Raw genomic sequence first — 44,458 nt, 5'->3', positions numbered from 1 at the left:
TGGGGGCTCTGCCCCCGTCGCCTCTGGCGACTCCCCCGAGGGTATTTTCGAACAGAAGAAGACCGGATCGGCGCCCTGGACTAGGCGGAGGGCGGTCAGCCCGCGGGCGCGTCGTTGTCCAGCAGCGTGGTGGCGGTGGCCTCATCGGTGATCAGCACGCTGGGCTGCAGTGATTTCAGCGCCGCGCGCATGATCGCCACCTTCTCGGTCCCGCCCGAGATCAGCACCTTGTTGGGAATGCGCTTGAGCCGCTGCATCGACATCGAGATCGCGCGGTCGTTGACCGGGTGGTCGATCGGCTCGCCCTCGGCATCGATGAAATTGTAGAGAACGTCGCCCACCGCGCCGCCCTCGATCATCGACAGCCGCTCGGCTTCGGAAACATGGCCCAGCCGGTAGGAGGTGGTGAGCGCGGTGATGCCGCCGCAGGACAGCAGGGCGACATCGCAGGATTCCGCCATCTGCAGGATCTGGTCGAGACCGCAATGCTCCAGCAGGGCGTGGCGGGTCTGCGCCGAGTCGACGATGGCCGGGGCCGAGACCAGGTAGCCCTCGGCATCGAAGAGCTCGGCGAACTGCCAGGCAAACTCCGCAGGGTTGAAGCGCCGGGCCTGGGCGATGCCGCCGAGCAGCGACACCACCCGCACGTTGTCGAGCGCACGGCCCTCGATATAGGGCAGCATGGTGTGCAGGGTGCGCCCCCAGCCGACACCGACGGTGCGGTTGTGGTCCATGATCTCGGTGACATAGGCGCCGGCGGCGGCGGCGATCACCCGGGTCGGATCGCCCACGGGGTCCTCGAAGGGCGCGACGACGGCGCGCTTCAGGCCGTATTTGTTTTCCAGCCGGGTCTGCAGGTCCACCACCGAGGTCAGCGGCGACTTGATCCGGATCACCACCTCGCCTCGCTTGCGGGCCTCGGCCAGCAGGCGGGTGACGAGGATGCGGTTGACGCCCAGCTTCTTGGCGACGTCCGACTGGGTCATGCCCTCGACGTAGTAGAGCCAGGCCGCGCGGATCCGCAGCTGGCTGTGACCGTCGGCAGCCGCGCGATCGCGGCTGCGGGTTTCCTTGGGGGCCGTGGTGTCGGGCATCGGTCTCACTTTGATTGGATGATCAGCAAAACCGGATCATACGTTGGTTGCGATGATCTTTCCAACCTCATCCGCCACTTCGATCTGCGGCATGTGACCGACGTTGTCGAAAAGGTGCAGCGCCACCCGGCCCGGGGCGCGCAGCGCGTGTTTCCACGGGATCACCGCGTCCTGACGGCCCCAGATCACCCGGGTCGGCAGGGTGAGCCGCTCCAGCGCGGCGCGCAGGTCGAAGGACTGGACGCCGTCTGGGAACAGCGCCTCGGCCAGGGCGGATTGCGCCGCCCGCAGGTTCGGCGCGCTGCGCGACGCCATGGCCAGGCGCACGTAGCTGTCGGTGATCAGATCCTCGTCAGCGACCAGCGATTTCAGCCAGGGGCCGAGGCTTTCAGGCCGGGTGGCCCTGCAGATGCCCGAGAGCGCCGTGCCGTTGATGTCGGGGCCGAGGCCCGCCGGGGCGATCAGGCTCAGCGAGGCCACGGATTTCGGCCGTGTGTCGGCCAGCGCCAGGCAGACCGCGCCGCCGAGGCTGTGACCCACCAGATGCGCCTTGTCGATCCCGAGGGCGTCGAAGGCGCGGCGCACCTCCTTGACCAGCGCGGCAAAGTTGCCGATCCGCAGTTTCGGTGATTTGCCGTGGCCGGGCAGTTCGATGCGAATGAGCGGGCGGTGCTTGAGATGGGTCTCGAGCGGCGCCCATGAGGTGGCGTCGCTGGCAAAGCCGTGGATCAGCACCACCGGCGTGCCGGTGCCCCCGCGCGATCGGCTGACCGAGAGCGCGCCGGTTTCCGGGGTGAAGGCCACCGGGCCGGGAGCAGGCGCGCTTTGGCGCAGCGCCTGTTGCACGTCTTCGGACTGGATGCGGCCGCGCGGACCGGTGCCGGGGATGTCGTCGAGCAGAAGCCCGGCGGCACGGGCCTCGGCCCGGGCCTTGGGCGTGGCGCGGCGCTTGTCAGAGAGGTCTGCCGTCGCGGCCGGCTCGGGCGCGTGGTCTGCTTTGACGGACACTTCCGACGGCGAAAGCGCGATTTCCGGCGCCGTCTCGCTGGCGCAGGACTTCTCGCAGGCGGCGCCCTGGGCACCGGCGAAGGGACGGGGCTGATCGCCCACATCCTCGCCCTCGGCATAGAGCCAGGCGATGGGCTGGCCGATCGGCACGTCACTGCCTTCGGGGGCGGTGTGGTGCAGGATGCCGCTGTCGGGGGCCTCGACCTCCATCGCGGCCTTGTCGGTCTCGATGTCGAACAGCGGGTCGCCCTTGGACACGCTCTCGCCCTCAGAGACATGCCAGCACATGATCTTGCCGCTGGCCATGTCCATGTCGACCTTGGGCATGATGACTTCGATGGGCATCAGATCCGTCCTTTGACAACATTCCGGGTGGCGTCGAGGATGTCGGGCACCTGCGGCACCACGGCCTTTTCGAGCTCGGGGTTGTAGGGCACCGGGCATTCCGCGCCGCCCAGACGCACCACCGGCGCGTCGAGGTAATCGAAGGCGTCGCTTTCGGCCACCATCGCCGAGATCTCAGAACCCACGCCCAGCGTCTTGACGCCTTCGTAGACGCAGACCAGCCGCCCGGTCTTGCGCACCGAGGCCAGCACCGTCTCGCGGTCCATCGGGCGCACGGTGCGCAGGTCGATGACCTCGGCGTCGATGCCTTCGCCGGCCAAGGTCTCGGCGGCGGCGAGCGCCTTGTGCACCATCAGCGAGGTGGCGACGATGGTGACATCGCGGCCCTCGCGCCGGATCGCGGCCTTGCCGATCGGCGTGGTGTAATGGCCCTCGGGGACGTGGCCCTTCATCTTGTAGAGGATCTTGTGCTCGAAGATCATCACCGGATCGGGGTCGTCCAGCGCCGCCAGCAACATGCCCTTGGCATCCTCGGGGGTCGAGGGTTGCAAAACCTTGAGCCCCGGCACGTGGCCCAGCCATGCTTCAATGCTCTGCGAGTGCTGCGCCGCCGCCCCGGTGCCGGAGCCTGCCGGAAAGCGCATGACCAGCGGCACCGAGACCGAGCCGCCCAACATGTAGCGCACCTTGGCGGCCTGGTTGACGATCTGCTCCATGGCGAGCGTGGCGAAATCCGAGAACTGGAACTCGAAGATCGGCCGCAGCCCGGTCAGCGCCGCGCCGACGGCGACACCGGCGCCGCCCAGCTCGGAAATCGGCGTGTCCATCACCCGGTCGGTGCCGTACTTGTGGACCAGCTCGCCGGTCACCTGGAAGGCGCCGCCGTAGACGCCGATGTCCTCGCCCATCAGGATGACGCGCTCGTCGCGCTCCATCGCGATGTCCATCGCCTCGCGGATCGCCTCGGCGTAGGAGAGTTCGCGAAGCTCAATATCGCTGTGCGCATTCATGCGGCCACCTCTTTGGTATAGACGTCGCGGGTCACCTCTTCGAGCTTCGGGGCCGGGCTTGCGGCCGCAAACTCGATGGCGTCGCGGATGATCTGTTCTGCCTCGGCCTCGATGCCGGCGACCTCGCTGTCGGCGATGATCCCGTGCTCGACCAGAAGCCGTGCCATCGCGGGGATCGGGTCGCGCTCCATCCACTCGGAGATCTCTTCCTTGGTGCGGTAGCGGTTGCGGTCCGACTTGGAATGACCGCGCCAGCGGTAGGTCTGGTTCTCCACCAGGCTGGGACCGTCGCCGTTGCGGGCACGGGCTACGGCGGCGTCCATCGCCTCGGTAACCGCCGAGAAGTCGTTGCCGTCCACGGTGACGCCCGGCATGTTGTAGGCCGCAGCGCGGGTGGCGATGTTCTTGACGGCGGTGGAGCGTTCGGTCGAGGTCGACATGCCGTATTTGTTGTTCTCGCAGACGAAGACCACCGGCAGCTTCCAGACCGCGGCCATGTTGAGCGACTCGTGGAAGGCGCCTTCGTTGTTGGCGCCGTCACCGAAGAAGCAGACGGTGACCGCGCCGGTGCCCAGCCGCTTGGCCGAGAGCGCCGCGCCCACTGCGATGGGCAGGCCGCCGCCGACGATGCCATTGGCGCCGAGGTTGCCCTTGGACGGATCGGCAATGTGCATCGAGCCGCCCCTGCCCTTGCAGTAGCCGGTCTCCTTGCCGAAGAACTCTGCGAACATCTTGCCGAGATCCGCGCCTTTGGCGACGCAATGGCCGTGGCCGCGGTGGGTCGAGGTGATCTTGTCCTCGTCGGTCAGCGACATGCAGGACCCCACGGCCGAGGCTTCCTGGCCGATGCTGAGGTGCATCGTGCCGTGGATCAGGCCGCGGGTATAGCTGTCCTCGGCGCCTTCCTCGAACTTGCGGATCAGGTACATCTGCAACAGCGCGTGTCGCAGCCGCTCGGGCGAGTAGCTGCGGATCGCGTAGGGGATGTTGGTTTCTGTCATCGTGTCAGGCATCGATCAACTCCTTGCCGTAAAGCATCTCGTCCTGGCGGCGGCGCAGCTCGACGATGCGGGTCTGGGGCAGCGTGGTGTTCAAGGCGGTGATGAGCTCACCCTTGCGGATGGGCGCTGTGACGATGGCGCCGGTCAGCAGGCCCGCCGGCAGCGCCTTGGCGGTCTGTGCACGGCTGACTTCCATCGCCCAGGCGCGGTAGGTGTATTCGCCGATCTGGTCGAGCGCTTCACCCGGCGCCAGGTCCTTCTTGGCGACGGCGCAGACCTCGACCACGGGGCGGTCAAGCGGCACCATGTCGGCCTTGCCGTAAAGCACTGCGCGGGCGCAGGTCAGCGGCACTTCCAGCGAAGTCAGGTGATAGGGCCGAATGAATTCGTAATACGGCCCGTCGCCCATCTTGAGGTCGGCCATGCGTTCGTGAATGCGCGGATGCTGCGCCTCGACGATGCAGAAGACACCGGGCGAGACGCCCCTGCCCACCGAGTAGTCGACCCGGCCGATGCCCGACAGCACACCGCCGTCGGCCTCGGGGATCAGCACCTTGGCCAGCTCCTTGGGGCCGGCGGCGGGGCCGTGCATGCCGTCGATGTCGGGGATCAGCCCGGTGGCATTGCCGATGGCGGCCATCTCGACCGCGGTCTTCGAGCCGTCGACAAATTCGACCAGCAGCCGCGGGTTCATGTGCCGCTGCCTGGCTTCGGCGGCATAGACATCCGGCGTCGCGTCGATGTTCATCGGGTTGTTCTTGCCCTTGCCGGCGCAGACCACCCGGTGGCCCATGGCGGTGACGAACTCGATCAGCTCCATGCAGGACGACGGCTCGTCACCGGCGCCAAGGCTGTAGACGACGCCCAGACGCTCGGCCTCGCGGCGCAGGTAGGAGCCGATGGTGACATCGGCCTCGACGTTCATCATCACCAGGTGCTTGCCGCGTTCCATGGCGCGCAGGCCCAGTTCGGCGCCCACGGCAGGTACGCCAGTGGCATCGATCACCACGTCGATCAGGCCCGACTCGAAGAGCGCGTCGGCATTGTCGGTGATCGCGGTCTTGCCGCCTTCGATCACGGCGTTGATCTGATCGGCGCTCGAGGCGTCCTGGCTGTGGCCCTTGCCCTGATGCGCGATTTCCACCGCCTTGTGTGCATTGGGGATGTTGAGCTCGGAGATCGCGGCAACCTCGACACCGTCCATCATCGCGGCGCGGGTGACGATATCGGTGCCCATCTCGCCCGACCCGATCAGGCCGATCCGAACCGGCCTCCCGGTGTCGGCGCGGGCGGCCAAGTCCTTGGCGAGTCCAGTCAAAGCGATGTTCGAAGGCATGTCGGTAGGCCCTTTGTTGAGGATCGGTTGCAGCCTGTATGCTGAACTTTTGTATTCGTGTCAATATTAATGTTCTAAACGGCCCAGCCATGATCGTTGACTTATTGCCTGTATTTGAACATAAGAGATGCAGAACATATCATTGTTCTTCCGATTCCGAGTATGATTGCAGGTGACATCTGCACGCTGGGAGGATGAGAATCGGATCAAACGCGCCATCAGGGAGGAACTTCGATGGACACCAGAGGAAAGCTTTCGCGCCGGACCTTCATGCGGACCTCATCCGCGTTGGGCGTCGCCGCAATCGGATCAGGCTGGGGCGGCAAGCTGCTGGCCGGCTCGCATCTGCCGGACCCGCAGTCGGTGCTCGACGAGATCTCGATCTCGAAATACGTGCGCGCCGATTACCGCGACCTGTATGACATGTCCGACGACAAGCCGATCTGGGACATGAGCAAAGACTGGATCCGCACCGTCGACTGGGAAAAGGTGCGCAGCGAGCTCTCTGGCACCAAGGTCCGCTTTGCCGTGGGCGCCGCCGACGCGGAATCGGCGCAGGAAGGCCTCGCGCCCTTCGAGAAGCTTTCCGGCATCAAGGTCGAGCTGGTGCCGATCCCCGATGACAGCTTCTACGACAAGGCGCTGGCCGAGTTCATCTCGGGCAATGCCTCGTTTGACGCGCTGCAGTTCTTCTCGCCCTGGCTGGGCGACTTCGCGGCACCGGGCTTCCTGCATCCGCTGCAGGAGTTCGCCGACAAGTGGTCGCTGCCGCTGGATGACTTCTATGACACCTACCGGCTGAACTACGGCTACTTCAACGGCGAGATGTACGGCATCCCCTTCGACTGCGACATCCAGATGGTCCACTTGCGCAAGGGCTATGTCGAGCAGGTCCTGGGCGGTCCGATCGACAAGGCCACTTCGGTACCGACCTATGACGAGCTGATCCGCCTCTCGGGCGAGCTCAACAAGGTCGAGCCGGGCGTGTCCGGTGTGGGCCTGATGGCGGCGCCGGGCTTCTGGTCGACCTACACCTGGGAACACATCTCGGCGCAGGCCGGCATGATGCTGTTCGACGAGAACTGGGAGCCGATCTTCAACGGCGACGCCGGCATGAAGGGTCTCGAGATCATCCTCGAGCTGGCCAAGAACGCCAACGAAGGTCACGCCGGTTCCGGCTGGCCCGAGAACCGGTCGGCCTGGCTGGGCGGCCAGGTGGCCACCAACATCAGCTGGCAGGACAGCGGTACACAGGCGATGCGGCCCGACCAGAGCCAGATCGTCGACGACTTCGTCACCATCTACGAGCCGCGCATCTCTGGCGGACGTTTCGCGCCGCCGAACATCGCCGGTTCGACCTCCTGCGTCGCGGCCTCGGCGCAGAACCCCGAAGGGGCCTTCCTGATGCTGGCCTTCCTCACCACCTCGTCGATCATGGCGATGAACGAGGCCAACGCCAACGGCGTGGCGCCGGGCTACAAGTCGGTGCTGACCAACCCCAACCTGCAGGAGGTGTCACAGCCCGCCAAGGTCTGGGGCGAATCGCTGGAGCACGCCTGGTGCGCGCCGCGCCTGCCCGGCGCCTTCCCGATCGAACAGGCCATCGGCAACGAGATCAACCGCGCCGTGGTGGGCAAAATCAGCGCCAAGGAGGCGCTCGACAACGCCGCCGCCGCGGTCAAGGAGATCATGTCGTCGAACGGTTTCTACCAGGGCGCCGATCCGGTCGACTATGCAGCTGCCGCTCCGGGGCTTTATGTTGGTGAAGGCAAGGACCTGCCCTTCTGAGGCGCGGATCCGACCGAAACGGACAGTCAAAGGATCTCGCAATGAGCAATCCCTCCCTGTCGGACACCGGGGCGGCTTATGCTGCCCCGGCACGGCCGACGCACCGCACGTTCAGGAAACGCAGCCGGCGCCTGAAGGCCTGGCTGCCCTACCTGCTGGTCGCACCGGCCGTGGCCTATCTGCTGTTGATCACGCTCTACCCGGGCGTCTATGCCATCATCCAGAGCTTTCACGAGGTCAAGTTCGGCCCGTGGAAACCGGTGGGGTTTGCCAATTACCTCAAGCTGTTCAACGACTACCAGTTCTGGGGCGCGCTCTGGAACACGTTTGTCATCGGCTCGATCTCGCTGGTGTTGCAATGCGTGATCGCGCTGGCGCTGGCCTTCTACGCCTACCGCGACCCCTGGGTGACCGGCTGGCGCATCATCTTTCTTGTGCCGATGCTGTTCATGCCCTCGGCGGTGGCCTTCATCTTCAAGCTGGCGTTCCATGACGCGCGGGTGTTCTCGGACCTGTTGATCCGCATCGGGCTGATCGACAGCAACCTCGCCATCCAGTCCTCGACCTGGGGCAGCCGGGCGCTGCTGATCCTTGCCGATGTCTGGCAGTGGACGCCGTTCCTGTTCATCATCTTCGTCGCCGCGCTTCAGGGTCAGGACGAAGAGATCGAAGAGGCCGCCCGCCTCGACGGGGCGTCGTGGTATGCGATCTTCTTCAACATCTCGCTGCCGATGATGAAACCGGTGATTGCCGTGGCGCTGATCCTGCGGGCCATCGACATTACCACGATGTTCACCAACGTCTTCATCATCACCAAGGGCGGCCCCGCCTTCGGCACCGAGACCATCAGCTTCTTCATCTACCGCACCGGGTTCAAGTTCTTCAACTTCGGCTACGCCTCGGCGGCCTCGGTGATCATGCTGATCCTCACCATCATCGTCGCGCAGCTCGTGGTGAAGCGCGCCTTCGTCTCGGCAAGGAGCTGATCCATGGCCTCGCAACGCAGAAAATCCCGCGGCGAAAGCCTGACCCTGCGCTACATGATCCTCGCCGGCTGGGCGCTGTTCTGCCTGGCGCCGGTGCTGTGGTTCCTGTCGATCGGGCTGCGCCCGCGGACCGAGATCATCACCCCGCAGCCGATCTACTGGCCGACCTTCAGCCTCGATGCCTGGCACATGATCTGGTCGGACTGGCCGATGGGCAAATACCTCCGCAACTCGGTCGCGGCGATCATCGGCTCGGTGCTGATCGATCTGGTGCTGGCGATCCCGGCCGCCTATTCGCTGTCGCGCTTTCAATACCGCGGGCGTGACGACATCGGTTTCTACATCCTGTCCACCCGGATGATGGCGCCGGCGATCGTGGCGGTGCCGATCTTCTTTCTGTTCCGCAACATGGGGCTGCTGGATACCATCTGGGCGCTGATGCTGATCTATGCGGCGATCAACCTGTCCTTCGTGACCTGGATCATCCGCTCCTACATGCTCGACATCCCGAAAGAGCTGGAGGACGCCGCCAAGACCGACGGCGCCGGAGAGTTGCGCATCCTGTGGGAGATCATCATCCCCGCGATCCTGCCCGGCATCATCACCGCCAGCGTTATCGCAATGATCTTTGCGATCAACGAGTTCCTCTTCACCCTCCTCATCGCGTCGACCCCCGACGCCTATACGATGTCCGTCGCGCTCGCCAATTTCACCGGCGGCTCTGACGGCGTGATCTACAACGCAATTGCACTGGTCGCCTTCCTCGCCTTCGTTCCGGTCTTTCTGGTGGTCGTCGCCATCCAGAAGCACCTGTCGCGCGGACTGACCATGGGCGCGGTCAAAGGATAACCGACATGGCTCGCATCGAACTGAACAACATCCAGAAGCAATGGGGCGCGGTCTGGGGCGTCCGGGACGTGAACCTCGACATCGCGGATGAGGAGTTCGTGGTCTTCCTCGGCCCCTCGGGCTGCGGCAAGACCACCACCATGCGGATGATCGCCGGGCTGGAGGACCCCTCCGAAGGCGAGATCGCGATGGACGGCGAGGTGATGAACGAGGTCGATGCGCGCGACCGCGACGTGGCGATGGTGTTTCAGGGCTATGCGCTCTACCCCAACATGTCGATCTACGAGAACATCCGCTTTCCGCTGCGCATGCGCGGGGTGCCCAAGGACCAGCAGGACGGCATGATCCGCCGCGCCGCCGGTCTGGTGGAACTGACCGACTATCTCGATCGCAAGCCCGGCGCGCTGTCCGGCGGCCAGCGCCAGCGCGCGGCGCTGGCCCGCGCCATCGTGCGCCAGCCGCATGTCTTCCTGATGGACGAGCCGCTCAGCAACCTCGACGCCAAGCTGCGCCAGCACATGCGGGTGCAGATCAAGCATATTCAGCGCGAGCTCAAGATCACCACGGTCTATGTCACCCACGACCAGATCGAGGCGATGACCCTGGCCGACCGCATCGTCATCATGGAAAAAGGCGCGATCCAGCAGATCGGCACGCCCGACCAGATCTACAACGACCCGGCCAATACCTTTGTCGCCAACTTTATCGGCTCGCCGCCGATGAACCTGATCGAGGGGCGGCTCGAGGCCGGCACCTTTACCGCGCCGGGCGTCACGGTCAGCGGCCTGCCTACGCGCTTTGACGGCCATGTCACGCTGGGGGTCCGCCCCGAGGATTGCACCGTCGGTGGCGGCGACCCGCAGGTCACCGGCCATGTCTACGGCGTGGAGCCCACCGGCGACCTGACCTATCTGACCGTCAAGGCCGGCGACAAGCTGATCGAGGTCAAGGCCGCGCGCGATTACCGCGCCGATCTCAACACCCCCGAGACGGTCAGCTTCGATCCGTCGCGGATTTACCTGTTCGACGGTGACAGCGGCCAGCGCCTGCGCTGAGCCGCCCGTCCCGCAGCGCCGAAGGAGCCGCCTATGACGTTCGACTACACTTCGATGGGGTTTCACACCTTCGACGCCCTCTGCCGCCCGGTGACCGAGATCCCGCCCGGCGGCAACACGCTCTTTGTAGAAGATTTCGCTCTGGCAGTTTCCGGCGCGGCGGGCTGCGCCGCCATCGTCGCCGCCAAGCACGGGCTCAGCGTGCAGGCGGTGGGGGGTGTCGGCAACGACCTGATGGGCGACTGGGTGTTGCGGCGGTTTGCGGACTTCGGCGTCGACACCGCGATGATGCAGCGCTGCCCGGACTTCGCCACCTCGTCCAGCATTGTCACCACCCGCCCCGACGGCCAGCGCCCGGCGCTCCACAAGCGGGGCGCCACGGCGGGGTTCTTCGTGGCCGACGACCAGCTCGACCAGGTGCTCGACACGAAGGTCCTGCACATCGGTGGCGTCGGGCTGATGGACGCGATGGACAAGGGCCGCAACGCCGAGGTGCTGGAAGAGGCGCGAAACCGCGGCATCACCACCACGCTCGACGTCTTTGCCTCGACACCCGATGACCTCGCGCTGATCCGGCCGCTGCTGAAACACACCAATTACTTCATGCCCTCGGAGGAAGAGGCCATGGCGCTGTCGGGCCTCACTGACCTCGAGGATATCGCCGCCTTCCTGCTCGATCAGGGCGCTGGCGCGGTGGTGATGACGCTGGGGGCCGAGGGCGCGATGTACCGCGACCGCGCTGGCCGCAAGATCGACATCCCGGCCTTCTTGATCGACGTGGTCTGCACCTGCGGCTGCGGCGATTGCTTCAACGCCGGCTTTGCCACCGGCCTGCACCTTGGCCGCGACATGGAGGACTGCATCCGGCTCGGTCAGGCCGCCTCGGCGCAGAACGCCATGGGGCTGGGGTCGCAGGCGGTGATCGAGAGCCTCGAGAAGACGTTGAAATTCGTGGAAACCACGCCGGTCCGGAGGTAGACTGGTCAGGAGATCCGATAAGGCCCATGCGACTGACCAGACCATTCCAGTTCCTGCCTGACCTGCAGATGCCGCTGCGCGATGCCTTGCGCGGCGTCTCCAACCTGTCCGAGGCCACCGAAGAGGCGCTGGAGCCGGCCCTGCGTCTTTTGCCCGAGCCGTTGCGCAGCGGCTTCCACGACGCTCTGAAATCGGTCGAGGGCGCCGGCAAGCGCCTGCTGAACGCGCCGATCGACCTGACGGACCTGACCGAGGCGCAGCGCGCCTTCACCGGCCAGACCCGCAGCCCCGAGGCCGCGCGCGCCTGCGCCAAGGTGATCTGCCACGCCTGGGAACACCTGCAAGGCGCCCGCCCCGGCCACCGCGACCTGATCAGCGAAACCATCCTCGCCGGGCAGTTGCAGGCGCTGGATCCGGCGCCAGGTGCCTCCGAGGCAGCGAATGCGGCCAGGGTGATCGGCCAGATTCTCAGCTCTTCGGCCATCGGGCGGATGCCGGGGTTTGTCGCCACCGTCACCGACGCGGAAAAGCAGGACGCCGAACTGGCGCTGATTGCCATCGCCGTCTGGCTGCTGTCGGATCGCGCCGCCCGGATGGACGAGGAAGAGGGGCTTCTCGATCTGTCGGTGGCCCTCGTCCGCGCCCTGAGCGACGAGGCCCCTGCCCCCGGCGGCAGCCCAGAGGCGCTGACCCGGTTTCTTGAAAACGCTTCGGCGCATCTTTAGGTCAATGACATGAGACCCACCGAGCTGAAGGCCACCGACCCGCCGCTGCACAAATCCGCGCAGCGCCTGCGCTGGTTTGTCGGCGCCTTCGAGGCCCAGCGCGAGCGGACCGAGACCGAGACCGGCAACCGCTATGTCGTCGATCAGGGCCGGCTGACCCAGGTCTTCACCGACTGGATCCGCGCCTTCGAGGCGCAGAAACCCAGCCAGTCGCAGGACAACCGCGCCTATGTCGGCTTTGCCGCCGGGCTCATGCTGCGCACCCTGATCAAGCTGAACCCGGTCACCCACAGCGACACCCCGACCGCCGCCGACAAGACCAACCCGGCGTATTTCTGGCCGGAGGGCTATCTCTATGTCGCCTTCTGTCTGAACGTGCGTGGTCTGGTGCTGGAAAAGGACTTTCACGCCGCCCAGACCCCCAGCCCCGCCCTGTCGGAGGCGCGCACCTGGTGGAGCTTTCGCGAGAACGTGGCGCAGGATCCGGGGCTGGCCATCGCCTTTCTCGACCTGTTTGCCGGCGACGAGCCGGAATGGTCGATGCCCGAACTGTTCAGAACCGGCAAGGCGCTGGAGCTTGCCGGGCGGTTCTATGCCAAGCAGTTGCCCGACGGCCAATCCTGAACCTTTGACAGTCGACGCAAAAAGACCCGGTTCGCAGGAACCGGGTCTTTCCGTTTGTCAGGGCTGGTGTCAGCGGCTGGGCTTCTTGCCGAAGGCCACCGCCAGGACGATGATCGCACCGGCCACCATCATCTGCTCGGACACGTCGAGGCCCATGATGATCAGCCCGTTGTTGATCGTGCCGATCATCAGCGCGCCCACGAAGGTGCCCAGGATGGTGCCCTTGCCGCCGAACAGGCTGGTGCCGCCAAGGATGACCGCCGCGATTGCCGCAAGCTCCGCGCCTTCGCCGAAGTTGTAGCGCGCGGTGCCCATCATGCCGGTCCAGAGCATCCCGGCCAGCGCGGCGCCGACGCCGGTGATCAGGAAGCAGATGATCTTGGTGCGCCGGGTGCTGATGCCCGAGTAGCGCGCTGCCACCTGGTTGCCGCCGGTGGCCAGAACCTGCCGGCCGAAGGGCGTGTAGCGCAGGACGATATGTCCGATCAGCGCCACGCCCACCGCCCAGAGAAACAGGATCGGCACGACGCCGATAGTGCCGGGGCCGAACACCGCGTCGAAGGTTTCGTTCCGCACCGGCACGGGGTTGGTATAGGTGATGCGCATGTCGACACCGCGCACCAGCTGCATCATGCCCAGCGTCACCAGGAATGACGGGATCGACACCAGCGTGACGAAGAGCCCGTTGATCAGCCCGACGATCACGCCGCAGAGCAGACCGGCGAGAACCCCGCCGACAAAGCCGTAGCCGGCTTCCATCGTCAGCGCCGAGGCCAGCGCCGCCAGCGCTGCGGTAGAGCCGACCGACAGGTCGAGCTCGCCTGACGAGATGATGAAGGTCATCGCCACCGAGATCACCGCGATCATGGCCGTGGTGCGGGCGATATTGAACAGGTTGTTGACCGTCAGAAAGCCCTTGTCGCCGATGGTGACCGCAAAGAACAGCAGCACCGCCGCGAAGCAGAGATAGACGATGTTGTCGCGCGGAGAGAACCGGCCGAGAGAGGCCACGGCCGGGCGCGGGTGAAGTTCAGCCTTGGACAGCATGGTGCAGGACCTCCTCGGATTGCACGTCTTGGCGCTCGATGTCGCCGATCAGGGTTCCGTCATAGATGATGAGCAGGCGGTCGCTGACCGCGAGCAGTTCTTCAAATTCCGACGAGATCACCAGCACGGCGGTGCCGGCATCGGCGATCTCGCGGATCTTCTGGACAAGGTCCGCCTTGGCGCCGATGTCGACGCCGATGGTCGGCTCGTCGAGGATCAGCACCTTGGGGCGCCGCTCCAGCCATTTCGCCAGCACGATCTTCTGCTGGTTGCCGCCGGACAGCAGCCGCACCACCTGATCGGGGCTTTCGGACTTGATCTTGAGGTTGCGGATATGCCCCTCGGAGGTCTCGCGCGCGGCCCGGTCACGAACCAGAAAGCGACGCGAGAACCTTGCGAGGTTCGGCAGGATCACGTTGTCGCGGAGCGTGTGATCGAGCACGAGCCCTTGGGTCCGCCGGTCTTCCGGCACCAGGCCGACGCCGGCCTCGATGGCGGATTTGTTCGACAGCACCGGCGCGCCGCCGACCCGGACCGCGCCCGCCGAGACCGGCCGGATGCCGAAGATCGCCTCGACGATCTCGGTCCGGCCCGATCCGGTCAGACCGGCCAGACCGACGATCTCGCCCGGGCGCACGGCAAAGCTGACGCCCTCGACATGGCCCGCGACCGACAGGCCGTCGACCTCGAGCACCGGCGGCACCGACAGATCGACCGCGCGCTGCGCCCAATCGAGCGTGGCGGTCTTGTCGCTGCCCAGCATGGCGCGGATCAGCTCTTCCATGGTGACCTTGCCCGTTTCGGCGGTCAGCATGTCACGGCCATCGCGCATCGCGGTGATCCGGTCGCAGATCTGGAAGATCTCGGCCATGCGGTGCGAGATGTAGACAATGGAAATGCCCTGCGACTTCAGCCGCCGCACCAGCCGGAACAGGGTCTCGACCTCGCTCTCGCTGAGCGAGGCGGTGGGTTCGTCCATCACGATGATGCGGGCATTCTTGGACAGCGCCTTGGCGATCTCGACCATCTGCTTGGCGCCGACGCTGAGGTCTTCGACGCGGGCGCGCGGATCGATGCTCTCGCCGAATTCCTCGAGGATGGCGCGGGCGCGGCGGACCATCTCGCCATCGCGGATCACCGCGTTGCCGGCCCGGCGCGGCTCGTGGCCGAGAAAGATGTTCTGCGCCACGGTGAGCGTCGGGATCAGGCTGAATTCCTGAAAGATCATGGCGATGCCGGCGGCCTCGGCATCGCGGGGCGCGTGGAAGGTGACGTCCTGACCATCCAGTTCCACGGTGCCGCCGTCACGCCGGTAGACCCCGGTCAGGATCTTCATCATCGTCGATTTGCCAGCGCCGTTTTCGCCCATGAGCGCATGGCATTCGCCCTTGCGCAGGCTGAAGCCGGCATTGCGAAGGACGGGGATGCCGTTGAAGGCCTTGTCGATTTCCCGCATCCGGAGAAGGTCGGTCTGCATCTGAGCCCCCTGCTCATGTCGGCGCAAGGCGCCGGGTGCCGTGGAAAGCCGGGCGCCTGTCGCGGCGCCCGGCGGGTGTCATCAGTTGTTCAGGTCGGCCGACATCTCCGCCGGCAGCGGGATGCGGTAGATGGTCTCGTAGGCCGCGGCGAGGTTGTCGCGCGACACCGCGAGCGACGGCACCGAGATGTAGGACGGCAGGCTCTCGCCGATCAGCGCCAGCGCACCGGCGGTGGCCTCGGTCACGCCCTGGGTATAGGGGCGCTGGGTCGAGATCCCGGCGATCAGGCCGTTTTCGGCCATGTTGGCGGCAACGATCTGGTCGAAGTTCTCGTTGACGATCTTGAAGTCTTCCGGACGCTTGCCGGAAATCCGCGCCGCCGTGGCCGCGCCCATCGCCGGGATGCTCCAGGAGCCGTAGACACCCTTCAGCGTCGGGTAGCGGGCGAACAGCGCCTGCGCCACTTCCTGACCGCGGTTCGGGTTGTCGTGACCGGCCGAGGCGACCAGCTGGATGTCCGGATACTTGGCGATCAGCCGCGCGATGAAGCCGATGTAGCGCAGGTTGGTGACATGGAAGTCAGGCGCATAATACATCGCCGCCACATCGCCCTGGCCACCGATGGCATCGGACAGCAGGTCGGCCAGATACATCCCCAGCGCCAGGTTGTCGGACGAGATCACCGAGACGTAATCCTGGCCGGGCTGCATGTCGTCGGCGGCCTGGTCGATGAAGACGATCTTGGTGCCGTTGGCGGCCAGCTTCTGATAGGCCTTGGCGGTGGTGGCGGTGTTCAGCGGGATCGAGACCAGCAGGTCGGGCTTGAGCACCGAGATGGCGTCGAGGTCCGAGATCTGGCGGGCGTCTTCCCAGTTGGCATTGGTCTCGGCGACCACTTCGATACCGAGGTTCTCGAAGGTCTCCTTCAGGCCGATCAGCTGCTGGGTCGCCCAGTCGTCGCCCAGCCAGCCCAGCGAGATGGCGGCGGTGAACTGGCCGGCACGGATCTTCTCGATCTGCGCGTCGGTCAGGCCGATCTCGGTGTAAAGCACGCCATCCTCGCCGCGCGGACCCTGGCTGACGACGGTCTGCGAGAGATCGTCGATCTTGGCCAGCTCGAGCGTGCGTTCGCTGGGCGCTTCGTACCACAGCGGGTGGCGCACATCGCCGATGTTGGACTGAGCCAGGACCGGCAGGGCGGTGCCGCAGGCCAGCATCGCGGCGACGCCGATCATCAGGGCTCTCTTGGTTGTCTTGATCATTGTCTTGTCTTCCTCCGTTGAAGTCTGTCGCTGTTCCGTCCCTCCCGGACGAGGATCAGCGGTTGAGCATGAAGTCGCGCAGCATCTCGGCCAGCCGCTCCGGCGCCTCGAGCGCCAGGCTGTGACCGCATTCCTCGAAGACCGCCGCCTTTTCGACGCCCTCCGACAGGCGGGTCATCTGCGCCTCGACCGTGGGGCCGAAGAACTCGGGCGCGCCGACGGTCATGATCGGCAGGGTCAGCTTCTCCTGCTTGAGCTCGCGCACGATCTCAGCGTTCCTGAAGGCGGCACGGTAGGTTTCCAGTGTGCCCCGCAGGCCGCCGGGAGCGGTCAGGCAGGCGATCCATTCATCCAGCGCCTCTTTCGAGATCGCATTGGGGTTCCAGGTTTCGGCCTTGATCCAGAATTCCCAGAAGGCACGTTCCTTGCCCTGGATCAGCATCTCGGGCAGATGCGGGATCCAGAAGAACGGGATGTGCCAGACCCAGACGCCGTTCTGCCGGAACTGGGCCGAGACGTTGTCCGGGGTAAAGAACGACGCCTCCTCGAGCCCCTCGCCCGACAGCAGCATCTCGCAGAACGACAGGGTCTTGACCCGGTCGCGTTCCCTGGCCGTCAGGACATAGGCAAACTCCGCGCCGCGATCCTCGCCATGGACGTGAAAGCTGTCGTGACCAAGAAAGGTCATCAGCTCGGCCAGGTCCTGCGCGTTGGTGGCGCTGTCATAGCCTTCGCTGACCGGCGGCTTGTCGGTATAGCCGAACCCCCGCAGGTCGGGTGCGACGACGGTGAAATGCTCGGTCAGCAGCGGAAACAGGCGATGCCAGTAGAAGTTGGTCTTCGGCGTGCCGTGGATCAGCAGGAGCGGCTCTCCCTGACCGGCGGTCACATAGTGCATGCGGATGCCGTTCACGCGCGCCCGGCCATGTTTCACCGGATTGCCGGCGTGATCGTAAATTTCAGCCATGAGCCTCCTCCAGATTTGCGCCCCCGATGCCGGGGGTTTCGATGTGCTCTCTGCGGGGCCTGTCCGGCTGGTTGGTGGGGTCGGACCAGGTGGCACCGCGAGCATCTGAGGGAAGTATTTAGCGCACTTTTGTGCAATTGTAAATACGAATGTTCATCAGGGCTCAGCATGACAAAGCGCAAGGAAGCGCGCAGGCGCGAGCCGGCCCTGCGCGGAAGAGCGACGAAATTCAATGGATTAGGGTTTAATTTTCTAGATAGGCTTGGGAATCCCAGCCGACCGCAACCCGAGATCGCAGGCGAGGCACTTGCATCTCACAGGGCCGGAGATACGGCATCACGAGAACATTGGCTGCGGATGTGAGTCCAATGTTCTAGCGAATTTTCGAATCGCTTTCCTTTTGAGGGTGGCGCCGCTGGGGGATGTCGGTGCCGCGAACTTGACCATATCCGGCCGCGCTTGATGCCGGCCGCGCTCCTAAGCTTTGGTCCGCGTGCGTCCGCTGGCAAGCTCAAAGATACCGGGACCTTTGCCTTCAAAGGAAAGCGAAAGCGCACCCCTGCCCTGGCTCACTTCGCCGTGCTTTCAATCGGCACGGGGCCAGCTTCGGCACTCGCCGAAAATGCAGTGAACCTTCGCGCCATCGTCTGCGCTTGGCAAACCTGCCGAAGCAGGATGCCAAGACAAACGCATTTTACGGGATTTTCACCCCGCCCCCACCCGTCTCAGCCCTGTGCCGCGCTCCATGAGCACACCCGCGCCGCCACGGACGCGAGGTGGTCGTCGAGGCTCCTCCCGGTCAGCCGTTTACGCGGTTTCAGATCGTGGTCGCCATCCTCCAACCAGAACAGCTCGACAGCTGGCGAAAGCGGGTACCGGTCGACCTCCTCGCGGGACCCGAAGTGATCGCGCGTGCCCTGGCAGATGAGCGTTGGGCAGGTGATCGCCTCGAGATGGTCGTAGCGTGTCTTCTCGGGCTTCTTCGGGGCGTGGAAGGGGAAGCCGAGGCACACCAGCCCTGTGATACGGCCCGCATCGAAGAGGTCCTGCGCGGCAAGGCTTGCGACCCGCCCGCCCATGCTCTTGCCGCCGATCAGCAGCGGGCCGTCGCAGGCCAATGCGTCGATGGCAGAGAGGTACTCGGGCACGTAGGTCTCGGCCTTTCCGGGCGGGCGTTTCGAGCCGCCCGTGCGGCGCGCGGCCATATAGCTGAACTCGAACCGCGCGACACGGAGGCCAGCCTCAGACAGCGCCTCGGCCACGGTGGTCATCCAGGGTGTGTCCATGGCGGACCCGGCGCCGTGGGCCAGCAGGAGGGTCGTGCAGCCGGGCTCATCGCCATTCAGCAGAAGTTCCATGGGTCCCCTCGAAGAAAAAAGGCGCCCGATGGGCGCCCGACCAAATTCTCTGCGGCTGTCGAGGGACGCGGATCCACCACCTACCGCATGAAGATAATCACCCCTCGCCGCACACCAGATATAGCCCCCCGGAGAAACTCAGCCCCCCCCGCGAGAATATCTCAGGTATGTCTTACACCCTCAGTGCGTCCAGGGGCTCCGGCGGTTGACGGCGAAGTTCTCGGCGTAGCCGCGCGGGCGGATGTTGAGACGGCGGGTCTTGGGGGCGCTCACCGTCACCTCGATGCCGTGGTCCTTGGCATAGTCCAGCGCCGCTTCCTTGCTGTCAAACTTCAGCCGCACCTGCGCCTGGGTATCCTCGGACGAGGTCCAGCCCATCAGCGGATCGACCTCGCGCCGCGAGGCGGGGGCGAACTCCAGCACCCATTGGCGGGTCTTGGCGACACCGGATTGCATCGCGTTCCGGGCCGGTTGGTAGATTCGTGCGCGCATGGATGTGCCTCCGGGTGTTTCGCCGGTTATCGGCAATTTCGCCCGCCGTTTCAAGCACGGACAGAGCGCGCGTCAAACCAGGGCCAGCGGTCGCATGTCAGGGAGGAGGAACAAGCACAGCTTGGCTGTCGGTCGTGTCGCGGGGAGCGAGGGGTGGGTAGGTGCAACACATTCGACAGCCAAGCCTGCTGCTTGCAAATTCAAGGTACAATTGCGCAAAGCGGCATTGCAACGCTTTTTAAGGGCGCGACACGCGGCACGGCACGACAATAGCCAGCGCGCATGAGATAACCCCATGGAATCGCTGCAACATGTCCGCAAACGGCAAAGTAAAGAATTCACTTAGACTAAAAAGCTGAATAATCTCAAAGGGCTTTGACGCGACGCCCCGTTTTCGATCTGCCGAGAATCACAGGCAATCCGGTGCCACGGCTTTACCAATTTCCGGCCCCCTGGCCAACCGGTCGCAGCCCCGCCCCTTGCATTGGCCGGGCAAGGACGCACATTTAGCGGGCAAGGAGCCTGACGCATGTACAACAACTCGCCCGAAGCGATGCCCATCCTCAATTCGCCCGCGCCCGACGTGAAGACCCGGGAGAAGCTCGAAGGCGGCAAGACCTTCGTGATGCACACCGAATATACCGCCGCCGGCGACCAGCCCACCGCGATCAAGGAGATCGCCGGCGGGCTGCGTGACGGCGACCGCGATCAGGTTCTGCTGGGCGCGACCGGCACCGGCAAGACCTTCACCATGGCCAAGGTGATCGAGGAAACCCAGCGCCCGGCGATCATTCTCGCCCCGAACAAGACGCTGGCGGCGCAGCTTTATGGCGAGTTCAAGGGCTTCTTTCCCGACAACGCGGTCGAGTATTTCGTCAGCTACTACGATTACTACCAGCCCGAGGCCTATGTGGCGCGCTCGGACACCTATATCGAGAAGGAATCCCAGATCAACGAACAGATCGACCGGATGCGCCACTCGGCCACCCGGGCGCTGCTGGAGCGTGACGACGTGATCATCGTTGCCTCGGTGTCCTGTATCTACGGTATCGGCTCGGTCGAGACCTATGGCGCCATGACGCAGGATCTCAAGGCCGGTCAGAATTACGACCAGCGCGCGGTGATGGCCGATCTTGTGGCGCAGCAGTACCGCCGCAATGACGTCGGTTTCGCCCGCGGCTCGTTCCGGGTGCGCGGCGACGTGCTCGAGGTCTGGCCGGCGCACCTTGATACCCGCGCCTGGCGGCTGTCGTTCTTTGGCGAAGAGCTGGAGGCGATCACCGAGTTCGATCCGCTCACCGGCGAAAAGACCGACACTTTCGACCAGATCCGCATCTACGCCAACAGCCACTACGTCACGCCGCGGCCGACGATGCAGCAGGCGATCATCGGCATCAAGAAAGAGCTGCGGATGCGGCTTGATCAGCTGGTGGGCGAAGGCAAGCTGCTCGAAGCGCAGCGGCTGGAGCAGCGGACGAACTTCGATCTGGAAATGCTCGAGGCCACCGGCGTCTGCAACGGCATCGAGAACTATTCCCGCTATCTGACCGGCCGCGCGCCGGGCGAGCCGCCCCCCACCCTCTTCGAATTCATCCCCGACAATGCGATTGTTTTCGCCGACGAGAGCCACGTCTCCGTGCCGCAGATCGGCGGCATGTACCGGGGTGACTATCGGCGCAAGTTCACCTTGGCGGAACATGGCTTCCGCCTGCCGTCGTGCATGGACAACCGCCCCCTCAAGTTCGAGGAATGGGACGCCATGCGGCCCCAGTCGGTCTTTGTCTCCGCCACCCCCGCCGCATGGGAACTGGAACAGACCGGCGGCGTCTTCACCGAACAGGTCATCCGCCCCACCGGCCTGCTCGATCCGCAGGTCGAAATCCGCCCCGTTGAGATGCAGGTCGACGACCTGCTCGACGAGGTTCGCAAGGTCACCGCCGACGGCTTCCGCACGCTGGTGACCACGCTGACCAAGCGGATGGCCGAGGACCTGACGGAATACATGCACGAGCAGGGCATCAAGGTCCGCTACATGCATTCCGACATCGACACGCTGGAACGCATCGAGATCCTGCGCGACCTGCGCCTCGGTGCCTTCGACGTTCTGATCGGCATCAACCTGCTGCGCGAGGGGCTCGACATCCCGGAATGCGGGCTGGTGGCCATTCTGGATGCGGACAAGGAAGGCTTCCTGCGGTCCGAGACCTCGCTTATTCAGACCATCGGCCGCGCCGCGCGCAACGCCGAGGGCCGGGTGATCATGTACGCCGATCGCATCACCGGCTCGATGGAACGCGCTTTGGCCGAGACCGACCGCCGCCGGACCAAGCAGATCGCCTATAACGAGGAAAACGGCATCACGCCCGAGACAATCAAGAAGAACGTCGGCGACGTGCTCTCGGGGCTCTACAAGGGCGATGTCGACATGAACCGGGTGACCGCGACCGTCGACAAGGGGCTGGCCGGGTCGAACCTGCAGGCCGTGCTCGACGGGCTGCGCGCCGACATGCGCAAGGCGGCCGAGAACCTCGAGTTCGAGGAAGCCGCCCGGCTGCGCGACGAGGTCAAGCGGCTCGAGGCAGTAGACCTTGCCGTCGCCGACGATCCGCTGGCGCGGCAATATGCGGTGGAAAAGGCGTCAGAGGCGGCGGTCAAGGCCAAGGGCCGGTCGACCGCGGGCCGCGGCGGTCAACGCGGCGGCAACGTGCAACGGCGCAAGCGGTAGGGATCGCGAAGGGTGGGCAGTTTGCCCACCCCGCGGTTGGCCCGGCTCAGGTGCTCCAGTCGGCCACAACGTCATACCCCTCCGGGGTCGGCATCCCTTCCAGAAACTCGGCGAAGTTGCCCCAGAGTTTCTTGACCTTCTCGGCGTTGCCGTCCGACGTTGCCTGATCCGACACCATCGAGACGATATAACCGCTGCCGTCGTCGTTCATCGCGCAGGTGAAATGCTGCATACCGTCAAGGCCGAGGATCTGGTCCTTCAGCTCCTCCATCTTGGCTTGTGCCCCCTCTCGCGAACCCGGCTTCATCTTGAATTTGGTGATACGTGCAAACATCTGATCCCCCTTTTCCGGGCCTGAATTGACCCAAGGGAAGCTTGTAGCACAGTTTCGCACAAACCCCGAGTTACAAAGGTCACACCCCGTCCAGGCCCCCTCGAATGCAGGCCGCGAAAATAATTCCGGCGGCCCCTCTTGCAGCGGGCCTTCGCCGCCCCATTTACCGTCAATCCGGGCGCGAGGCTCCGTCCGGCGGCTGCAGGGGCGAGGTCGCTCCGAGAGCGCTTTCCTCTTCCGAGACACGACACATGCGCAATCTCTTCGCCGCGGCTCTGGTGACCCTGACCGCCCTTCCCGCCTTTGCCGATGAAACCGAAGGCCTGGTGCTGGCCTACGACCGGCAGGCCAATGTCATCGTCCTGACCGATTTCACCGTCTGGGAAATTCCCGGCGCTCTGGAAGTCCCTGCCGATCTCGCCGCTGGCGACCGGGTGCATTTCGTCTACGAGACCGCCGGCGAAGACGGCATGGTTTCGATCGATGCGCTGCATCGTCTGGCCCGCGCCCTGCCCGAAGGCACCGACGGCGGCAGCTGATCCTTTCGCCCGGTCCGCCGGGCGTCCCCAATCCGAGCGTTGCAGCCACGGCCCAGCCATCCGGCAGGGCCGTGGCTGCCGTTGCGCGCTGACGCAACATCCCTGAATTTCCGATCATCACCGGGTACCATTATTGCGCGCACCACGGGTGATAGCGCAACTTATGGTTTTGTGTTAGGCTCTCTGGCATCGCCGCGATTTCCACTTAAAGGCGATTCGTGCCGTTTTTTGGCAACTCTAAATTTATTGACAGGAGAGTCTCCATGGCTGACGAAGTCCATTCATTTGACGAAGAGAAGATCCGCAACGCGATGGATGCCGCGCGGGCATTTCACGAGGAAAACGTCGCCCCCGGCGTCCAGAACCTCGACGCCTCGACCGGCCTGCCCGACACCGGAGAGATGTCGCTGGCGGCTGATTGCATCGAGGTCAAGGTCGGCAACCACAAGATCTGCCTCAAACTGCCGCTGGGCATCGGCACGGTCTGCCTGCCGATCCCGATCAACGTCCCCAACGGCACCGCCGCCAAGGCCTGCCTGAAGATCTGCACCACCTTCGGCATCCCCACCGGCATCAAGGTCACGGTCACCGTGGCCGGCGTCGAGATCCTGTCGAAAACCTTCGGCAAGTGCTGAGGCGCGGCGCGGGGGCGGCTCAGCCGCCCTCGCCCGTCACCGTCAGGCCGAGCATCCGCCACGCCTGCATGCCGCCGCGGTAGTAGGAGATCTTCTCTGGCGGATAACCCGCGGCGATGATCCGGCGAATGGCGGTCGGCGATTGTCCGCACCAGGCGCCGTTGCAGAACAGCGCGATCTCCGGCACCTCGTCGCCACAGGTAAACCCCTCGAAATCCAGGTCGCACCCCAGGGTGTCGAGCTTTTCGGCCATCCGGTCCCAGGGCATGTTGATCGCCCCGGGGATCGAGCCGCCCTCGAACCAGTCCGGCGTGCGACTGTCGATCACCACGGCATCCGGGTCGGCCAGCATGTCGAGCAGCTCGAGCTCGCCGATCGGTTTGACCCCCTCGGCCGGAGTGACGGGCTGAATACAGAACGGCGGGCAGGCGCGCGAGGTGCGCGCCCAGTCGCCATCAAGCCGCGCCTCGGGGTCGGGGTTGCGGGCGATGGTGGCGGGGCCCTCCGGCGTCTCGACGGTGACAGAGGGCAGATCGGGGCGGATGTGCACCGCCTCGGCGGCCACGGCGAGGCCGGGCAGGACAAGCAGAAGCACACTCACAGGGTGGATCAGGCGTTTCATCAGCGGTCTCCTCGAAGACAAAGGCATCGCGCTACAGAGCATCATCCAAAAGGTAGTGCGCCCCGCGCCGCCGACCAACCTGACCCCCGCGAGCTTGGTGCCGGGAACATTTTCGAAGCTGCCAACGTTGACTTGGCATCTCGACCCCGAACGCAACCAACCCGGAGCTTCGTCATGGAATATGGACTTTTTGGCCTGATCATCCTGATCGCCGACATCTACGCAATCTACAAGACCCTCACCTCTTCGGCCTCAACCGGGGCCAAGGTGATCTGGACCCTCGTCATTCTGATCCTGCCGGTGCTGGGCTTCATCGCCTGGCTGCTGATGGGCCCCAAAGGCCGCACGGCACACGTCTGACCCGCAGGGTTTTCGACCAACCTGAAACGGGGCCGATTTCGGCCCCGTTCTGCTTTGCAAGGCCCGCTTTGGCTGCTTAAGGTGCCCGAAGACACAACAGGGGCCGCGCCATGCTCATCGCCTTCGATCACGTCAATCTCCGCACTGCCAATCTCGACGAGATGATCGCCTGGTACGGCGATATCCTCGGGCTGCACCCCGGCAAACGCCCGCCCTTTGCTTTTCCCGGCGCTTGGCTCTACCTCGGCGACCGCGCGGTGGTGCATCTGGTGGGCAAGACCAAGGCGCCCGAGCCCGGTGACGACCTGTCGCTCGAGCATTTCGCCTTTCGCGCCCAGGGGATGCAGGGCTTCATCGACAAGCTGACCGACCGGGGCATTGCCCACAGCATCGATCCGGTGCCCGGCTTTCCGATCACCCAGGTCAACCTGCATGACCCCGACGGCAACCATATCCATGTGGATTTCGACACGTCTGCCGACAATCCGTAAAGGCATCCTTAATTCTGCCAAGATCCCTTGTTAGTCGGTCCGCAACCTCGCGAGGATATTTTCATGGCCGTCATTCCGATTGATCCCGAAACACTTCTCATCGATTCCAAGGCCGCCCAGGCGGCTGCCAAATCCGCAGCCGAGAGCTATCAGGCCCGCAAGCCCTATCCCTATGGCACCTTTACCGATTTCCTGCCCGAAGAGGTGCTGGACCGGGTCATTGCCGAGCTCAAGACCCTGCCCGAGGCCGAAGACAGCTTCAACCGGCCGCAGGAAAAGCTGAAGACCTCCTACCTGCCGGAACGCCTGCCGATGTACACGCGGCAGCTGTTCTACACGCTGAATTCCCGTCCCTTCGTGCGCTTTCTCGAAGAGCTGACCGGCATCAGCGGGCTGATCCCCGATCCCTATTTCGCCGGCGGCGGGGTGCATGTGGTGGCCAATGGCGGTCATCTCGACATCCACGCCGACTTCAACCACAACGCCAAACTCAACCTCGAGCGGCGGCTCAACATCCTGATTTACCTCAACAAGGACTGGAAGGCCGAATACGGCGGGTCCTTCGAGATCTGGAACGAAGACATGAGCCAAAAGGTCGAGAGCTTCGTGCCGGAATACAACCGCATGTGCTGTTTCAACACCGGCTCAGACACCTGGCACGGCAACCCCGAGACGGTGAACCACCCCAAGGGCGAGCCGCGGATGTCGATGGCGCTCTATTATTACACCGCGACCTGGGACCATACCAAGCGCAGCCACACCACGCTCTTCCGCCCTCGCCCCGGCACCCATGACCAGGCCGACCGCGAGGTGCGCCGGCTCGAAATGCTGCAGGACGTGCTGCCGCCGATCGTCTTTCGCCGCGTCATCGGCCCGCTGCGCCGGCTGGGGTTCTGAGCGGGCGCTGACGCCTCAGTTGCCGGAGCCGACGTCCTGTACGATGTCGATGATCTGCCGCGCCCATTCGCCGACGATCGGGATGAACTCGATCTGGCTCAGCGTCCAGATCACCAGTGACAGCAGCACCGTCGCGCCGACGACGGTGCCGAGGCCCATCATCAACCCGCGCGCCAGCGAATGCCAGAGCATGGTCCAGAACTTGTCGTGAATGCGAAAGAAGCGGTGGCCGTTGAGCTTTTCAACTTCCCTCCGCAAGGCTCTGATTTCACTGACGAGATCATCCGACATGGCGCAAAGCTATCCCGCGCGGCCCCCAGCCGCCAGCCCCCGGACGCTGATTTTCACGCCGACCGGCCCTGCGGCCCCCGCCCCTGTGGTGAAAAAGCCGCGATCCCGGGCTTTCGCACGGGCAATTTCCCGATGCCGTGCTAGCTTGCGCGACATGAGAGTTGCCGCCTTGCTTCGCCTATTCTGGATCGTGCTCGGATGCCTGGCCATCGGCCTGGGCGTGCTGGGCATCTTCCTGCCGCTGCTGCCCACCACGGTGTTCCTGCTGATCGCGGCCTTCTGCTTTGCCAGGTCGTCACCACGGCTGCACGACTGGCTGGTGGAACACCCCACCCTCGGGCCGCCGATCATCAACTGGCGCGAATACCGCGCGATCTCCCAGCGCGCCAAGGTGCTGGCGGTCTCGACCATGGGTGTGGTGCTGGTCGCGGGCCTCGTCTTCGGCCTCAGCGCCTGGCTTTTGACGTTGCAGGCGGTGGTGATGGCCGGGGCGGCGCTCTTCATCGTCACCCGCCCGTCGCCACCGGTGGGCTGAGCCTACTCCAGCCCCTCGGCCCCATATTTCAGGATCACCGGCACGATCAGTTCTTCCTCGTCGATCAGATGACGGTTCAGCAGGGCGGTGAAGCCCTGAACCTCGGTGTGAAAATGCCCCGCCTCGCCGCCTTGCAACACGCCGTTGGCGAATTTTGTGAACCGGTCGAGCAAGCCATCCATGGCGTGATGATCGCTGTCGAGCAGGTCGAAGCCGCGCTGCAGCCGGGTCTCGAGCCCGGCGAGCTTGGGGAAGTAATGCATGTCCTCGATCTGGTGGTGGCCGTGCAGCTGGTTGACCAGCATCGACCCCAGCCGCCCCAGCCGCTGGCCATAGGCCTGCCGGTCCATGCCGCCATCGACCCTGGTCTCGGCATCGCGGATCAGGGTCTCGGTCAGCTGGCGGAACATCAAGTGCCGGTCGAGCCAGAAGGCCACCAGCCCGGCGAAGTTCGCATGCGCCTTCCAACCCTCCCGCGGATATTCGGCCAGCAGCACGCGCAGCGCCTCCGGCAGGCCGGCGCGCTGCTCCAGCCGCAGTGCCTCATCGGTCAATCGAAGGTCGCCGCCACGTCGTACATCACCGGCTCGAAGCTGCGGCACAGCTCGTTGATCTTGCGGTTGCGGCTGCGCATCTCGTCAGAGCGCAGCATCGCCAGGAAATCCTCGCGGCTCTGCCATTGCGAGTAGTTGGCGATCCGGGTCTGGGCGTCGTTCACATGCAGCCCGGCGGCGACAAACCCCTTTTGTTTCGAGATGAAGGATTCGTAGGCATCCTGCAGGGCGTCGAGCAGATCCTGGCAGGTGCCGGGGGTCATCTCGAAGGTGGTGATCACGGTCTGAAGCTGGGCGTCGCGCTTGATTTCGGGCATGGGAACTCCTCCTGTGAACTCCACCCTGCCACGGTGCAGCCAGCAGTCAAAGCCCCCAAATCGCTTGAGAACCTCTCAGACGTTCGGCTCGCCCTGAAGCCCCAGCAGCTTGCGCATGCCGGTCCAGTATCCGGGCAGCCGCGGCGGGCGTTGCAGATGCGGCAACGCCTCGTCCGCCCAGCGCGGCATCTCGCGGTTCATGAACTCGCGGCCCCAGGCGAGGAAGGCCTCGCCATCGTCGGGTCGCAGCCGGCAGGCCGAGCCTACCAACCCGACCAGCGTCTCCGGAGGCGAATACCATTCGTCCTGAATGCCGGTCACGCGGCGGCGCAGCAGCGGGCCCACGGTGCGCATGATCGGGCTTTCCGAGAAGGTCAGCAGCATCCGGCCCATTTCGGGGCGGGAGTAGTGGATCAGCGGCGGGAAGGTGTCGAAGAAGCTGGCCGTGCCGTCGGCGACGGCGAAATTGCGGATCGAGGGGTGAAAGCCGATGCGGGTGCCGAACTGATCGGCGTTGTTCCAGAAGCGCGCGATCACCTGGCCCGCCGCCTCCATCAGCTCGAGCGCCTCGTTCAGCGGCGCGGCCTGCATCTGCGGCCGCATCATCGTCTCGGCCGGCAGCGCCTCCTGCACGATAACCGGCACCTGCAGATCGCCCTCGGGCAGCAGGTGAAACTCGGTTTCCGGCACCGGCACGCCAGTCGTGTGCAGAGCGGCCACGTAATCCGCGTGGCATTGCGCCAGCCGCGCCATCAACGCGGCGTCGGTCGAGCCGCGATAGACCTTGATCACCCGATCGGAAAACGGGCCTTGGGTGGGCCGGAACGGCGCGCAGAAATAGCCAAGTTTCGAGATCGGCTGCCCGCGCGCGGCGCTGTCTTCGCGGATCAGCCGGGCCAGTTCGGTCAAATCGGTCATGTGTCGTCCTGCCATTGCCCTGCGGTGATACCGCAGCCGGTGCGGCTTGGCCAGAAGCGGCGCGGCGGCGGGTCCCGTTAACCTCTTGTTTACCATGAGCCGCCACTCTGGGCGGTGGGGAGAGTCACCGGAAAGGTCCGCCGATGCGCCTGCTGGCCGTCATCTTTGCCTTGCTGGCGGGCATGGCGTCGGCAGGGGCCTGGCCGCGTGACAAGGGCCGATGGTTCCTCGCCACCTCGACGCAGATCAGCGGCTTCGGGGGGGCGGGGAACCTGACCGACCTCACCATCTTTAACAATCTCTACCTGGAATACGGGCTGACGCAGTCGCTCACCCTTGGGCTCGACATCGGCCAGAGCATCGGTTTCGACCCCTACTACCACGCCGCCGACCCCGATTACCGGCTCTTTGCCCGCTTGCCGCTGGTCGAGCGGCAGGGCAGCCGGCTGGCCGTCGAGGCCAGCCTCGGCAAGGTCGGCGATCAGACCTACACCGCCGTCGGGCTCAATTTCGGCCGCGGCTTCGAGCTCGGGCCCCACTACGGCTGGTTCTCGGTCGACACCCGACAGGTCATGGCCGAGGGCCCCGGCGCCGAGTTCCTGCGCCAGAGCAAGGTCGACGTGACCGCGGGGCTGACCTTTGCCAGCGGGCTCAAGGCAATGGCGCAGGTCTTTCACACCCAGGTCGGCGACGCGCCCTACTCCAGCTTTGCGCCCAGCCTCGTGGTGCCCTTCGGCGACAGGGTCAAGGTCCAGGGCGGGGTGATCTTCGACCTGCAGGACCCGGCGCCGCCCGGGGTGAAAATCGGCCTCTGGCAGGAGTTCTGACCCACACGCGGGGAATTGCTATGGCGCGACAGTTGGTTAGACTGGAGCGATCCGCCAGAATGGAAGAACCCCATGCCCCTGATCCGCCGCCTGACTTCGCTTGCCGCCCTGACCGCGGGGCTTGGCCTCTGGCTGGGCCTCGCCGCGCCCGCGCAGGCAATGGAAATCCGGCTGGTCAATTCGCACCCCGAGGGCTGCAATGCCCGCGCCACCGGCGAGATCGAGACAGGCGACCGGGCCAAGCTGGCCCGGCTCCTGCCCGGCGGCGCCGAGGATGCGCAATACTTCGATGCGGCGCCCCGGCTCTGCCTCGACAGCCCCGGCGGCGACTTCGTCGAAGGCATCGCGATCGCCGAATACCTGCGGCTCAAGGGCATCTCGTCCCATGTGGCCGAGGGCAAGAGCTGTCTTGGCGCCTGTGCGCTGGCCTTTCTCGGCGGCACCCGCGCGAGCCTGGAGGAAGGCGTGGTGCGCACCCTCGACCGCTCGATTCACGCCGCCGCGACCCTCGGATTTCAGGCGCCGGGGCTGGAGCTGCCCGACGGCACCCTGACCGAGGACCAGGTGACCGAGGCCTTCCAGGAGGCGCAGCTCGCCACCGCCGAGCTCTTCGGCAAGCTGCCGATCCTCAGCATCAGCCACAGTTTCGCGCTCGAGATCTTCACCCAGCCGCCTGGCGAACACCTGATGGTCGACACCGTCACCCGCACCATCGACGTCGGTATCCGCGTCGAGGGCGTGCGCCCCCTGCCCGACGAGATGAGCCAGGACCAGCTGCGCGAGATCTGTGAGCGGATCGACCCCGAGATGCGGCCCGATCACTTCGCGCGCCCGGAAAGCACCCGAACCTTTCAGGCCACCGCCGGCATGATGCTGGCCCCTGCGGAGACCGGCGCGCGGCGCGGCGCCTGGCTGACCGGCTACCGTGCCGAGGGCGAGCTTTACTGGACGGTCTGCGAGGTGCGCTGGTTCCAACCGCGCTCGGGCACCGGCGGCGTTTCGGCTCGAGTGTTGCAACAGGCAGCCTGGAACGGCCAGAGCGAGGCGCCCAGCGATGCGCCGCCAACGGCCCTCGAAATCGAGCGGCTGATCGAACAGGCCACCGGCCCCTTCACCTTCTTCGAGCCGATCGTGATCTTCCCCGGCGCCTCGAAGCTGGCCGATCTCGCCGGTGACGGCGAAGAGCTGCCGCCGGCGGCCGCCAACGCGCTTTGTGCGCCGGGCGCCGATCGCTACCAGGTGGTCAACGTCAACGAATTCGCCACCCTGCGGTCCGAGCCGAACTTCAGTGCCGAGATCGTCGCCGAAGCACCCAAGGCGGCCTTCGTCTCGCCCATCGCCAAGGACGAAAGCGCCTTCTTCATCTCGTCAGAGATCTGCCGCGCCGCCTGCGACCATGCGACCCGCGACGGGCTGAGCGCTACGGATTTCCAGGCCGCTGCCGAATGCCGCGAATCGAACGACGTCTGGTGGCGCATGGTCATGCCCGATGGCGCCGCCGGCTGGATGTCGGCGCGCTTTCTGCGCGTGCGCTGAGGCTTCAGGGCCGCGGCAGGTGTTGCCGCGACCCCGTGACACCGGCTCCCCTTGGTGTCGTCAGACGTCCATGCGCATGGTCACGGCGACCTGTCCGCGCACGGCCGTTTCCCAGTGCAGGTCGACCCGGTCGTTGGCCGCGCCCTGCCCCGCCTTGGTATAGGGCATCCCCCACTGCGCCACGTTGGACCCGGTCTCGATCCGGTCGGTGGCCACCAGCCCCACAACCCGCCGCGCCTCGCCGCCGAAGGCCAGGACGTCGCTGCCGCTGATCTGCCAGGTCGCCGAGGCGCTCGACTGGGTATGCGACACCACCACCGGGTTCTCGGTGGTCTTGAACACGTTGTTGAAGGTGTTGTCGGTGAAATAGACGTTCTTCATGTTGCCGTAGTTCATGTCGGCATGGGTGGTGTCGACCTTCTCGGCCTGCTGGATCACCGCGCCGACGCCGCGGAACAGGTTGCCGGTGACGTTGATGCCATTGAAGAAATGCCCGGTGCCGAAGGGTTTGACCACGATCCAGGCAAAGGACGGCAGCACCTCGCCACATAGAAAGACGTTATTGGTGATCGACAGCCCCGCAAAGCCGAAACCGCCGACGAAATCCGGCTGCACCTCGCGCTCGTTGGTCCATTCGATGAAGCAATTGTCGACGTAATTGCCCACCACCGTGGCGTTGCAGGACCGCAGCGCCAGCACCAGCCCGGCCATGCGCACGCCGTTGGGCTGGCCGTCGCCCTGGAAGAAGTGGTTGCCCTGCACCACCGAGTTCGAGCCGCTCAGAATGCAGAAATGCCGGAACTGGCTGGCGCGATTGTTGCGCAGCTTGACGTCATTGGCATTGGCATTGATCGCGATCGAGATCCGGTTCTGTGCCGGCTCGCTGCCCTCTGACGACAGAAACTGGCAACGGTCGACCAGCATCCCCTGACAGCCATAGCCGATCGAGGTGATGCCGCGGTGCTTGGGCCGGGTGAAATAGCAGTCGCGCACCTGAAACACCGTGCCGGTCTTGGCAAGCATCAGGGCGCTGGCCTTGTTGTTGCACTGAAACTCGACGTCAGAGAAGGAAAAGCTGGTGAGCTTTTCGAAGCCGCTGAAATCGATCATGTACTTGAAGCGGGTGAAGGTCAGGTTTTGCGTGCCGGTGGCCGCGCCCATAGGCTGCGACAGGGTGATCTCGCCCGCCGAGACGTTCTTGGACCGGACATAGGTCTCGCGCGCGACGCCGTTGCCGGTGATCAGCGAACCCACCGGGATATTGGCGACATTGGTCACATTGGTCAGCGTGTTGTCGTCGCTGGCGGCATAGGTCGCCTGGCTGGTGTAGACATCCGGCTCCCAGACCGCGTCGCCGGTGGCATAGAACTGGCCATTGGCAATATGGCGACGCTGGGCATAGGTGTCCTTGTTGTTCACCGCCGCCTGCATGTCGATGGGTTCGGTGATGGTGATCCGCCGTCCCCCCATGTCGAGGCTTTCGTGATCAGCGTTGTTCAGCAGCGACTGAAACGCCTTTCTGAACCCCAGCTCCTCGTTGCCGAAGGCGTCGATGTAGCTGCCGAGCTCGAAGTTCCTGGTCAGCGACAGAATGGCGCTGTCGGGCATGGTCACCGTGCCCTCGAAGCGGATGCGCGAGTTGATCGTCACGTCAGAGGCCAGCCGGTAGGTGCCGTCGGACACCAGGATCTCGCGCCCGTCGGCGGCATCGTCGGCCGCCTCGAAGGCGGCGCTGTCATCGGTGGTGCCGTCGCCCACGGCACCATAGTCGCGCACATCGACCGCAGCCAGCAACTCGCCGAGAAAGACGCCGGTGATGTCCTCGATCACCAGATCGTCGATCCGCACGATGCCACCGTTGGCCCCGGTCAGGTCCAGACCGAGATGCGCGAACACCGGCGTCGTGCCCCAGATCATGTCGACCCCGGTGCGGTTGCCCGGCCCGAGGATGGCCGAGACCTCGACGATCTCGCCATAGGTGGTCAGCGCCACCGAAGGCCCGCTGACCGTCACCCCGCTGACCTGTGTGCCGTTCGGCAGCGCCGGGTAGCCCGCAATCCGCACGCTGGGCAGGTTGCCCGAGATCGCCTTGACCCGTGCCGTCACCCGCAGGTAGCAGCCCGGCAGCATCGGCGTCTGGCCCATGTAGCGCAGCTTCTGCGTCGAACTGGATTTCTGGATTTCCAGACAGCCGGCGAAATCCTGATCCGCCGGCACGAATGCGGCATTGGCCGCGTTTTCATAGGTGTCATCCCCCGGACGGCCGTTCTGGCTCGACCAGACATCGAGCCCGACAGCGAAGGGCGTCGGCATGAAAACCACGCCCTCGGTAATCGCCTTGTTCATGAAAGTCCCTTTCCCGCATCGCGCCCAGATCGCGCATGTCACACATCAGGGCAGCCGGGCCGCCCGCCGATGGGGAAGAGGTATCAATCGGGGCTTAACGCCGGCTGAGAGCACCGTGCGCCGCTCCTGCAACGGGCGTCAGACAGAAATGTCGGGCGCCTCCAGCAGCTGCACGCCGCCAATCTTCCAGCCGGTCTCGCCGGGGATCATCTGGTAGCCGAGGTAATGGCGTTCGCCGGCCTGGTCGATGATCTCGACCCGCTGCCAGAGCGCGCCGCCGATCTCGGCGAGGTCGAGATAGGTCACCTCGCCCGGCTGCCAGACCATCGGATAACCGCGCCGCACCATCAGGCCAAAGACCTCCGGCGAGCCGAAGATGCCGCGGATCGTCGGGCTGGCATGGGAAAAGGCGCGGTCGACATCCTGCGCCTCGAAGGCGTCGAGCTGGTCGCCGATCACCGCCTCGATCTCGGGGTTCCTTGGTCGTGGCTCCTGCGCGATGGCGGGAGACAGGGCAAGGATCAGGGCGAGACCGGCAAGGATGCGGCGCAGCATGGGGAAACCTCCGATGGGTCACCCAAACCATAGCACGCCGGGGCCGCGCATCAAATCACGGCCCCGTTGACAGGGCTCAGCCCAGTTCGCCGTTCAGGCCCTTCCGGATCAGCGCCACGGTTTCCTCGACGCCGTATAGTGCGATGAAGCCGCCGAAGCGTGGGCCTTGGCTGGCGCCCAGAAGCACCTCGTAGATTGCCTTGAACCAGTCGCGCAGCGGCTCGATCTCATGCACATTGCCGACGGCGAAGACGATGGACTGCAGGAACTCCTCGTCGGCGAAATCCACCTCGGGCAGCGGCTCGTCCTTGCCGGCCATGGCGTTCTTGCGGGCGATCAGATCGCGCGCATAATCGCCATCGCCCAGCGCCTTGGCCAGGTCTTCCAGCGCCGCGCGTTCCTGCTCGGTCGGGGCCCGGAACACCTTGGCAGGTTTCACGAAATCCTGGAAATAGCGCACCGCGTGACCGGCCGCCTGATCCATGCCGGGATGGGTCTCGGCGGTGGCATCGGGGGCGTATTTGCGGATGAAGCCCCAGAGCGTTTCCTTGTCCTCCGCCGAGGACGCGCTGGCGAGGTTCAAGAGCATCGAGAAGGACACCACCATGTCAGACGCCGGCACGTTGTGGCCGTGGATGTGATACACCGGGTTGTTCAGCCGCTGCGCCGCATCCTGCGTCGCATAGGCGCGCAGCTGCTGGTGGTATTCGTCCACCGCCTTGGGGATCACGTCGAAATACATCCGCTTGGCGGTCTTGGGCTTGAGATACATGAAGTAGCTGAGGCTCTCGGTCGAGGCATAGGTCAGCCATTCGTCGATCGAGATGCCGTTGCCCGACGACTTCGAGATCTTCTGCCCCTTGTCGTCGAGGAACAGCTCATAGGTGAAATGCTCCGGCGGCCGCTGGCCGAGGATGCGGCAGATGCCGTCATAGATCGGCGTGTTGGTCGAGTGGTCCTTGCCGTACATCTCGAAATCGACGCCCAGCGCCGCCCAGCGCGCGCCGAAGTCGGGCTTCCACTGCAGCTTCACGTTGCCGCCGGTCACCGGCAGGGTCCATTCGCGGCCGTCCTCGTCGTCGAAGGTGATCTCGCCCTTGGCCGCATCGACATTCTTCATCGGCACATAGAGCACCCGGCCGGTCTCGGGGTGGATCGGCAAAAAGATCGAATAGGTCTGCCGCCGCTCCTCGCGGAGCGATTTGAGCATGACCTTCATCACCTCGTCGTATTTCTCGCAGGCGCGCAGCAGCACCTCGTCGAACTGGCCCGAGCGATAGAACTCGGTCGCCGAGTAGAATTCATACTCGAAGCCGAAGGTATCGAGGAACCGCCGCAGCATGGCATTGTTGTGATCGCCAAAGCTGTCGTGCGTGCCGAAGGGATCGGGCACGGATGTCAGCGGCTTCTGCAGATGCTCGGCCAGCTCTTCTTGATTGGGCACGTTGCCCGGCACCTTGCGCATCCCGTCGAGATCGTCGGAAAAACAGATCAGCCGGGTCGGAATGTCCGAGATCACCTCAAACGCACGACGGATCATCGTGGTGCGCAGCACCTCGCCGAAGGTGCCGATATGCGGCAGGCCCGACGGGCCGTAGCCGGTTTCGAACAACACATAGCCCTTTTCCGGCGGCGCCTTCTCGTAACGTTTGAGCAGGCGGCGCGCCTCTTCAAAAGGCCAGGCTTTCGAGGTCATGGCGGCATCGCGCAGGTCAGACATAATCAGGGCATCTCCGGTAGGCACACGCGCCCCATGCGCGCAGGCTCGCTCTCCCTATTGCGGGCGGGGGGCGGGGTCAATATTCTGCGCCGCAACAGGAGATGCCAATGACCGAAGAAAACGCCTTTACGCTGAGCGCCCAGGACTGCCTTGTCGGCCTGATGATTGCCATCTCGGCCTCTGACGAGAACATCCATACCGCCCAGCTCGTCAAGATCGAGACCGCGGTGAACAACCTGCCGGTCTTTGCCGATTACGACGTCGACCGGATGAACGTGGTGGCGCGCACGGTCTTTGACCTGTTCGAACAGGAGGACGGTCTCGACGCACTCTTCGGTCTGATCCGCGACAACCTGCCCGAACGGTTGTTCGAGACCGCCTATGCGCTGTCGTGTGACGTGGCCGCCGCCGACGGCCTGCTGCACGAGGCAGAGCTGCGCCTGCTCGAGGAAATACGTTATGAGCTGAACATCGACCGGCTGCATGCCGCCGCGATCGAACGGGGCGCCCGAGCGCGGCACCTCACGCTCTAGGCTCAGCTGTTGGCGAAGGCCTGGCCCCAGCGCTGCAGCAGCCGCTGCTGCAGCTTGCGCGACCGGGTGAGCCAGACCTGACCGCCCTCGGGGCGCTCGCGCTCGGCCATGCTCAGCGCGTCGCGCCGGGGCACATCGGCGGTGAAGATCGCAAAGGCCAGTTCGCTGCCGTCGATGGCGGTGGCATAGCCCGCCAGCGCCGAGACAAAGTTCAGGGTTCCGGTCTTGGCGTCAACGTCGACCGGATGATCGTCGATGATCTGCCGCTTCTCGTCGCGCATCGGGATCGGCTTCATAAGCTCACGCAGCGGCCCCGCGCCGCGCGCCTCGCGCAGCATCGCCACCATGTCTGTCGCGGTGATCCGGCTGTCGCCGCCCAGCCCAGAGTGATCGGCAAAGCGCATGTCGGACGTCAGGCCATAGCGCTCGCGCGCCCAGTCGGACATCGCCTGCCCCGAGGCCGGCAACCCGTCGGCCGCGATGCCCCGCGCCCTCGTCGCCGAGAGGCCCACCACCTCGGCGGTGAGATTTGTGGAATATTTCAGCATGTCGCGCAGGATGTCGGTCAGCTTGCCGGATTGCACCTCGGCCAGGGTCTCGCCCTCCGGCGCGGTCTCGACAATACGCGGCGTCTTCAGCGAGATCCCCTCGGCCCCGGCCAGAATCTGGAACACCTCGCCGGCATAGGCCTCGGGCTTGCGCACCGGCAGCCAGCGCGACCCGCCCTTGCCCAGCGCGCCGCGCGCCACGGTCCAGCTGTCGGTGCCAGCTACGTCCTCGTAGGTATAGACCGGCAGGTTGCGGTCCTCGACCTGCATCCGCGCCACCGAGACCTCTGGGGTGTAGCGACCGCTGCGGGCGTCCATGCTCACCTCGTACTCGCTGCCCTCGCGGGCCCACTGGAAATGCACGCGGTTGAAATTCAGGTTCAGCCCCGAAACCGCCGGGCTGTAGGCCACATGGTCGGGCTGCTCAACGTCGATCCGGTCGGTAAAGGGCAGCGCCCCGCCCCAAACCAGGAAGTCGCCGGTCACCTCTTTCAGTCCGGCCTCCTTCAGCGCCTTGACCAGAGCGGCAAGCTCGTCGGTGCCCAGCGTCGGATCACCGCCACCGGCGAGGATCAGGTCGCCGTCCAGAACCCCCTCGACGATGGGCGCCGTGCCCAGCACGCGCGTGGTGAACCGGTGATCCTCTCCCAGCGCATCCAGCGCATAAAGCGCGGTCACCGCCTTGGCGACGCTCGCCGGCGGCAGGCCGAGCTCGGGCTGGCCGGCCTCGTGCAACTGGCCGGTCGAGACGTCCATCACCGCATAGGTCACCTGTCCGGAAAGATTGGCCTCCTTGACCATCGTTTCGGCGGCGGGAAAGACCTTGGGAATGGGCTTGGTGCTGCCCGGCCGCGCCACCGGACGCAGAGACCGGCTGGGCGAGGCCGCATTGGCGTGAACCGCGGCAAATCCGAGCGCCGCGCCGAGAAACATGCGTCTTGAAAATGCTTGCGTCATGGATCGATTAAACCTCAGCCCTTGGTGTCAGACAAGCGCGCGATACCTGCGGTCGCGGCGAATTTAACGCGCAATTCACCTCGTGGTGACACATCGTCGTGAAGGAGCGAACAGCGCACAACCCCTGCGTGCAATGGGCCGTTTCAATCCTCAGAGGTGTCCCCGGCCCCATCATGGCGCCAGGCCCCGGTGGCGCGGATCGCGCTCGAGCTTTCGCCCTTCATCGGCACGTTGACGAAACACCAGGCCGGCGCCTCGGCCTGCGCCAGCCGAAGCGACTCGCGGCCGCGGATGCGCGCGGCGGCATAGACCCTTGCGGCCTTGGAGTTGCGGGCGCGGATGCGGTCTCCGGGACGGGCAAGCACGCCGATTGGCACCGTCTCGACGATGCGCTGCCAATCCTGCCACTGCGGCAATTGCACGAGGTTGTCCGCGCCCATCAACCATACGAATTTCGCGCCCTGGTAATCCCGTCTCAGAGCTTCCAACGTCTCGGCGGTGTATCTGGTTCCCGCCCGCGCCTCGTAATCGCTGATCTCGACCCGCGGGTGCTGCATGATCCGCCGCGCCGCCGCCATTCGTTCGTCCAGCGGCGCCGGACCATGGGCCTTGAGCGGGTTGCCGGGGCTGACCAGCCACCACACCCGATCGAGCCCGAACCGCTTGAGCGCCTCGCGGGTGATGTGCACATGGCCCTCGTGCGGCGGATCGAAGGAGCCGCCCAGCAAACCGATGGTCAGGCCGCGCCGCAGCGTCGGGATGGATGTCACGGCGTCAGCCCCCTTGGAAACGCGCCCATCTCGCGGAAACCCGGCGGGATTGTCAATCGATTGGCCGCAGAACATCGCCCAGCGCGACAGCGCCGGGCTGCAACACCCGCGCCGTCATGCCGCCATGACCGCGCACCGCCGCATAGCCGCCGGGACCGAAGTGCTCTTCCATCCGGCTGCAGGGCGCACAGGGCCCGGTGATCTCGAGCAGCGCGCCGCCCAGTGCCACCTGACGGCGGCGCAGCCCCGCGATGTTGATCCCCGAAATCACCAGGTTGCGGCGCAGCGCCTCTGGCGGCACCGTGCCTTGGCCGAGAAAGCCGCCGATCACCGCCATGTGCTCGGCCTGCACCAGCGTCACCGCCCGCTTGCCGGCGCGGCCCCGGTCGCCCTTGAGCCCCGCCTCGGTGATCTCCACCCGGTCCAGCGCCTGCATCTCGCCGCGCCGGACCGGCCTGATGCCGATCCAGTCAAACCGCCCGGGCTGCGCATAGCGCGCGATCAGGTCTGCCAGTCGGTCCATAGGTCTTTCCTTCCCTTGCCGCGTTCCGTGCAGGTGGGTTGCAAACCCACCCTACCCGTCCTGTCCGTCGTGCGCTTCACCGTAGGGTGGGTTTGTAACCCACCGCTACAACCCACTGCCTCACCGAGCGGCATTCCAACCCCATCCCTCCGCGACACATTGCACCTCGTCCCGCGCAGCGTTATCTAGCCCTCCAGGCAAACCAAGGGGCGAGCAATGGCGGCTTATCAGTACGTGTACCACATGGACGGCGTGTCCAAGACCTATCCGGGCGGCAAGAAATGCTTCGAGAACATCCGTCTCAGCTTTCTCCCCGGGGTCAAGATCGGTGTGGTCGGCGTCAACGGCGCCGGTAAATCCACCCTGCTCAAGATCATGGCCGGCCTCGACAAGGATTTCACCGGCGAAGCTTGGGCAGCCGAGGGCGCCAAGGTGGGCTACCTGCCGCAGGAGCCCGAGCTCGACCCGTCGCTCGACGTGCGCGGCAACGTCATGCTGGGCGTCGCCAAGAAGAAGGCCATCCTCGACAAGTACAACGAGCTGGCGATGAACTATTCCGACGAGACCGCCGACGAGATGGCCGCGCTCCAGGACCAGATCGACAGCGAGAACCTCTGGGACCTCGACAGCCAGATCGACGTCGCGATGGAGGCGCTGCGCTGCCCGCCGGACGATGCCGATGTGACCACCCTCTCGGGCGGTGAGAAACGCCGCGTGGCGCTCTGCAAACTGCTGCTCGAAGCGCCCGAGATGCTGCTGCTCGACGAACCGACCAACCACCTCGACGCCGAGACCATCGCCTGGCTGCAGCAGCACCTGATCGACTACAAGGGCACGATCCTGATCGTCACCCACGACCGCTACTTCCTCGACGACATCACCGGCTGGATCCTCGAGCTCGACCGTGGCCGCGGCATCCCCTACGAAGGCAACTACTCGGCCTGGCTGGAACAGAAGGCCAAGCGCCTGAGCCAGGAGGCCCGCGAGGACAAGGCCAAGCAGAAGACGCTGGAACGCGAACTCGAGTGGATGCGCCAGGGCGCCAAGGCGCGCCAGGCCAAGTCCAAGGCGCGGATCCAGGCCTATGAAGAGATGGCCAACCAGTCCGAGCGCGAGAAGATCACCCGCGCCCAGATCGTCATCCCCAACGGCCCGCGCCTCGGCTCCAAGGTGATCGAGGTCGAGGGCCTGAAAAAGGCGATGGGCGACAAGCTTCTGGTCGAGGACCTCACCTTCTCGCTGCCGCCGGGCGGCATTGTCGGCGTGATCGGCCCCAACGGCGCCGGTAAATCGACCCTGTTCAAGATGCTCACTGGCGAAGAGAAACCCGACGCCGGCACCATCGAATACGGCGACACCGTCGACCTGTCCTACGTCGACCAGTCGCGCGACGACCTCAAGCCCGACGACACCGTCTGGGAAGCGATCACCGGCGGCGCCGAGATCATCCAGCTGGGCGACGCCCAGGTGAATTCCCGCGCCTATTGCTCGTCGTTCAACTTCAAGGGCGGCGACCAGCAGAAGAAGGTGGGCCTGCTGTCAGGCGGTGAACGCAACCGCGTCCACATGGCGCGCCTGCTGAAAGAGGGCGGCAACGTGCTGCTGCTCGACGAACCAACCAACGACCTCGATGTCGAGACCCTGCGGGCGCTGGAAGACGCTCTGGTCGATTTCGCCGGCTGCGCCGTGGTGATCTCGCACGACCGCTTCTTCCTCGACCGGATCTGTACCCACATCCTGGCCTTCGAGGGCGAGGCGCATGTGGAATGGTTCCAGGGCAACTTCGAAGATTACGAGGAAGACAAGAAGCGCCGGCTGGGGGCAGATGCGCTTGAGCCGAAGCGGTTGAAGCACAAGAAGTTTTCTCGGTAAGATACAGGGTGCGCCGTCTCGGCGCACCCGATGCGGCCCGTAGGGTGGGTTTTCAACCCACCGCCTTGGCGGAAGCTCCGCGGCATGGTGGGTCACAGACCCACCCTACGGGGTTATCTCGCGGGCTTGCCCCGTGCCTAATGCCCCGCTGCGGTGGGTCACAGACCCACCCTACGGCTCTCCGAACATGTCGCGCAGATCGCCGCAGCGCCACTCCGGCTCCACCCGCCCCAGCCGCACATCGCGATGGATCGAGGAATACCGCCAATCCACCGGCCTCTCGACCAGCCCGTGTTTTACCGGATTGCCCCAGCAACACCTGATGTGGTTTTCCAAGTCGGTGCGGTCGCGGATGTGATGCTCCCAGAACCGCCGCTGCCAGATGCCGGCGTCCTGCTTCTTCACCTTACTGGCCGAGCGGCGCGCCCTCAGTCGCTCTACGTCAGAGCGGGCAGAACCGGACGACGCCGCCTCTCGTAGGGTGGGTTTGCAACCCACCGCATCCCCCCGCTTCAGCCGCACCCTCTTGGAGAACCGCGCCTTGATCGCGCCCCAGCGGTCGGAATAATTGCTATCGTCAGATGGCAGGGTCCAGAGCATGTGCAGGTGGTCCGGCAGCACCACGCAGGCCTCGATCACAAAGGGCCGGCGCGCGCGGGTGACCCTGACGGCATCGCGCAGCAGCTCGATCTCGTCGGTCAGAAGCGTCGCGCCGCGCTGTGCGAGGGCGACGGTGAAGAAGATGGTGGCCCCTCTGGCCTTCGGGCGAATGTAGTTCGGCATGCGCCGAAACTGCCCGAAAAGCGATTAACACGAGGTAACCGCGGGGTGGGTTTTCAACCCACCGCGCCCGAAAAGGTGGGTTGGAAACCCACCCTACGGGACCTCGCGCGGTCTCCCGTCGCCGTCGATCGCCACGAAGGTAAAGATCGCCTCGGTCACCTTCTCGCGCATGCCCATGCGCTCGCGGCGGACCCAGGCTTCGACCTCGATCGCCATCGAGGTCCGGCCCACCCGCGCGATGTGGCAGTAGACGCAGAGCACGTCGCCCACCTTGACCGGGCGGATGAACTTCATCGCGTCGACGGCGATGGTGGCCACCCGGCCCTGCGCCTTTTCGCCGGCGACGATGCCGGCGGCCATGTCCATCTGGCTCAGCACCCAGCCGCCGAAGATGTCGCCGTTGACGTTGGTGTCGGCCGGCATTGCCAGCGTGCGCAGGGTCAGCTCTCCGTCCGGCGCCGATTGGGTCTCTGTCATGTTGCTCTGCCTCTGAAAACTGCTGTTCGGCCCGAGGCTACACCACCCCGCGCGCCCTGCCCAGAGACCGCGCTTCCGCAAGGGAACCGAAGCCCGGCTCGCGCGTTGCCAACCTGCCGCGGACCTTGTCGCTGCGGCAAAGGCTCCGAGACCGCCATCACCCCGAACCGAAGAGGGACACCGCCATGCTCTATACCATTCTGATCATCCTTTTGATCCTTGCCCTGATCGGCGCCCTGCCGCGCTGGGGGCATTCGCGCAACTGGGGCTATGCGCCCTCGGGCATCCTCGGCGTGGTGCTGATCGTGCTGATCATCCTCGTGCTGATGGGCCGGGTCTGACGCCCCTGCCCCGCGACCAGAGGTGAGGCCCGGCCCCGCCGGCCTCACCCTGCCTCTTTACCGGTCGTCGTCCTGCGCCTAGGCTGACCTCAAGCGTCAGATCAGAGGACCGCCGCGCATGTTCGACAATGACTACCCCCTGCTCAGCACCGCCAGCCTGACGGCGCTCATCCTGCATGCCGCCGCAAGGGGACCGGTGACCATCGACAGCTGTTCCGCCCGGCTCGACGCCCTATTCCAGACCGCCGGCAAGACGCCGGGCCTGCCCGAGGATGAGCGGCGGGTCCGGCTGCTGCGACAGCTCGATCACCTGCGCATCGCCCGCATTCTGGAGCCTGCCGAGGACGGCGCCCTCGCGCTGACCGATCGCGGGCGGCAGGCACTCGAGGAGTATCCGGACGGGCTCGACCAGACGGTGCTGGTGAAATACCCCGAATTCGCCGAGCACCTGCAGAAGACGGCGCATCATTCCGCCGGGATGGACCCGCGGATGGCCGCCTATGACGAAGGCTACATCGCCCGGCAGGAGGGGGTCTCCTTCCAAGCCAATCCGTATTCCGAGAACACCGTCGATCACCAGTCCTGGGAAAACGGCTGGATGCAGGCGCAGGAAAAGGACACCAGCGCCAGGCCCTTCAGGCCCTTGTCAGAGCGCTGAGCCTCAGGGCGCGCCCAGCACCGCCACCGCGTACATGCCGATGGCAAAGACCGTATGGGCCACCAGCCCCATGCCGCGCACCTTCCAGGGGTTTGGCGTGCGCGACGCCGCCCAGCCCAGACCCATCCCGGGCTGCAACAGGAACCAGCCCGCGCCGATGGTGACCATCGCGAAAATCCACAACGGCAGAAAGCTCGGCGCTGCCAGCCAGTCCGGCCCCGACAGCAGCACGAAGATCACGCCATAGGCCAGCCCGACGCTGTAATGCACCAGCCAGCCCAGGGCGACCTCGCCCTGCACCGGGTGTACCGCGCCGATGTCGTCGTGAAAGACCCGGCCCCCGGGCAGCTGCGCCGCCCAGCGCCCGATCCGCCCCCAGGCCGGGCGCGGCTGGCCAAAGCCCCGCGCCAGCACCTCGGACCAGATGTCCATCGCCAGGGTGCCCCCCAGCCCCATGACCAACCCGATCCAGATCAACGCGCTCATCACCAACCTCCTGCCTTACGCGCGGGAAGCTGTCAGAGCCTGCGCCGGCCTGCAAGGGGTGGACCCGTGATTTCAGCCGATCCAGCCCAAGATCTGGTCGGCGGTCAGCGCGCCCGACTGCCGCCCCGCCTCGCGCCCCCGGTCAAAGCGGACCATGGTCGGGATGCCGCGGATGTTGTAGCTGCCGGCGGCCTGCGCCTCGTCCTGGGTGTTGAGCTTGACCAGCCGCGCCCTGGTGCCGACCTGGCCCGCGGCCCGGTCGAACTCCGGCGCCATCATCCGGCAGGGGCCGCACCAGGGCGCCCAGAAGTCGACGACCAGCGGCACCTCGTCGTTGCGCGCGGCCTTTTTCAGCGTGGCGAGGTCGATCTCCACCGGCTTGCCCGGCATAAGCCGCGCGCCGCAGGTGCCGCATTTCGGGCCGGCGTCGAGCCGCGCCTCGGGCACCTTGTTCACCTGCCCGCAGTCGAGGCATGTCAGTTTCTTTGCGCTCATGACGCGGATTCCTTCATATCGTGCTTTGCGAATATCTGGGGACGGCTTGCCTTTGCGGCAAGACCCCGGCACCTTGCGCCGGAAAATGCACCGAATGCGCCGCATTGCTGCCCCATTTGCCGCGCTTACTGGATTTCAGACCAGAGGGACAGGAGACCGACATGGCCAGCATCGCATTCATCTTCGGCAGCACCTTCGGTGCCTTCGGCGGTTTGCTGGGCTGGCTGGTCTTCGGGATGAGCGGTCTTGCCGCCCTGAGCCTCTATTTCGGTCTCGCTCTGGCCCTGCCGATGCTCTGCATCGCGCTGTCGCTGATCACCGCGCCGCTGCGCAGCAGCCCCTCCGAGGACAGCGCCCCGGCCCGCGGCCCGATCGCCGCCTGAGCCTGCCGCTGCACTCCGTTGCACAGG

The 44,458-nt window shown here is 65.3% G+C and carries 48 protein-coding genes; 21 read left to right on the top strand and 27 right to left on the bottom strand.

Annotation, left to right across the window (positions count from 1 at the left end):
• Nucleotides 1-95 precede the first annotated feature (95 nt).
• Genes ACN0SE_RS15885 through ACN0SE_RS15865 form a run of 5 tightly spaced genes read right to left on the bottom strand, consistent with a single transcriptional unit; the run spans nt 96 to nt 5,794 of the window.
• The gene (locus ACN0SE_RS15885; RefSeq protein ID WP_417525516.1) at nt 96-1,094 is read right to left on the bottom strand and encodes a sugar-binding transcriptional regulator; all 999 of its coding nucleotides are present in this window, start codon (nt 1,092-1,094) and stop codon (nt 96-98) included.
• Nucleotides 1,095-1,130: 36 nt separating this feature from the next.
• Entirely contained in the window at nt 1,131-2,447 is a 1,317-nt protein-coding gene (locus ACN0SE_RS15880) for an acetoin dehydrogenase dihydrolipoyllysine-residue acetyltransferase subunit (RefSeq protein WP_417525515.1), read from the bottom strand.
• Nucleotides 2,447-3,457: an alpha-ketoacid dehydrogenase subunit beta gene (locus ACN0SE_RS15875; protein WP_417525514.1), complete on the bottom strand. Its 1,011-nt coding sequence runs from the start codon at nt 3,455-3,457 to the stop codon at nt 2,447-2,449. Before ACN0SE_RS15875 ends, ACN0SE_RS15880 begins: the two co-directional genes overlap by 1 nt.
• On the bottom strand, nt 3,454-4,470 hold the full coding sequence (locus ACN0SE_RS15870) for a thiamine pyrophosphate-dependent dehydrogenase E1 component subunit alpha (protein WP_417525513.1): 1,017 nt from the start codon (nt 4,468-4,470) through the stop codon (nt 3,454-3,456). Before ACN0SE_RS15870 ends, ACN0SE_RS15875 begins: the two co-directional genes overlap by 4 nt.
• Nucleotides 4,463-5,794, bottom strand: a complete 1,332-nt coding sequence (locus tag ACN0SE_RS15865) for an NAD(P)H-dependent oxidoreductase (RefSeq protein WP_417525512.1) — start codon at nt 5,792-5,794, stop codon at nt 4,463-4,465. The genes ACN0SE_RS15870 and ACN0SE_RS15865 overlap by 8 nt, the downstream gene beginning before the upstream one ends.
• A 270-nt stretch (nt 5,795-6,064) precedes the next feature.
• Here ACN0SE_RS15865 and ACN0SE_RS15860 point away from each other — a divergent pair, with 270 nt between their 5' ends.
• From ACN0SE_RS15860 to ACN0SE_RS15830, 7 genes are read left to right on the top strand one after another with little or no spacing between them, the layout of a single operon-like run.
• Entirely contained in the window at nt 6,065-7,582 is a 1,518-nt protein-coding gene (locus ACN0SE_RS15860; RefSeq protein ID WP_417525511.1) for an ABC transporter substrate-binding protein, read from the top strand.
• Nucleotides 7,583-7,623: 41 nt separating this feature from the next.
• The gene (locus ACN0SE_RS15855) at nt 7,624-8,568 is read left to right on the top strand and encodes a carbohydrate ABC transporter permease (protein WP_417525510.1); all 945 of its coding nucleotides are present in this window, start codon (nt 7,624-7,626) and stop codon (nt 8,566-8,568) included.
• Between the two features lie 3 nt (nt 8,569-8,571).
• Entirely contained in the window at nt 8,572-9,417 is an 846-nt protein-coding gene (locus tag ACN0SE_RS15850; RefSeq protein ID WP_417525509.1) for a carbohydrate ABC transporter permease, read from the top strand.
• A 5-nt stretch (nt 9,418-9,422) separates the two neighbouring features.
• Entirely contained in the window at nt 9,423-10,472 is a 1,050-nt protein-coding gene (locus ACN0SE_RS15845; RefSeq protein WP_417525508.1) for an ABC transporter ATP-binding protein, read from the top strand.
• 33 nt (nt 10,473-10,505) lie between these two features.
• Nucleotides 10,506-11,450 (top strand): carbohydrate kinase family protein, encoded by a 945-nt coding sequence (locus tag ACN0SE_RS15840; protein WP_417525507.1) that lies wholly within the window; start codon nt 10,506-10,508, stop codon nt 11,448-11,450.
• Between the two features lie 26 nt (nt 11,451-11,476).
• The gene (locus ACN0SE_RS15835; protein ID WP_417525506.1) at nt 11,477-12,175 is read left to right on the top strand and encodes a hypothetical protein; all 699 of its coding nucleotides are present in this window, start codon (nt 11,477-11,479) and stop codon (nt 12,173-12,175) included.
• Between the two features lie 9 nt (nt 12,176-12,184).
• Nucleotides 12,185-12,799, top strand: coding sequence for a hypothetical protein (locus tag ACN0SE_RS15830; RefSeq protein WP_417525505.1), 615 nt, complete (start codon nt 12,185-12,187; stop codon nt 12,797-12,799).
• Nucleotides 12,800-12,868: 69 nt separating this feature from the next.
• Here the strand turns inward: ACN0SE_RS15830 and ACN0SE_RS15825 are convergent, their stop codons facing one another.
• The 6 genes from ACN0SE_RS15825 to ACN0SE_RS15800 form a co-directional block, all read right to left on the bottom strand.
• Entirely contained in the window at nt 12,869-13,846 is a 978-nt protein-coding gene (locus ACN0SE_RS15825; RefSeq protein ID WP_417525504.1) for an ABC transporter permease, read from the bottom strand.
• Nucleotides 13,830-15,323: a sugar ABC transporter ATP-binding protein gene (locus ACN0SE_RS15820; RefSeq protein WP_417525503.1), complete on the bottom strand. Its 1,494-nt coding sequence runs from the start codon at nt 15,321-15,323 to the stop codon at nt 13,830-13,832. Before ACN0SE_RS15820 ends, ACN0SE_RS15825 begins: the two co-directional genes overlap by 17 nt.
• Before the next feature lie 81 nt (nt 15,324-15,404).
• Nucleotides 15,405-16,586 carry a substrate-binding domain-containing protein gene (locus ACN0SE_RS15815; RefSeq protein ID WP_417525502.1) on the bottom strand — a complete coding sequence of 394 codons (1,182 nt, stop codon included), beginning with the start codon at nt 16,584-16,586 and terminating at the stop codon, nt 15,405-15,407.
• A gap of 55 nt (nt 16,587-16,641) precedes the next feature.
• Nucleotides 16,642-17,553 (bottom strand): alpha/beta fold hydrolase, encoded by a 912-nt coding sequence (locus tag ACN0SE_RS15810; protein WP_417525501.1) that lies wholly within the window; start codon nt 17,551-17,553, stop codon nt 16,642-16,644.
• 725 nt (nt 17,554-18,278) lie between these two features.
• A complete protein-coding gene (locus tag ACN0SE_RS15805; protein ID WP_417525500.1) occupies nt 18,279-18,911 on the bottom strand; it encodes an alpha/beta family hydrolase in 633 nt (210 codons plus the stop codon).
• A 180-nt stretch (nt 18,912-19,091) separates the two neighbouring features.
• Complete coding sequence (locus ACN0SE_RS15800; RefSeq protein ID WP_417525499.1) at nt 19,092-19,403, bottom strand: ETC complex I subunit; 312 nt, start codon at nt 19,401-19,403, stop codon at nt 19,092-19,094.
• Nucleotides 19,404-19,932: 529 nt separating this feature from the next.
• On the opposite strand from ACN0SE_RS15800, the gene uvrB reads away from it, so the two are divergent.
• Nucleotides 19,933-22,128, top strand: coding sequence for an excinuclease ABC subunit UvrB (gene uvrB, locus ACN0SE_RS15795; protein ID WP_417525498.1), 2,196 nt, complete (start codon nt 19,933-19,935; stop codon nt 22,126-22,128).
• A 46-nt stretch (nt 22,129-22,174) separates the two neighbouring features.
• On the opposite strand, the gene ACN0SE_RS15790 is transcribed toward uvrB, so the two are convergent.
• On the bottom strand, nt 22,175-22,462 hold the full coding sequence (locus tag ACN0SE_RS15790; protein ID WP_417525497.1) for a hypothetical protein: 288 nt from the start codon (nt 22,460-22,462) through the stop codon (nt 22,175-22,177).
• A 251-nt stretch (nt 22,463-22,713) separates the two neighbouring features.
• Here ACN0SE_RS15790 and ACN0SE_RS15785 point away from each other — a divergent pair, with 251 nt between their 5' ends.
• A complete protein-coding gene (locus ACN0SE_RS15785) occupies nt 22,714-23,001 on the top strand; it encodes a hypothetical protein (protein WP_417525496.1) in 288 nt (95 codons plus the stop codon).
• A gap of 263 nt (nt 23,002-23,264) precedes the next feature.
• The gene (locus ACN0SE_RS15780; RefSeq protein WP_417525495.1) at nt 23,265-23,636 is read left to right on the top strand and encodes a hypothetical protein; all 372 of its coding nucleotides are present in this window, start codon (nt 23,265-23,267) and stop codon (nt 23,634-23,636) included.
• A 19-nt stretch (nt 23,637-23,655) separates the two neighbouring features.
• Here ACN0SE_RS15780 and ACN0SE_RS15775 read toward each other — a convergent pair whose 3' ends face one another.
• Nucleotides 23,656-24,258: a rhodanese-like domain-containing protein gene (locus ACN0SE_RS15775; RefSeq protein ID WP_417525494.1), complete on the bottom strand. Its 603-nt coding sequence runs from the start codon at nt 24,256-24,258 to the stop codon at nt 23,656-23,658.
• Nucleotides 24,259-24,432: 174 nt separating this feature from the next.
• Here ACN0SE_RS15775 and ACN0SE_RS15770 point away from each other — a divergent pair, with 174 nt between their 5' ends.
• The 3 genes from ACN0SE_RS15770 (at nt 24,433) to ACN0SE_RS15760 (ending at nt 26,006) form a co-directional block, all read left to right on the top strand.
• Nucleotides 24,433-24,618 (top strand): PLD nuclease N-terminal domain-containing protein, encoded by a 186-nt coding sequence (locus tag ACN0SE_RS15770; RefSeq protein WP_417525493.1) that lies wholly within the window; start codon nt 24,433-24,435, stop codon nt 24,616-24,618.
• A gap of 110 nt (nt 24,619-24,728) precedes the next feature.
• Nucleotides 24,729-25,109, top strand: coding sequence for a VOC family protein (locus ACN0SE_RS15765; RefSeq protein WP_417525492.1), 381 nt, complete (start codon nt 24,729-24,731; stop codon nt 25,107-25,109).
• Nucleotides 25,110-25,172: 63 nt separating this feature from the next.
• Nucleotides 25,173-26,006, top strand: a complete 834-nt coding sequence (locus tag ACN0SE_RS15760) for a 2OG-Fe(II) oxygenase (RefSeq protein WP_417525491.1) — start codon at nt 25,173-25,175, stop codon at nt 26,004-26,006.
• 15 nt (nt 26,007-26,021) lie between these two features.
• Here ACN0SE_RS15760 and ACN0SE_RS15755 read toward each other — a convergent pair whose 3' ends face one another.
• On the bottom strand, nt 26,022-26,297 hold the full coding sequence (locus ACN0SE_RS15755) for a DUF5665 domain-containing protein (RefSeq protein WP_417525490.1): 276 nt from the start codon (nt 26,295-26,297) through the stop codon (nt 26,022-26,024).
• A 169-nt stretch (nt 26,298-26,466) separates the two neighbouring features.
• On the opposite strand from ACN0SE_RS15755, the gene ACN0SE_RS15750 reads away from it, so the two are divergent.
• Nucleotides 26,467-26,832 (top strand): YbaN family protein, encoded by a 366-nt coding sequence (locus ACN0SE_RS15750; RefSeq protein ID WP_417525489.1) that lies wholly within the window; start codon nt 26,467-26,469, stop codon nt 26,830-26,832.
• A 2-nt stretch (nt 26,833-26,834) separates the two neighbouring features.
• Here the strand turns inward: ACN0SE_RS15750 and ACN0SE_RS15745 are convergent, their stop codons facing one another.
• The 3 genes from ACN0SE_RS15745 to ACN0SE_RS15735 form a co-directional block, all read right to left on the bottom strand.
• Nucleotides 26,835-27,386 (bottom strand): hemerythrin domain-containing protein, encoded by a 552-nt coding sequence (locus ACN0SE_RS15745; protein WP_417525488.1) that lies wholly within the window; start codon nt 27,384-27,386, stop codon nt 26,835-26,837.
• Nucleotides 27,383-27,703 (bottom strand): antibiotic biosynthesis monooxygenase family protein, encoded by a 321-nt coding sequence (locus ACN0SE_RS15740; protein ID WP_417525487.1) that lies wholly within the window; start codon nt 27,701-27,703, stop codon nt 27,383-27,385. The genes ACN0SE_RS15745 and ACN0SE_RS15740 overlap by 4 nt, the downstream gene beginning before the upstream one ends.
• 75 nt (nt 27,704-27,778) lie before the next feature.
• Nucleotides 27,779-28,621, bottom strand: a complete 843-nt coding sequence (locus tag ACN0SE_RS15735; RefSeq protein ID WP_417525486.1) for a DUF6206 family protein — start codon at nt 28,619-28,621, stop codon at nt 27,779-27,781.
• A gap of 143 nt (nt 28,622-28,764) precedes the next feature.
• On the opposite strand from ACN0SE_RS15735, the gene ACN0SE_RS15730 reads away from it, so the two are divergent.
• The gene (locus tag ACN0SE_RS15730) at nt 28,765-29,448 is read left to right on the top strand and encodes a hypothetical protein (RefSeq protein ID WP_417525485.1); all 684 of its coding nucleotides are present in this window, start codon (nt 28,765-28,767) and stop codon (nt 29,446-29,448) included.
• Nucleotides 29,449-29,520: 72 nt separating this feature from the next.
• Entirely contained in the window at nt 29,521-30,984 is a 1,464-nt protein-coding gene (locus ACN0SE_RS15725) for a hypothetical protein (RefSeq protein WP_417525484.1), read from the top strand.
• Nucleotides 30,985-31,044: 60 nt separating this feature from the next.
• Here ACN0SE_RS15725 and ACN0SE_RS15720 read toward each other — a convergent pair whose 3' ends face one another.
• The 3 genes from ACN0SE_RS15720 to ACN0SE_RS15710 all read right to left on the bottom strand — a co-directional run bounded on the left by ACN0SE_RS15720 (nt 31,045) and on the right by ACN0SE_RS15710 (nt 35,605).
• Nucleotides 31,045-33,330 carry a glycosyl hydrolase family 28-related protein gene (locus tag ACN0SE_RS15720; RefSeq protein WP_417525483.1) on the bottom strand — a complete coding sequence of 762 codons (2,286 nt, stop codon included), beginning with the start codon at nt 33,328-33,330 and terminating at the stop codon, nt 31,045-31,047.
• Between the two features lie 138 nt (nt 33,331-33,468).
• Nucleotides 33,469-33,885, bottom strand: a complete 417-nt coding sequence (locus tag ACN0SE_RS15715) for a DUF4864 domain-containing protein (RefSeq protein ID WP_417525482.1) — start codon at nt 33,883-33,885, stop codon at nt 33,469-33,471.
• A 76-nt stretch (nt 33,886-33,961) separates the two neighbouring features.
• A complete protein-coding gene (locus tag ACN0SE_RS15710; RefSeq protein ID WP_417525481.1) occupies nt 33,962-35,605 on the bottom strand; it encodes a lysine--tRNA ligase in 1,644 nt (547 codons plus the stop codon).
• 107 nt (nt 35,606-35,712) lie between these two features.
• Between ACN0SE_RS15710 and ACN0SE_RS15705 the strand changes: the two genes are divergently transcribed.
• Complete coding sequence (locus ACN0SE_RS15705) at nt 35,713-36,138, top strand: tellurite resistance TerB family protein (RefSeq protein WP_417525480.1); 426 nt, start codon at nt 35,713-35,715, stop codon at nt 36,136-36,138.
• Nucleotides 36,139-36,140: 2 nt separating this feature from the next.
• On the opposite strand, the gene dacB is transcribed toward ACN0SE_RS15705, so the two are convergent.
• From dacB to ACN0SE_RS15690, 3 genes are all read right to left on the bottom strand, one after another.
• Complete coding sequence (dacB, locus tag ACN0SE_RS15700; RefSeq protein ID WP_417525479.1) at nt 36,141-37,643, bottom strand: D-alanyl-D-alanine carboxypeptidase/D-alanyl-D-alanine-endopeptidase; 1,503 nt, start codon at nt 37,641-37,643, stop codon at nt 36,141-36,143.
• Between the two features lie 143 nt (nt 37,644-37,786).
• Nucleotides 37,787-38,413, bottom strand: coding sequence for a nicotinate-nucleotide adenylyltransferase (locus tag ACN0SE_RS15695; RefSeq protein ID WP_417525478.1), 627 nt, complete (start codon nt 38,411-38,413; stop codon nt 37,787-37,789).
• 52 nt (nt 38,414-38,465) lie between these two features.
• Nucleotides 38,466-38,936, bottom strand: a complete 471-nt coding sequence (locus ACN0SE_RS15690; RefSeq protein WP_417525477.1) for an MOSC domain-containing protein — start codon at nt 38,934-38,936, stop codon at nt 38,466-38,468.
• A gap of 216 nt (nt 38,937-39,152) precedes the next feature.
• Here ACN0SE_RS15690 and ettA point away from each other — a divergent pair, with 216 nt between their 5' ends.
• Nucleotides 39,153-40,808, top strand: a complete 1,656-nt coding sequence (gene ettA, locus ACN0SE_RS15685) for an energy-dependent translational throttle protein EttA (RefSeq protein ID WP_417525476.1) — start codon at nt 39,153-39,155, stop codon at nt 40,806-40,808.
• Nucleotides 40,809-40,979: 171 nt separating this feature from the next.
• Here the strand turns inward: ettA and ACN0SE_RS15680 are convergent, their stop codons facing one another.
• Nucleotides 40,980-41,591 carry an REP-associated tyrosine transposase gene (locus ACN0SE_RS15680; RefSeq protein ID WP_417525475.1) on the bottom strand — a complete coding sequence of 204 codons (612 nt, stop codon included), beginning with the start codon at nt 41,589-41,591 and terminating at the stop codon, nt 40,980-40,982.
• A gap of 93 nt (nt 41,592-41,684) precedes the next feature.
• Complete coding sequence (gene yciA / locus ACN0SE_RS15675) at nt 41,685-42,068, bottom strand: acyl-CoA thioester hydrolase YciA (protein ID WP_417525474.1); 384 nt, start codon at nt 42,066-42,068, stop codon at nt 41,685-41,687.
• A 185-nt stretch (nt 42,069-42,253) separates the two neighbouring features.
• Between yciA and ACN0SE_RS15670 the strand changes: the two genes are divergently transcribed.
• Complete coding sequence (locus ACN0SE_RS15670) at nt 42,254-42,409, top strand: DUF3309 family protein (protein WP_417525473.1); 156 nt, start codon at nt 42,254-42,256, stop codon at nt 42,407-42,409.
• Nucleotides 42,410-42,527: 118 nt separating this feature from the next.
• Nucleotides 42,528-43,067: a hypothetical protein gene (locus ACN0SE_RS15665; protein ID WP_417525472.1), complete on the top strand. Its 540-nt coding sequence runs from the start codon at nt 42,528-42,530 to the stop codon at nt 43,065-43,067.
• 3 nt (nt 43,068-43,070) lie between these two features.
• On the opposite strand, the gene ACN0SE_RS15660 is transcribed toward ACN0SE_RS15665, so the two are convergent.
• Both ACN0SE_RS15660 and ACN0SE_RS15655 read right to left on the bottom strand, forming a co-directional pair.
• Nucleotides 43,071-43,553: a DUF2938 domain-containing protein gene (locus ACN0SE_RS15660; RefSeq protein WP_417525471.1), complete on the bottom strand. Its 483-nt coding sequence runs from the start codon at nt 43,551-43,553 to the stop codon at nt 43,071-43,073.
• Nucleotides 43,554-43,625: 72 nt separating this feature from the next.
• Nucleotides 43,626-44,048 carry a thioredoxin family protein gene (locus ACN0SE_RS15655; protein ID WP_417525470.1) on the bottom strand — a complete coding sequence of 141 codons (423 nt, stop codon included), beginning with the start codon at nt 44,046-44,048 and terminating at the stop codon, nt 43,626-43,628.
• Between the two features lie 161 nt (nt 44,049-44,209).
• Between ACN0SE_RS15655 and ACN0SE_RS15650 the strand changes: the two genes are divergently transcribed.
• Nucleotides 44,210-44,431 carry a hypothetical protein gene (locus ACN0SE_RS15650; protein WP_417525469.1) on the top strand — a complete coding sequence of 74 codons (222 nt, stop codon included), beginning with the start codon at nt 44,210-44,212 and terminating at the stop codon, nt 44,429-44,431.
• The last annotated feature ends 27 nt before the right edge of the window (nt 44,432-44,458 follow it).

This window comes from Marinovum sp. (genome assembly GCF_048263515.1).
In the GTDB taxonomy this organism is placed as follows: Bacteria; Pseudomonadota; Alphaproteobacteria; order Rhodobacterales; family Rhodobacteraceae; genus Marinovum.
The sequence above is the reverse complement of the archived record's forward strand: the minus strand, read 5'-3'. Positions and strand labels throughout refer to the sequence as shown.

What these genes read in the sequence shown, in the direction of transcription:
- ACN0SE_RS15855 (WP_417525510.1), top strand. Translation starts at nt 7,624, where the DNA reads ATGAGCAATCCCTCCCTGTCGGACACCGGGGCGGCTTATGCTGCCCCG.
- ACN0SE_RS15735 (WP_417525486.1), bottom strand. Translation starts at nt 28,621, where the DNA reads ATGACCGATTTGACCGAACTGGCCCGGCTGATCCGCGAAGACAGCGCC.
- ACN0SE_RS15875 (WP_417525514.1), bottom strand. Translation starts at nt 3,457, where the DNA reads ATGAATGCGCACAGCGATATTGAGCTTCGCGAACTCTCCTACGCCGAG.
- dacB (WP_417525479.1), bottom strand. Translation starts at nt 37,643, where the DNA reads ATGACGCAAGCATTTTCAAGACGCATGTTTCTCGGCGCGGCGCTCGGA.
- ACN0SE_RS15690 (WP_417525477.1), bottom strand. Translation starts at nt 38,936, where the DNA reads ATGGACCGACTGGCAGACCTGATCGCGCGCTATGCGCAGCCCGGGCGG.
- uvrB (WP_417525498.1), top strand. Translation starts at nt 19,933, where the DNA reads ATGTACAACAACTCGCCCGAAGCGATGCCCATCCTCAATTCGCCCGCG.
- ACN0SE_RS15775 (WP_417525494.1), bottom strand. Translation starts at nt 24,258, where the DNA reads ATGAAACGCCTGATCCACCCTGTGAGTGTGCTTCTGCTTGTCCTGCCC.
- ACN0SE_RS15765 (WP_417525492.1), top strand. Translation starts at nt 24,729, where the DNA reads ATGCTCATCGCCTTCGATCACGTCAATCTCCGCACTGCCAATCTCGAC.
- ACN0SE_RS15880 (WP_417525515.1), bottom strand. Translation starts at nt 2,447, where the DNA reads ATGCCCATCGAAGTCATCATGCCCAAGGTCGACATGGACATGGCCAGC.
- ACN0SE_RS15785 (WP_417525496.1), top strand. Translation starts at nt 22,714, where the DNA reads ATGCGCAATCTCTTCGCCGCGGCTCTGGTGACCCTGACCGCCCTTCCC.
- ACN0SE_RS15840 (WP_417525507.1), top strand. Translation starts at nt 10,506, where the DNA reads ATGACGTTCGACTACACTTCGATGGGGTTTCACACCTTCGACGCCCTC.
- ACN0SE_RS15660 (WP_417525471.1), bottom strand. Translation starts at nt 43,553, where the DNA reads ATGAGCGCGTTGATCTGGATCGGGTTGGTCATGGGGCTGGGGGGCACC.
- ACN0SE_RS15885 (WP_417525516.1), bottom strand. Translation starts at nt 1,094, where the DNA reads ATGCCCGACACCACGGCCCCCAAGGAAACCCGCAGCCGCGATCGCGCG.
- ACN0SE_RS15830 (WP_417525505.1), top strand. Translation starts at nt 12,185, where the DNA reads ATGAGACCCACCGAGCTGAAGGCCACCGACCCGCCGCTGCACAAATCC.
- ACN0SE_RS15870 (WP_417525513.1), bottom strand. Translation starts at nt 4,470, where the DNA reads ATGCCTGACACGATGACAGAAACCAACATCCCCTACGCGATCCGCAGC.
- ACN0SE_RS15760 (WP_417525491.1), top strand. Translation starts at nt 25,173, where the DNA reads ATGGCCGTCATTCCGATTGATCCCGAAACACTTCTCATCGATTCCAAG.
- ACN0SE_RS15715 (WP_417525482.1), bottom strand. Translation starts at nt 33,885, where the DNA reads ATGCTGCGCCGCATCCTTGCCGGTCTCGCCCTGATCCTTGCCCTGTCT.
- ACN0SE_RS15740 (WP_417525487.1), bottom strand. Translation starts at nt 27,703, where the DNA reads ATGCCCGAAATCAAGCGCGACGCCCAGCTTCAGACCGTGATCACCACC.
- ACN0SE_RS15665 (WP_417525472.1), top strand. Translation starts at nt 42,528, where the DNA reads ATGTTCGACAATGACTACCCCCTGCTCAGCACCGCCAGCCTGACGGCG.
- ACN0SE_RS15650 (WP_417525469.1), top strand. Translation starts at nt 44,210, where the DNA reads ATGGCCAGCATCGCATTCATCTTCGGCAGCACCTTCGGTGCCTTCGGC.
- ACN0SE_RS15655 (WP_417525470.1), bottom strand. Translation starts at nt 44,048, where the DNA reads ATGAGCGCAAAGAAACTGACATGCCTCGACTGCGGGCAGGTGAACAAG.
- ACN0SE_RS15710 (WP_417525481.1), bottom strand. Translation starts at nt 35,605, where the DNA reads ATGTCTGACCTGCGCGATGCCGCCATGACCTCGAAAGCCTGGCCTTTT.
- ACN0SE_RS15730 (WP_417525485.1), top strand. Translation starts at nt 28,765, where the DNA reads ATGCGCCTGCTGGCCGTCATCTTTGCCTTGCTGGCGGGCATGGCGTCG.
- ACN0SE_RS15680 (WP_417525475.1), bottom strand. Translation starts at nt 41,591, where the DNA reads ATGCCGAACTACATTCGCCCGAAGGCCAGAGGGGCCACCATCTTCTTC.
- ACN0SE_RS15770 (WP_417525493.1), top strand. Translation starts at nt 24,433, where the DNA reads ATGGAATATGGACTTTTTGGCCTGATCATCCTGATCGCCGACATCTAC.
- ACN0SE_RS15725 (WP_417525484.1), top strand. Translation starts at nt 29,521, where the DNA reads ATGCCCCTGATCCGCCGCCTGACTTCGCTTGCCGCCCTGACCGCGGGG.
- ACN0SE_RS15720 (WP_417525483.1), bottom strand. Translation starts at nt 33,330, where the DNA reads ATGAACAAGGCGATTACCGAGGGCGTGGTTTTCATGCCGACGCCCTTC.
- ACN0SE_RS15800 (WP_417525499.1), bottom strand. Translation starts at nt 19,403, where the DNA reads ATGCGCGCACGAATCTACCAACCGGCCCGGAACGCGATGCAATCCGGT.
- yciA (WP_417525474.1), bottom strand. Translation starts at nt 42,068, where the DNA reads ATGACAGAGACCCAATCGGCGCCGGACGGAGAGCTGACCCTGCGCACG.
- ACN0SE_RS15865 (WP_417525512.1), bottom strand. Translation starts at nt 5,794, where the DNA reads ATGCCTTCGAACATCGCTTTGACTGGACTCGCCAAGGACTTGGCCGCC.
- ACN0SE_RS15780 (WP_417525495.1), top strand. Translation starts at nt 23,265, where the DNA reads ATGGCTGACGAAGTCCATTCATTTGACGAAGAGAAGATCCGCAACGCG.
- ACN0SE_RS15835 (WP_417525506.1), top strand. Translation starts at nt 11,477, where the DNA reads ATGCGACTGACCAGACCATTCCAGTTCCTGCCTGACCTGCAGATGCCG.
- ACN0SE_RS15825 (WP_417525504.1), bottom strand. Translation starts at nt 13,846, where the DNA reads ATGCTGTCCAAGGCTGAACTTCACCCGCGCCCGGCCGTGGCCTCTCTC.
- ACN0SE_RS15820 (WP_417525503.1), bottom strand. Translation starts at nt 15,323, where the DNA reads ATGCAGACCGACCTTCTCCGGATGCGGGAAATCGACAAGGCCTTCAAC.
- ACN0SE_RS15810 (WP_417525501.1), bottom strand. Translation starts at nt 17,553, where the DNA reads ATGGCTGAAATTTACGATCACGCCGGCAATCCGGTGAAACATGGCCGG.
- ettA (WP_417525476.1), top strand. Translation starts at nt 39,153, where the DNA reads ATGGCGGCTTATCAGTACGTGTACCACATGGACGGCGTGTCCAAGACC.
- ACN0SE_RS15705 (WP_417525480.1), top strand. Translation starts at nt 35,713, where the DNA reads ATGACCGAAGAAAACGCCTTTACGCTGAGCGCCCAGGACTGCCTTGTC.
- ACN0SE_RS15805 (WP_417525500.1), bottom strand. Translation starts at nt 18,911, where the DNA reads ATGGAACTTCTGCTGAATGGCGATGAGCCCGGCTGCACGACCCTCCTG.
- ACN0SE_RS15755 (WP_417525490.1), bottom strand. Translation starts at nt 26,297, where the DNA reads ATGTCGGATGATCTCGTCAGTGAAATCAGAGCCTTGCGGAGGGAAGTT.
- ACN0SE_RS15815 (WP_417525502.1), bottom strand. Translation starts at nt 16,586, where the DNA reads ATGATCAAGACAACCAAGAGAGCCCTGATGATCGGCGTCGCCGCGATG.
- ACN0SE_RS15670 (WP_417525473.1), top strand. Translation starts at nt 42,254, where the DNA reads ATGCTCTATACCATTCTGATCATCCTTTTGATCCTTGCCCTGATCGGC.
- ACN0SE_RS15845 (WP_417525508.1), top strand. Translation starts at nt 9,423, where the DNA reads ATGGCTCGCATCGAACTGAACAACATCCAGAAGCAATGGGGCGCGGTC.
- ACN0SE_RS15860 (WP_417525511.1), top strand. Translation starts at nt 6,065, where the DNA reads ATGCGGACCTCATCCGCGTTGGGCGTCGCCGCAATCGGATCAGGCTGG.
- ACN0SE_RS15790 (WP_417525497.1), bottom strand. Translation starts at nt 22,462, where the DNA reads ATGTTTGCACGTATCACCAAATTCAAGATGAAGCCGGGTTCGCGAGAG.
- ACN0SE_RS15850 (WP_417525509.1), top strand. Translation starts at nt 8,572, where the DNA reads ATGGCCTCGCAACGCAGAAAATCCCGCGGCGAAAGCCTGACCCTGCGC.